Source organism: Halomicrococcus gelatinilyticus (genome assembly GCA_024227995.1).
Taxonomy (GTDB): domain Archaea; phylum Halobacteriota; class Halobacteria; order Halobacteriales; family Haladaptataceae; genus Halomicrococcus; species Halomicrococcus gelatinilyticus.
Genome location: CP100465.1, coordinates 1,262,608 through 1,317,557 on the forward strand (window position 1 = coordinate 1,262,608; position 54,950 = coordinate 1,317,557).

Below are 54,950 nucleotides of genomic sequence, written 5' to 3' on the forward strand. Positions count from 1 at the left end.
GTCGAGACGGCCGCCGAGGAGGTCGGCGACGCCGCCTACAACCTCGCGGAGCTCGGCATCGGGACGAACGTCGCGGTCACGGACCTGGTCGGCTCCGTCCTCCTCGACGAGAAGGCCGGCGGCACGGTCCACATCGCCATCGGCGACGACGCCGGCATCGGCGGCGACACGGACGCCCCCATCCACCTCGACGGCATCCTCCGGGAGCCGACCGTCTACGCGGACGGCGAGGAGGTCGACCTGCCGACCGTCGAATGAGGACGAGCACGACCCCCGACCGCTCCGCACCGGAGGCCTGACTCGCCATGCCAGAGACCGAGCGCGTCGACGTGCACGGCCACACCGTCAGCGGCGTCGACGTCGGGCCGGAGACCCGCTGTGCCCACTACGACGCCGAGCGCGACGTCGTCGCCCTTCGGCTGGCGTGCTGCGGCGACTTCTACTCCTGCTTCCGGTGTCACGACGCCGCCGCCGACCACGACCGCGAGCGGTGGTCGCAGGACGAGTACGACGTCGACGCAGTGCTCTGTGGCGTCTGCGGTGCGACACTGACGGTCGCGGAGTACCTCGACTGTGACTCGACCTGCCCCGACTGCGGCGCGGCGTTCAACCCCGGCTGTGCCGACCACCACGACCTCTACTTCGAGGTGTGAGAGTTCGGTTCTGGTGCAGCAGATTACGGGTTCCAGTCTGAAACCGTCGAGAACACCTCGAAAGCGAACCGTTTCGGCCGGCGAGACAGGCGACACCGGGTGGACTGAAAGGGGCTGGCGGGTCCGGGAAGACGGGCGAAGCAAGCACTGGAGGCCGCGCAGCGGCCGAAGAGCGCAGCGAGCGCATCGACCGGAGCCGCCAGGGGCTTTCTACGTCGCCAACATCACCGACGAATCCACAGGCTGCTCCGCCCATGCCATCGCCAAAGTGATAGACGCGCCAATCCACGGATGCTGGTTTTCTGGCCTCTCCGAACGTCCCCGATTCCCAACTCCACGGGCTTTTACGCGCGGACGCCGTACCGTTCGCCCATGACAGAGACTGCGGAGCGCGTCGCGGCGACGTGTCCCTCCTGTTCGCCCGGCGTCGAGACGGTTCACGAGGTGCTGAAGCCCGGCGGTCAGGTGACGGTGCGCTGTACGGAGTGTGGCCACGTCCACAAGACGAAGATCGAGGAACCGGAGACGGAACGAACCGACGTCATCGTCTCCCAGGACGGCGAGTCGTTCTCCGCGGCCGAGGACGTCCCGGTCGAGGAGACGCTCGCGGTCGGCGAGGAGTTCGTCCTCGAGACGGAGGAGGCCATCATGGTCGTCCGCATCACCAGCCTCGAACTCGACGGCGACCGGCGCGCCGACGAGGCGACCGCCGGAGACGTCGAGACCATCTGGACGCGCGCGGTGGACAACGTCTCCGTCAACGTCACGCTCCACCCGAAGGACGGCGGGCACGACGAGACGCGCGGCGTGACGGTGAACGTCCCCGGCGACTACGAGTTCACCGTCGGCGAGACGGAGGAGCTGGGCGACGAGGAGTTCACCGTCGACGGCATCCTCGTCCGGGACGACGCCTCGGGGTACTTCCACGACAAGCTCGACCACGACGACGACGTCGTCGTCGCCAAGGACGTCAAGCGACTGTACGGTACCGACGAGAGTTCGACCGCCTGGTCCGCCTGGTGAGCATGCCCGACTTCGAGCAGCGCCGCACCGCCCTCGTCGCCGACCTCGCTCGCCGGGGCCGCGTCGAGCGCGATTCGACGCGCGACGCGCTCGAAGCGGTGCCCCGCCACGAGTTCGTCCCGGAGAACCGGCGCGAGAACGCCTACGCCGACCAGCCGTTCCCCATCGGCGAGGGCCAGACCGTGAGCGCCCCGCACATGGTCGCCGAGATGGTCGACCTGCTCGCGCTCGACCCCGGCGACCGCGTGCTGGAGATCGGCACGGGCTGTGGCTACCACGCTGCCGTGACCGCGGAGGTCGTCGGCGCGGAGAACGTCTACAGCGTCGAGTACCACGAGCGACTCGCGGAGGAGACCGGGGAGCGACTGGACCGCCTCGGGTACGGCGACGTCTCGATCCGCGTCGGCGACGGCCGCGACGGCTGGCCGGCCCACGCGCCCTACGACGCCGCCTACCTCACCTGTGCCGCGCCGGCGTTCCCCGACGCCGTCGTCGAGCAGGTGCGGCCTGGGGGGACGGTGCTCGCGCCGCTGGGCGACGGCCGCCAGCGACTCGTGTCCGCCCGCCGACGCGCCGACGGCGCGCTCGACCGCGAGGAGCACGGCATGGTGCGGTTCGTCAGGATGCAGGGGTAGCGGCGTCGGCGGAGTCGCAACGAAAAGAGGGACGGAGCGACGCGTCCGGAGCGTCGAGCGAGCTGCGAGTCGCCGGCCTCAGACGAGGTCTGCCATCTGGTCGAGGTGTTCGTCGTAGACGTCGAGCGCGCGCTGGATGGGTTCGGGCGAGGACATGTCGACGCCGGCGGTCTCCAGCAGTTCGAGGGGGTACTCCCGGGAGCCGCGTTCGAGGAACTCCAGGTAGCGCTCGGCCGCCGGTTCGCCTTCTTCGAGTATCCCGTCGGCGAGCGCGACGGCCGCGCTGATGCCGGTGCTGTACTGGTAGACGTAGTACGCCCGGTAGAAGTGCGGGATGCGCATCCACTCGCGCTCGATGCGGTCGTCGACGACGGCGGGCTCGTAGAACTCGCGCTTGAGGTCGCCGTAGATCTCGTCGAGGCGGTCGGGGGTGAGCGCGCCGTTCTCCTCGACGACCTGGTGGGCCTGGTGCTCGAAGTCGGCGAACAGCGTCTGGCGGTACAGCGTCGAGCGGAACCGTTCGAGGTACTCGTTGAGGACGTGCCGGCGGAACTCGGGGTCGTCGACCGTCTCCAGCAGGTGCTCGGTCAGCAGCGCCTCGTTGACCGTGCTCGCCACCTCGGCGACGAAGATCTCGTAGCCGCTGTAGACGTACGGCTGCGCCTCGCTGGTCAACTGGGAGTGCAGCGAGTGGCCGAGTTCGTGCGCCAGCGTGTACATCGACGCGATGTCGTCCTGGTAGTTCATCAGGATGAACGGCTGGGTGTCGTAGGTGCCGCTGCTGTAGGCGCCCGAGCGCTTGTCCTGGGTCTCGTACACGTCGATCCAGCGCGACTCGATGCCCTCCTCGACGCGGGACTGGTAGTCGTCGCCGAGCGCGCCGACGGCCTCGACGACGTGGTCGACGGCGTCCTCGTAGTCGAGGTCCGGGCTCTCGGAGTCGGTCATCGGCATGTAGAGGTCCCACATTCGGAGTTCGTCGACGCCGAGGCTCTCGCGCTTGAGTTCGGCGTGGCGGTGGAGCTTGTCGAGGTTGTCGCGGACGGTCTCCAGCAGGTTGTCGTACACCTCGGCGGGGACGTTCGGGCCGTCCATCGCCGCCTCGCGGGCGGTGTCGTAGTTGCGCGCCCGGGCGAGCTTGACGTCGGCCTTCACGCTGTTCTTGTACGCCGCGCCGACCGAGTTGCGGACGTCGGCCCACTCGTCGAAGTAGCCCTCGTACACCTCGCGGCGGAACTCGCGGTCGGGGTTCTTCAGGAGGGTGGTGAAGTTGCTCTGGGTTATCTCGACCGCGTCGCCGTCGGGCTTCTCGACGGTCGGGAACGCCATGTCGGCGTTCGAGAGCAGGTTGTAGATCTCGCCGGAGGCACCGGTCACCTCGCCGAGTTCGGCGAGCAGGTTCTCGACCTCCGTCGAGCGGGTGTGTTCTTTCATCCGCATCACGTCGTCGAGGTAGTGCTCGTACTGCTCCAGGCCCTCGGTCTCCGCGACCATCCGGTCGAGTTCGTCGCGGTCGAGCGACTGTATCTCGGGGTCGATGAAGCTCGCCGCGCTCTCTGCGCGCGACGCGAGCGACTGCGCCCGCGAGGAGAGCGCCTGGTACTCCTGGTCGGAGGTGTCCTCGTCGCTGCGCATCCGGGCGTAGGCGGCGACCTGCTCGACCTCCCGGCCGAGCTCGTCGGACAGTTGCAGCACCGCTAGCAACGTCTCGCCGTCCTCGGTCGCGCGTCCCTCGTAGGCTTCGAGGTCCGCCAGGCGGTCTTCGACGTCGGCGTAGGCGTCCTCCCAGTCGTCGTCGCCCGCGTAGATGCTCTCCAGGTCCCACTTGTACGCCGGCTCGACGTCGCTCCGTTCGGGGATGGAACTCATACCACTACGGTAGGAACAGCCGCGCCGTAAGCGTTGGTATCTCGGAACCCGCCGTCGCTCCCGCTGTCCGCTCGCGACCCGACCCGGTGACGGGAACTCGTCTCACCCGCCGCGACCCAAAGGCACTTTTAATGTGGCGCCATACGAATGACCAACAAATGTCTCGCAGTCCATCTGTTCCTGACCGGCCGACCCTGGAGTTGGATCCGGACATGTCGGACGCGGAACGGCTCGCCGCACTCCGCGAACACTTCGCGAACATCGTCCAGATCAACGAGAAGTTGAACGAGCGCGTCGACGACGCCGCCGAGCGCCAGCAGGAACTCGCCGAGCAGGTCGACCGCCTGGAACGCGAGAACGAGACCCTGAAGACCACCTCGCTGTACGTCGCCACCGTCGAGGACATGACCGACGAGGGCGTCGTCATCAAACAGCACGGCAACAACCAGGAGGTGCTGACGGAGGTCACGACCCAGTTCCGCGAGTCGCTCGAAGCGGGCGACCGCGTCGCGGTCAACGACTCGTTCAGCATCGAGACCGTCCTCGACGCCGAGACGGACGCCCGCGCGCAGGCCATGGAGGTCGACGGCTCGCCGGAGGTCACCTACGAGGACATCGGCGGCATCGACGAGCAGATCCGCGAGGTCCGCGAGGCCGTCGAGGAGCCGCTGGTCCACCCCGAGCAGTTCGAGGAGACCGGCGTCGAACCGCCGAGCGGCGTGCTGCTGCACGGCCCGCCGGGAACGGGGAAGACGATGCTGGCGAAGGCCGTCGCCAACCAGACCGACGCCACCTTCATCAAGATGGCCGGCTCCGAACTCGTCCAGAAGTTCATCGGCGAGGGTGCCCGGCTGGTCCGCGACCTCTTCGAACTCGCCTCCGAGCACGAACCCGCCGTGATCTTCATCGACGAGATCGACGCCGTCGCCAGCAAGCGGACGGACTCGAAGACGTCCGGCGACGCGGAGGTCCAGCGGACGATGATGCAGTTGCTCTCGGAGATGGACGGCTTCGAGGACCGCGGCGAGATCCGCATCATCGCCGCCACCAACCGCTTCGACATGCTCGACCGCGCCATCCTCCGCCCCGGGCGCTTCGACCGCCTCATCGAGGTGCCCAACCCCGACCTGGAGGGTCGCGAGCGCATCCTGGAGATCCACACCCGCGAGATGAACCTCGCCGACGACGTCGACTTCGACCAGCTCGCACGCGACGTCGACGGCTTCAGCGGGGCGGAGATAGAGAGCCTGACGACCGAGGCGGGCATGTTCGCCATCCGCGACGGCCGTACCGAGGTCGCGATGGAGGACTTCGAGGACGCCCTGGACAAGATCGAGCAGGACGGCTCCGGCACCGGCTACCTCCACTACGCGCACTAGCCGAGACGCCACGGGGGTCAGGAAACCGCACTCGCTTCTGCGGCTATCGACGCGACCGACGAGCGACAGTGCTGGAAGCTGCCGTCAGGTGCCGAAACCGGGGTGGTCGGCCTGGTACTGCAGGAGCTGGGCGGCCCGGTCGGCCTTCGCCAGCAGCACCGCCTTCAGCTCCGGCGGGTTCTCGACGGACGTGCTCTCCAGCAGGTCGTCGGGCACCGCGAGCGTCCCCTCCGGGACGCCGTCGTCGCCGTGGACCGAGAGGTGCTGCTGGTCGAGTTTCATCACGAGCGGCGAGTCGAGTCGCTCGACGCCCTCGCCGGTCGCGTACAGTTCCTGGTTCACGCGCTCGTGCTGGTCGCGGCGCAGCACCGCGTGTTCGCCGTCGTGTGGTTCGACGTACAGCCGACCGAGGTAGTACCCCTTCGAGAACTGCGTGAACATCGTTGACATACGACTCACAGCGAAGGAGAGGTATAACAGTTGCGCAAAGGATTTATAAAGAAGTGCAATGCCACGTGATAAGCACTGTCGTTTCGTTCTCCGATCGGTGGAAGCGACGGTCGGGAGGCGAGCGACGTCGCTGCACGCGTCGTCACCGACGGGGAGGACGCAGCGACCGCACGGAGGACGAGAGCGCGGGCCGAACGCCGACGGCCCGTCGCGGAAACGCGGTTCGGTGGCTAGTTCGAGTCCTGGCCGAGGACGTCGGTCTCCACCTGCTTCTCGTAGTTCAGGGAGTCGAGTTCGATCCGCTGGGTCTGGCCGCGATACTCGACGACGACGTAGTACGACACCGAGAGCGTGCTGCGCTCGTCGTTCTGGACGTGGGTCTTCCACCAGTCGCCGAGCTTCGTGTTGTCGAGGACGATGGTGTCCTCGACCGTCTTCGAACTGTGCGCGGACACCGTGACGGACTTGTCCTTCGACTCGTCGGCGAGGACGACGTCGTTCATCTTCACGGTGTAGCCGACCTCAGTGATGTCGAAGGAGTCGCCGCGGTCGTTCGTGACGGTCGCGGACGTCTCGATGGGCGTCTCGGGCATCGTAGCCTCGCCCCACTCGGCCCCCATGTCGGAGACGCTACCGACGCGCCGACCGGCGAGCGATATCTCCTGGGTCGACGACTCGTCGATGGGAGCGAGCATGTCCGTGGTGAACTGACCGCGCTCGGCCGGCCGGTTCAGCGGCAGGCGCGCGAACCCGGTGTCGATGGTGACCTCGCGCTCGACGACCCGCTGGCTCACCTCGTCGTTGTTGACGTGGCTGACCCACCACGACTGGACCTCGCGGCCGGTGATGGCGGCGGAGAACGACAGTTCGTTGTGCCCGGGCGCGATGGCCTTCGAGACGGTCGTGTCGACAAGCGACACGTCGTTCATCTGCACCGAGTAGTTGGTCCGGAACGAGAGGTCGTCGGCGAACGCGGCGTCGGCGTCGTTGGGGTTGTCGACGACGGCCGTCGTCCTGACGCGGGTGTCGCCCTGGTCGGGGACGACCCACTCGCTCGTGACCGACCCGACGGTCGGGGCCTGGAACGCCGACCCGTTCGGCGTCTCGACGACCTTCGTCTGCGTCTCGCCGCCGCCGAGCACGTCGGTGGTGAAGACGACGCGCTTGCTGAGGAAGGACAGCGGGACGCGCTCGGTCTCGCCGTCGTCCTGCATGAGCGCGTAGAACTGCACGTCCATCGTCGTCGTCTCGTCGTTGTCGACGTGGCTCGCCCACCACGCTGGAAGCTTGCCGTTGTCCATCGCCGAGTCGATCTCGATGGTCTCGGTCGACTCGGGACCGATGGTCACCGTGCCGTCGGTGGTGCCGTTGGCGACCTCGACGTCGTTCATCGTGATGCTGTACCCCAGTTTCGAGAACTCGACCGTCCCACTACCCGGGTTCTCGACCGTGGCGTCGAACGCGATCGGCGTCTTCTCCTCGGTCGCTTCTCCCCACGAGGCCTCGGTCTTCGTGGCCGTCAGTATCGTCCGGCCGTCCACCGTGAGCGAGCGTGGCTCGCTGCTGTCGAACGCCGAGAGCAGGTCGGTGCTGAACGACTGCTCCTGGGCGGGCAGCGACGTCGAGTAGAACGGGACGCCGACGCTCGGCGTGACCGAGAGCGTCGTCTGCTCGCCGTTGTTGACGTGGGTCGCCCACCACGCGGGAATCTTGTCGTTGTCGATGGTCGGCGACAGCGACACGGTCGAGCGACCGGTGCCGAGGCCGACGCCGCTCTTGGTCCCCTCGCCGACGACGACGTCGTTCATGCCGATCTCGTAACCCATGTCGACGACGCCGGGGACACGGAAGGAGTTCGGGTTGTCGACGACGACCTCGGTCCGTATCTCGGTCCGGTCCTCGTTCACCGTCCCCCACTCCGTGCTGGTCGATTCGACGGTCGGCTGTTGCACCGTGACGACGCCGGACGCGAGCGCGACGCCGATACCGCCTGCCGCCACGACGAGCAGCGACACGATTGCCACGAGTATCTTGCCGAGCAGGCTATTCGGTCGCACGTAACTCCACCCCGTCTGACAGGTACGCGTGTCGGTAGTTCACGAGGGAGGGTTCCGACCGGGGCGATATGAAAGTTTACCCGCGGAGTTCCGACGCGTCGTCGAGGACGTACGCCCGGTCGTCGGGGATGCGGACGCCGACCTCGTCGCCGACCGCGAGCGACTCCTCCGCGTAGGCGTCCAGTCGGTCGTCGCCGACCGCCAGCGCCACGCGACTGCGACCGTCCTCGGGGAACACCCGCTCCACGCGGGCGGCGAAGTCGGGGTCGGCCGCCCCGAGTTCGACGTGCTCGGGACGGACGGTGAGGTAGGTGCCGTCGGCGAGGTGGGCGAGGTCGCCGGCGGTCAGGTCGAGGCAGTTCGCGCCGGTGAACCGCGCGACGAACGGTGACGCCGGACGCTCGAAGACGGCCTCCGGCGACCCCGACTGGACGATGTCGCCGTCGTCGATGACGGCGACGCGGTCGGCGAGCATGCGCGCCGTCGTCCGGTTGTGGGTGACGTACACCGCCGTCTCGTCGGCCAGGACGTCCGCGAGGTCCTCGCGCAGCGACTGGCGGGTCGGCACGTCGAGCGCCGAGAGCGGTTCGTCCAGCAGGAACGCGCTCGGTCGGACGAGCAGCGCGCGGGCCAGGGCGACGCGCTGGCGCTCGCCGCCGGACAGCGTCGGCGGGTAGCGGTCCGCGAGGTCCGCGACGCCGAGCGCCGCCAGCAGTTCGTCGGGGTCGCGCGTCCGGTCGTGGTAGCGCTCGCCGAACGCCACGTTCTCCCGGACCGAGAGGTGGGGGAACAGGGCGTAGTCCTGGAAGACGAATCCCAGGTTGCGCTCCTCGGGTGCCAGGCCGGAGAGGCGGTCGCCGTCGAGGGTCACGCTCCCCTCGTGGTCGTGGAAGCCGGCGACAGTCTCCAGCAGGAGCGTCTTCCCGCTCCCGCTCGGCCCGAGCACGACGAGCGTCTCGCCGTCGGCGACGTCGAGGTCGGCGCGCACGTCGAACCGGTCGGCCCCCTCGGCGGTGAACGTCGCCGAGACGTCGATAGAGAGGCTCACGGCCACCCTCCGTCGTCGTAGGCCAGCGAGCGGACGACCAGGAAGATGGCCACCGAGAGCGCGAGCAGCAGCGTCGCCACCGCGCCGCTCTCGTCGAGGCCGCCGGTCATGAACTCCCGGTAGATGAACACGGGCGCGTGCTGGGTTTCGGACCGCTCGCCGAACAGCGGCGGGTAGACCACGTCGACGTTGTACGCGACGATGGCGACCGCACCGAACTCGGAGACGGCCCGCGCCCACGCTAGCACGCCGCCGGTGAGCACGCCGCGGACCGACAGCGGCGCGGTCACGCGCCGGAACGTCTCCCAGCGGTTCGCGCCGAGGGTGCGCGCCGCGCGCTGGACCCGCTCGTCGACGGCCTCGAACCCCTCGCGAGCGGCGTTGACCGCGAACGGCGCGCTCACGAACGTCATCGCCAGCACCATCCCGGTCGTCGTCCCGATGACGGAGAAGTCGTAGTGGAAGCCGTCGAACAGCGGCACGTCGACGGGGACGCCGAGCAGCGTGAACGCGCCGGGTATCGACACCTCCAGCCAGCCGAACGCGCCCTCGTCGCCGTACGCGAAGAGGACGGCGAGGCCGGCGACGCTGTGGGGGACGACCAGCGGCAGGTCGACGAGGCTCTCGACGAGCGCCTGGCCGGGGAAGCCCCGCGCGAGCACCAGCGCAAGCGGCACGCCGAGCGCGACCGACAGCAGCGCCGCGAGCATCGGCGCGTACACCGAGAGGTACAGCGCACGGTGGACCGCGGGGTCGAGCGCCTTCTCGACGACGATGCCCGGGTCCTGGCGCGCGACCAGCATCAACAGCGGCAGCGCGAGCGCCACGAGCAGGACGCTCCCGAACGTCGCCGCCGCGACGCCGAACGCGCCGCGGTCGCGGTGGTAGGCGACCGCCCCGGTGCTCGCCACGGCGAACAGCGCGTACGCTCCCGGCAACTCGACGGTGAAGGCGAACGCGAACGCGAGCAGTTGCACCGTGACGAACGTCAGCACCGTCGTCCCCGTTCCGAGGGCGACGGCGGGCCGGCCGCGCGTCGTCTCAGTACTCACGGGTCAGACGTTCATCCGCCTGGCCGAAGACTTTTTCTCCGCGCGTTTCGCGACGCGGTCCGGCAGCGCGGCCGCCCGACGAGCGTCAGCGCCAACGCGGCCCACGCCGTGCCCGCGCGGCGGTCGCTCACGGTCTCGCAGTGCCGACGAGGTCGGCCAGTTCCTCGCGCGCGGCGTCGTCGAGGGGGCGGTGGGGCTTGCGCGGGTACCCGGCCGGCGCGCCGCGCTCGCGCATCGCCGCCTTCGCGCCGGCGACGCCGTACACGGCGGTGATGGCGCGGTTCAGGTCGACGAGTTTCGCGTTCAACTGGCGAGCCTCGTCGTCCTTGCCGACGCGGTGGAGGTCGAACACCTCGCTGGCGCGCTCGGGCGCGACGTTCGCCAGCGCGAGCACGCCGCCGTCCGCGCCCGCGTCGAGGCCGTGGGCGTAGACGCTGCCGCTGCCGACCAGCAGGTCGAAGTCGGCGTCCGCGGTGCGGGCGCGCTCGCGCTGGAGGCGTTCGAGGTCGCCGCTTGAGTCTTTCATCCCCGCGACGTTGTCGTGGGTGGCGAGGTCGGCGACCGTCTCGGCGGTGAGCGCGACGCCGGTGTATGCCGGCACGCTGTAGAGGTAGACGGGGACGGGACTCTCGTCTGCCACTTCGCGGTAGTACTCCGCGAGCGCGTCCTGGTCGTGCCCGTAGTAGAACGGCGTCACCACGAGCGCGGCGTCGGCCCCGGCCGTGGCGGCCCCCTCGGTCTGGCGGAGCGTCTCCCGCAGGCCGGGGTGGCCGGTGCCGGCGAGCACGGGGACGTCGACCGTCTCGGCGACGACCTCGACGGCGCGCGTCCGTTCCTCGACGCTCATCAGTTCCGCCTCGCTGTTCGACCCGCAGGGGACCACGAAGTCCACACCGCGATCTGTGACCCATTCGGCCAGTTCGCGCAGTCGCTGCGCCGCCAGGTCGCCGTCCCGGTCGAACGGCGTCACCAGCGGCACGCCGGTTCCGTCCATACGCTCCCCACTCCGTCCGCCGCCTTCAATCGCCGGGAAGCGGCGACCGAGCGGGAGGGGTCGACCGCCGAGAGAGACGGCCCGGCGTACCGCCGTAGAATCACGTTTTTACTCTCGCAGGCCCGAGTGGAACCATGACGCTGCTCGAAGACGCCCACGCCGCCCACGGTGCCACGTTCGGTTCCGTCGGCGGGCGGCGCGTCACACGCCACTACGGCCGCCCCGAACGCACCCACCACGCGGTCCGCAACGGCGTCGGGTTGACCGAGATGCCGTACGGCGTCGTGGTCGTGACCGGCGACGACCGCGTCGACTACGTGGACAACGTCGTCTCGAACGCAGTCCCCCGCGAGGACGGCGAGGGACGGTACGCGCTGCTGCTCGACCCCCAGGGACGGGTCGAGACGGACATGTACGTCTACAACGCTGGCGAGCGCCTCCTCCTCTTCACCCCGCCGGGCGAGGCGCGGCCGCTCGCCGAGGAGTGGCGGGGGAAGGTGTTCATCGAGGACGTCGACGTCACGGTCGCGACGGACGACTTCGGCGTCTTCGGCGTCCACGGTCCGAAGGCGACCGAGAAGGTCGCGAGCGTGCTGAACGACGCCGGCGCGCCCGACGGCCACCTTTCGTTCACCCGCGGGAAGATATCCGAGGTGGGCGTCACCGTCGTCCGGACCGACTCGCCGACCGGCGAGGAGGGCTACGAGGTCGTCTGCACGACGGGCGAGACGGAGGACGAGGCGGGTCGGCCGCAGTCGAACGTGGAACTCGTCTTCGACACGCTGCTGACGCGCGGGCTGAACGCCGTCCCGTTCGGCCGCCGGACGTGGGAGACGCTGACGCTGGAGGCGGGGACGCCGCTGTTCGAGTTCGAACTCGCGGGCGAACTACCGAACGACCTCGGCGTGCGCAACGCGCTCGACTTCGAGAAGGGCTGCTACGTCGGCCAGGAGGTCGTCTCGCGGGTCGAGAACCGCGGCCAGCCAGGCCAGCGGCTCGTCGGCCTGCTCCCGGCGGCGGTCCCGGAGCGCGGGGCAGCCGTCTTCGCCAGCGACGGGGCGGTGGGCGAGGTGACGCGCGCGGCCGAGAGCCCGTCGCGCGACGAACCGGTGGCGCTGGCGCTGGTCGACAGCGACGTCGCGCCCGGCGACGAGGTCGCGGTGCGCGTCGAGGGCGAGGACCGGCCGGCCGCCGTCGTCGACCTCCCGCTGGTCGAGGGGAGCGACCGCTCGGCGCGGACGCCGCGCTACGGGTGAACGACGTCGCTGAGAAAACGGTGAACTGAGCGTCGGCTTACGCGGCGGCGTCTTCGAGGACGTTCTCCAGCGCGTCGCGCTGGGTGACGCCGACGAAGCGTTCGACGACGCCGTCGTCGTCCTCGATGACGATGGTCGGGATCGAGCGAACCTGGTACTCGTTGGCGACGTCCTGGTGCTCGTCGACGTCGATCTTCTCGAACTCTACGTCGTCCCAGTCCTCTTCGAGCTCCTCCAGGATGGGATCCTGGGTCTTGCACGGGCCACACCAGTCTGCGTAGAAGTCCAGTAACCTGACAGTCATGCTCTCTTTTCCGAAGTTGGGGAGGGCCGCGCATAAGGGTTTCCCACTCCCCGCGGATTGCCGCAATCGGCACAGGCCCGCCATAGCGGCGGATTCCGTGGCGAGCGCGGTCCGGACGTCGACGCGTTCGGGAGTCGGTTCCGACGTTCGGGGGCGTGGCGAAACCTTTACCCCGAGGGAAGACCGACCTGGGAACATGAGCAGTGGCCAGAACTCCGGCGGACTGATGTCCAGCGCCGGACTCGTCCGGTACTTCGACGCCGAGGACCGCAACGCCATCCGGGTCGACCCCAGGTCGATCGTCGCGTTCGGCGTCTTCTTCGGCGTCCTCATCATGGTACTGAACTTCCTAGCGCTGTAGCGAGGCCCTTTTCTCAGCGCGCTTCGTAGCGCCGTCCATGAGTCTCACAGCCGGCGTCGTCGCGGTGCAGGGCGACGTGAGCGAGCACGGCGCGGCCGTCGAGCGAGCGGCCGACGCCCACGGACGCGACGTCGACGTCGTCGAGATACGCCAGTCCGGAACGGTCCCCGACTGCGACCTGCTGGTGTTGCCGGGCGGCGAGTCGACCACCATCTCGCGGCTCCTCCACTCCGAAGGCATCGCCCCCGAGATAACCGACCACGTCGGCGACGGGAAGCCGGTGCTGGCGACCTGCGCCGGCCTCATCGTCACCGCGACGGACGCCGCGGACGAGCGCGTCGAACCACTGGGCCTCGTCGACGTGACCGTCGAGCGCAACGCCTTCGGACGACAGAAGGACAGCTTCGAGGCACCGCTGGACGTCGCGGGGCTGGACGACCCCTTCCCCGCCGTCTTCATCCGCGCGCCGCTCATCGACGCGGTGGGCGACGCCGTCGAGGTGCTGGCCGCGTGGGACGGCCGCCCCGTCGCGGTCCGGGACGGTCCCGTCGTCGGTCTCTCCTTCCACCCCGAGCTCACGGGGGACAGTCGGCTCCACGACCTGGCGTTCTTCGGGGACGAGACCTGAAAAAGCGGCAGTTGCGAGAGTAGTTCTCAGTCGCGTTCGACGACGAGCGCCGCCCCGGCGACCGCCAGCAGGGCGACGGCCACGCCGAAGCCTGGCTGGCCGTCGCTCTGGGTGGTCGACGCGGTCGTCGTCGAAGGGGTCGTCGACGTCTCGTGCGGTCCGGACGTCGTGGTGGTCGTCTCGTCCTGAACGTCGATATCGAGTTCAGCGTTCGAGAGGTAGGTGGCGTTGTCGACCGGAACCGTCACGCTGACCGTTCCGTTCTCCGCAACCGTGACGCTCGTCGAGTGCCGGAAGTCACCGGCTGACTCCGCGAGGACGTCGAGTTCCGTCCCTGCTTCGAGGCCAGTGTCGCCGGTGAGGCGGACCTCGGCCGGGCCCGATAGGTTGACGTCGTCCTCGAACGCGAGCGTCGTCGAGAACGCGCCGGAGGAGTCCGTCGTGACGGACGCGCTCTTGCGGAACTCTCCGGAGGCCGCGGCCACGAGTTGCAGTTCCGTGTCGGCCGCGAACGGCGTCTCGCCGCTGACCGTGTAGTTCGTCGTCGCGGTCTCGTTCTGGTCCGCGACCGCCTGGTCGACTGCCGATGCGCCTGTCGGTGCTGCGGCGGTTGCGCCCGCGAGGACCGCGAGCGACACCGCTATCGCGAGTATCGGAATCGTTCGTCGCATGATTGGAGGGTGTCGATTCGGGGACCTGTACGACTGCAGTACAGGATTTCTTGGTGTCGCCCGTGGACAAATAAATACTTTCTTATGATACTCCAGCTAGAGGATTGGCCCCAAAGGGCGTACTTCCGGCCGTCACTCCACGGTCAGCGTCCGCTTGTCGGCGACGGCGTCGGCCTCCTCGAAGTCGCCGCCGCCGAGCAGGCCGCGGGCGGCGCGCTTGCCCCACTCGACCGCTGGCTGGACGAACGTGTCGACCCCGTACAGTTCGCCGGCGAGCACGCAGGCCGCCTCCATGCCGTACAGCAGTTCGCCGAGGCTCCGCTCGTCGACGCGGTCGATCTCGACGCGGACGTTCGGACGGCCGGCCGCGGCGAGGCTGGCTTCGGTCGCCTCGAACTCGGCGTCGAGGAGTTCGCCCAGCGACGATCCGCCGAGGTACTCCAGGCCCGGGAGGTCGGTCTCGGGGATGGCGCGGTCGTCGCGCTCGACGGGGCGGACGAGCGACACCATCTTGTCCCGAGGGCCGGCCCGGTAGAGCTGGAGCTGGGAGTGCTGGTCGGTCGCGCCGAGCGCCCGCGCCGGCGTCTGGCCGACGCCGTCCTTGCCGAGGCTCTCGGCCCAGAGCTGGGCGAACCACTCCGCGAACGTCTCCAGCGACTCGGCGTACGGCATCATGGCGTTGACGGCCGCCCCGCGCTCGTCGAGCGCGTAGGAGACGGCACCGTAGGCGTACGCCGGCGACTCGAACAGGGAGCCGTCGAGGCTGTCGGCCCCGTCGCTCGCACCCGCGAGGATGGCGTCGAGGTCGTGACCCTGGATGGCCGCGCAGGCGAGCCCCACCGTCGAGAGCGCGGAGAAGCGGCCGGGGACGCCCTCCGGGACGGCGAGCGCGGGCAGGTCGTGGCGGTCGGCGAGGTCGCGGAGGTTGCCCTCCTCGCCGGTCGTGACGAACGTGCGCTCGGTCCAGTCGACGCCCGCGGCGTCCATCGCGTCGCGGACGACGAGGAAGTTCGCCAGCGTCTCGGCGGTCGTCCCGGAGCGCGAGACGACGTTGACGGCCGCGTCGGCCAGCGAGACGTCGTCGAGCAGCGTCCGGACGTGCTCGGGGTCGACGTTGTCCAGGAAGTAGGCGTCCACGTCCGATTCGAGGGCGTTCGCGAGCGTCGCCGCGCCGAGCGCGCTCCCGCCGATGCCGACCGTCAGGACGGCGTCGGCGTCGGCAAACGGTTCGACCGCCGACCGGATGGCGTCCGGGTCGACGGTGTCGGGCAGGTTCAGCGCCGCGTAGCCGTGCTCGTCGTTCGCCCGGCCGTCCGCGATGCGCTCGTGGGCGTCGGCGACCCGTTCGTCGAGCGAATCGAGGTCGGCGCGGGCGACGCCGGGCGAGGCGACGTCGTCGAGGGCGTTACCGAGGTCTACGCGCATGGTCGAATCGCCGTCGCCGGCAGTGAAAAAGCCATCCACTTGGCCGCTCGCGAACGACGGACGGGGCCGTCTGCCCGGGGCAGCTCGATGCGGGGGCGTTCGACGTCGCCGGACGCAGGCGACGACGGGCGTGTCTGTGCGTTTCGAGGACGTGTACGACGCCTACAGCGGAAGGCGGTCGATGATGCGGTCGACGATGGACGGCTCCTCGACCGCCTCGTCGGGGTCCGGAACGACGCGCTCGTCGGGGAAGATGAGCGTCCGTCGCTCCTCCTTCTCGGCGCGGATGAGGTCGTCTCGCTTGAGGTTGCCGAGCGCGTCCTCGATGTCGTCGATGTCGATTTCGACCTCCGAGCGGAGCTCGAAGACCGTCATCCCCTCCTCGCTGCGGTCGACGAGGGCGTCGAGGATCTCCACCTCGACCTCCGCGCGGCGCCGATACTCCTGCCTGGCCTTCATGTTCGCCCCTATGTCACCCCGGCTTTTAGCATTACCTGCGTTCGCGTCGGTCGCGACCCCGGTTGGGCCGGAATCGCGTCAGCTGTGCCGGTGGGACGGGTCGCCGCGCGGGTCGCAGCAACCGCGGTCACGTTCGCGAGAGCAGCGTCCGGAGGTGCTCGGGCGAGAAGAACGAGGTCGGGCGGTCCATGTGGACCGCGATCTCGCCCGAGAGCGCCCGCAGCCCCGCGGTCTGGACCGGTTCCGGCAGCGAGTAGGCTCGCCGGACCCAGTGACCGAGGCGTATCTCGGACTGCAGGTCGTCGCGCCACGCCCGCTCGTAGTCGGCGAGCGTCCCCGGGTCGTCGGGGGCGACGGTGCGCGCCGCGTGGTCGGCCGCGGTCATGCCGTAGAGGATGCCGCCGCCGGTGAACGGCTTCGTCTGGGCGGCGGCGTCGCCGAGCAGGAACCCGCGGTGGGCGGTCACCGACCGCGGCGGGCCGATGGGGATCATGCCCGCGCAGAACTCGCTCGTCTCCACGTCGTAGTCGGCGGTGAACCGCTCGAACAGCTCGCGTGCGCCCGGTTGCGCCCCCGGCGGCGCGGCCAGGCCGTACTCGACGCCGGCGTCGCCGCGCGGGATGCGCCACGCGAAGAAGCGCGGCGCGGTGAGGTGGACGTCGACGAAGTCGCCCGGGTCGTCCTCGTCGGTGAACCCGAGCACGCCCTGGAGCTTCTCGCCGGGTTCCGGCAGCCCCAGTTCGCGCCGGACGCGGCTGACGGGGCCGTCGCAACCCGCGACCATCTTCGCGCGGAACTGCTCGGTACCGTCCGGCGTGTTGGCCGTGACCGCGACGTGGTCGCCGTGCTCCTCGACCGCCGTGACGCTGTGGTCCTCGCGGAGGTCGGCCCCCGCGTCCCGGGCCGCGCCGGCGAGCGTGCGGTCCAGCCCGACGCGGTCGATGACGTTCGAGACGACCTCGTCCTTGTAGAAGGGGTGCTCGGCCGACCCCGGCCCGCCGACGTGGAAGCGCGCGCCGTAGACCTCGTTCTGGAGGAGTTCCTCGCGCGCGCCGTCGGGCGTGAAGTCCCAGACGTCGGTGCTGACGTGGCCCGAGCAGGCCAGGGGTTTCCCGACCTCGCCCCGTTCGAGGACGAGCACGTCGCGGCCGTTCTCCGCGGCGCGGCGCGCGAACCGCGACCCGGCCGGTCCCGCCCCGGCGACGAGGAAGTCGTACATCACCGTCGGGTACTGGCCGGCCCGTGAAATACCTTCTCTCTCCCGGCGCGACGTCACAGCGATGACACGTTCGCCGACCGTAACGACGCGGTCGGCGGCGGTGCGGTGACGCGGTCGGCGGCGACGAGAGCCGAGCGAAGGGAACGAGGGGAAGCGAGAACGAAGACTGCGAGGACGACGGCGACCCGGACGTCGCCGTGGATTTTTGTCGCCCGGGGTGTCACGTCATGACATGACAGAACGAGCACGCGCGCTCGGGCGACTGTGGCAGGACGACTACCCGTGGACGTTCCTGACGCGCTTGACGGAGATCGAGAACCGGCTCGGGGGCCACCCGGGCGAGCGCCGCGCCGCGGACCTGGTCGCCGAGGGGTTCGAGCGGGCCGGCGCGCGCGACGTCACCATGGAGTCGTTCGACATCACCCGCTGGGACCGTGGCCGGGCCGAACTCGCGGTGACGGAGCCGGTCCGGCGCTCGTTCGAGGCGGTCGCGCTGCCGTACTCGCCCGGCGGCGACGCCCGGGGCGAACTGGTCGACGTCGGCCACGGTACGCCCGAGGAGATCGACGAGATGGACGTCGAGGGAGCCATCGCGGTTGCGAGCACGACCACGCCGCCCGGGAACCGGTTCGTCCACCGGATGGAGAAGTTCGGGCACGCCGTCGCGGCGGGTGCGGAGGCGTTCGTCTTCCACAACCACGTTCCCGGACAGCTGCCGCCCACGGGGTCGCTGACGTTCGGCGACGTGGCCGCGCGGCCGGGCGTCGGCGTGAGCCGGGAGACCGGCGCGTGGCTCACCGACTACGCCGACCGCGGCGCGACCGCCACCCTCTCCGTCGACGCCGGAACGGAGCCGGCGACGAGTCACGACGTCCACGCCGAACTCGGCCCGGACACGGACGAAGAGGTGCTCGTCGTCGCCCACCTCGACGCCCACGACGTCGCGGAGGGCGCGCTCGACAACGGCTGTGGCATCACCGTCGTCGTCGCCGCGGCGCACCTGCTCGCGGAACTGGACCTCGACGCGCGGGTCCGCGTCGCCGGCGTCGGCTGCGAGGAGACCGGCCTGCTCGGCAGCGAGGCGCTCGCCGACCGCCTCGACGCAGACCGGGTGCGCGCGGTCGTCAACGTCGACGGTGCCGGCCGGTTCCGCGACCTGCAGGCGTTCACCCACGGCTCGGAGACGCTCCGGTCGGTCGCCGAGCGGGTGGCCGACGAGACGAACCAGCCCATCGGCGTCGAGGCGAACGTCCACCCGTTCAGCGACCACTGGCCGTTCCTCCGGCGGGGCGTCCCCGCGCTCCAGTTGCACAGCCGGCAGGACGATAGCGCGCCCGGCCAGCGCGGCCGCGGGTGGGGCCACACCCACGCCGACACCCGCGACAAGGTGGACGACCGCAACCTGCGCGAGCACGCCATGCTGACCGCGCTGCTCGTCCAGGAGCTCACCCGGCGCGAGGACGTCCCCCGCCGGGACGCCGAGGACGTCGCCGAAGACCTCCGCGAGCGCGACTACGAGGCGGGGATGCGGGCGGCGGACATCTGGCCCGAGGACTGGGCGTGAGAGGCCGGGCTCGCTCGCGTCGATACGTCGCGAACTACTCGCCGAACACCTCGCCGTCGAGGACGCCGCGCACCAGCAGCGCGATGCCGCGCATGGCGAGGTAGACGCCGCCGAAGAGGGCGGCGGCCCAGACGAGGGCGGCGAGGACGAACGCGACGATGCCGCCACCGAGGGCGACGCTGACGAGGCCGGCGAGCGTCCCGCCGAGGCCGAGCAGGAACAGACCGAGCACGACCCAGACGGTCGACTGCCAGAGCCACGAGCGGTCGACGACGCGGAGGTCCGACGGTTCAGTTGCGACCATTCCGACGTTCGGTGTCCGTGGCGTTCCAGACGTTACCGGACGCGGTCCGTTATCTCGCCGGCGACCCGCGCGCCGGTCGCGCGCTCGGCGCGCAGTTCGTCGAACACCTCGCCGGCGCTCGCGGCGGCCTCCGCGTCGACGTCGAAGTCGAGGGCGTACCCGACGTCCGTGAGGACGAGTGGGTGCGCCGGGGCGGGTTCGACGCCCTCCGGGCCGTCGAGGGGTTCCGGCGAGAGCACGCGCTCGACCTTCGACGTCGGCGCGTCGCCGGTCGCGACGGCGTGGACCAGCGAGACGACGCGGCGGACGAGGTTCCGCGCGAACCCGCCCGCCCGGAGCGTGACGACGAGGTAGTCGCCGTCCCGGAGCACGTCGGTCGAGAGGTCCCTGACCGTCCCCTCGTCGTCGGGGGTGAGGTTGTGGAAGTCGTGTTCGCCCGAGAGGCGGTCGAGGGCGTCCTTCGCCAGCGGCAGCGACGCCGTCGGTGCGTAGCAGTGGTAGGTGTACTCCCGGAAGCGGGCGTCGTGGGTGGCGTGGAACGACGGCGGCGCGTCGGCGCTCGCCCACGCGCGGACCGAAGCGGGGAGTTCGCTGTTCAGCGCCGCGGGCGTGAGCCAGTCCGGCGCGGCGAACGCGACCGTCTGGGCCACGGCGGAGACTCCGGCGTCGGTCCGTCCCGCCGCGGCGTAGCTCTTCGGCACGCCGTCGCTGACCCCGAGCGCAGCGAGCGCGGCGAGCAGTTCGTCCTCGACCGTCCGGACGTCGGGCTGGCGCTGGAACCCGTGGAACGGACGACCGTCGTAGGCGATCCGGAAGGCACGCATGGATTCCCGTTACCGTCGGATTATGTATAGTTCTATGGTCCGTTCGCCCGCGTAGGACGAGCTTGACGCGTCGAACACCCACGCTACGGGATTTCGGGCCCCCTGAACGGACGCCCTGGTCTGGCGGCGGAGTCGGTCAATCACCGGGTACCGGGGATCAGGGTCCTGAAACCGGTCGGGGGGACGACCGTACGGCGGCCGTACGGGCCGGGCGACCCGTCGCAGACCTCGGCCAGCGGCCTCGACGCGACCGGCTCCGTCGACGGAGAGCGATTTCTTCACCGGACGGGGACCGTTACTTCTGCGGACGCGGACGTAAACATACAAGACCGACCGCTCGATAGGGACAGGTATGTCAGCAGCCTCCAGGCGGCGGGCGTTCGCCGTCGTCGCCGCGGTCCTGTGTTCGCTCTCCCTTCTGGCCGCTCCGATGGCCGCAGGCGAAAGCGGGAACGACCAGCCCACCACCTGCGTCGGGACGATGGAGCAGCCCGCGAACGGGACGACCGTCGTCGCCGTCCAGGGGTTCACCTGGCACGACGGGGCCACGAAGAAGCCGGCGAAGCTCGTCGGCCTCGGGCCGCGCGGCCAGGTGAAGTGGGTCCATCACAGCGCCGAACACGGCGTCTCCTGGCAGTACGACGTCGACCCGATGGACAACGGCAACGTCTTCGTCACCGCGACGAGCGACGGGAAGACGAAGGTCTACGAGTTCGACCCCCGCACCCAGAAACACGTCTGGGAGGAGACACTCCACATCGAGGACACCCACGACGTCGACCTCATCAACGACGGCACCCAGCTGCTCGTGGCGAACATGAAGAACTACGACGAGAAGACCGAGACGAACAACGACAGCATCTTCGTCTACGACCTCCAGAAGGACGAGATCGTCTGGCGCTGGTTCTTCCGCGACCACTACGACGAGAGCGTCGGCGGCAACTACACCCGCGACTGGACGCACGTCAACGACGTCGACAAGATCGGCGACGGGCGCTACCTGGCGTCGCCGCGCAACTTCGACCAGGCCATCGTCGTCGACCGCGAGACCGACGAGATAACGATGCAACTGGGCGAAGACGGGAACCACTCCGTCCTCTACGAGCAGCACAACCCCGACTTCCTCCGGAACGACAACCTCACCGCGACGATGCTGGTCGCCGACTCGGAGAACAGGCGCATCGTCGAGTACGAGCGGGGCGGCGACGGCTGGGCGAAGACCTGGCAGCTGGGGACCGGCGACGACCTCAAGTGGCCGCGCGACGCCGACCGCCTGCCGAACGGCAACACGCTCGTCAGCGACTCCCGAAACCACCGCGTGGTGGAGGTGACGCCGACCGGCGAGGTCGTCTGGGAGGTCTACGCACCGTTCCTGGTGTACGACGCCGCGCGCCTCAAGACCGGCGAGCACGCAGGCGGGCCGACCATCGCCGACCTGAACGCCACCGGCACGTACAGCCTGGAGGGCGACGCCGCGCTCTACGAGAACTGGAGCAACCTCGAACGCTGTCACGCCGACCTCCAGCAGATCGACGGCTGGGCCCCCGGCCAGGAGCCGACCACGACGACCAGCACGGGAACCGGCGGCACGGGTGAGAGCGGCGTCAACGACGACAGCGACGGTAACGACGGCGTCCTGGGGACCACGACGACCCCGGACGGCCAGCCCGGCTTCGGTGCCGGCGTCGCGCTCGCCGCCCTGCTGGTGACGGTCGCCCTGCTCGCCCGCCGTCGCGCCTGACCCCGCTCCCCCGCGACCGACCGCTACTCACCCATCGTCCGGCCCTCAATCCGAGGCGAGGACCGGTCGCGGCCCGGTCACCGGCGGCGGTGACGGGGACCAACCTACAAGGACCCGGACGCTGTACGGCGTGCATGGTCTCGGGGGGAGGGAACCGGAGCGTAGCGGTCGCAGTGGCACTGGTGTGTTGTCTGTGGGCGGTCGCGCCGCCCGCCGCGGCGCAGTCGAGCGGCGCGCAGTCGGACGGCGTCGAGAGCCCGTGCGTGGGGACGATGGAGCAGCCCGCGAACGGGACGACCGTCGTCGCCGTCCAGGGGTACAACACGAGCGGCAAACAGCCGGCGATGCTGGTCGGCGTCGGCCCGCGCGGCGCCGTGCGCTGGGTCCACCACAGCGCCGAGAAGCACGACGCGGTCTGGCAGTACGACGTCGATCCGATGGCGAACGGCAACGTCTTCGTCACCGCGGCGGTCCGGGGCAAGGACACGCTCGTCTACGAGTTCGACCCCGAGACCCAGGAGACGGTCTGGAGCGAGCGGTTCGACGCCCGCGACACCCACGACGCCGACCTCATCGACGACGGGTCGGCCGTCGTCGTCGCCAACATGCGCAACGCCGACCCGGCGAACGGCACCAACGACGACCGGGTGTTCGTCTACAACCGCACGCAGGAGGAGGTGACCTGGGAGTGGCGCTTCGCCGACCACTACCCGAAGGACGTCGGCGGCAACTTCAGCAATGACTGGACGCACGTCAACGACGTCGACCCGATGGGCAACGGCACCTTCCTCCTCTCGCCGCGCAACTTCGACCAGGTCATCGCCGTCGACCGCGCGACCGGCGAGATAACGATGCAGCTGGGAGCGGACGGCGACCACGACACGCTGCACGAGCAGCACAACCCGTCCTACCTCGAGAGCGAGAACGGCACGGCGACGCTGCTGGTGGCCGACAGCGACAACCACCGGATCGTCGAGTACGCACGCCGGAACGGGTCGTGGGAGCGGACGTGGACGCTCGGCTCCAGGCAGTCGCTGCACTGGCCGCGGGACGCCGACCGCCTGCAGAACGGCAACACGCTCGTCGCCGACACGAAGAACCAGCGGGTCGTCGAGGTGACGCCGACCGGCGAGGTCGTCTGGGAGGTGTACGCGCCCTGGCTCGTCTACGACGCCGCGCGGCTCCCCCAGGTCGACGAGAGCAGTGGGCCGACCGTCGCCGACCAGAACGCGACGGGCCGATACGACCTGACCGGAAGCGCGAACCTGCACGCGAACGAGAGCCGCCTCGCGGCGTGTCACGCGCGCCTGATGGACGTAGAGGGGCTGACGGCCGCGGGACGGGCGGCGTACGGCGAGGGTGAGAAGCGAGAGGGAGACGCGAACGAGAGGCAGGACGGCTAGCGGGCCGACGTCCGAATCTACAGCTGGTACTGCTCGCCGTCGACGGCCAGCGGCTCCTCGAACGCCTCGTCGGCGGGGTAGAAGTGCGAGACGTGGACGAGGCGCACCTCGCGGGCGTCGAGTTCGTCCGCCAGCGCGAGCGCCCCCTCGCGGGTCATGTGCTTGGTGCCGAACGTGCGCGGGACGCCCTCGTCGTCGTGGTGGTCGCCGCCGACCGGGTGGGGGTCGGCCAGCGACGCCGGGACGATGGCGTCGGCGAGCAGCAGGTCGGCGTCGGCGAGCGCCGCCCGCGACGCCTCGGGGATGTCGTAGTTCGTGTCGCCCGTGAGCGCGAGCTTCGTCCCGTCGCGCTCGACGACGACGCCGTAGCAGAGCATCGGGGGATGTTCGACGGGGACGAGCGTCACGTCGAACCCGCAGGTGGAGAACGTCTCGTACGGTGCGTGGCCGTGGACCGTCAGCGGCCGGAGGTAGTCGTACTGGTCGCGAACCGAGTCGGCGACGCTCTCGCCGGTCACGGGGTCGACCTCGTTCGCGGCGTGGACCGCCAGCGAGTCGAGCAGGCGGTGGGCGTTGCCGAGGCCGTGGAGGTGGTCGAAGTGAACGTGCGTGGCGACGGCGGCGTCCGGCAGCGGCACGTCCTGTTCGAGGAACTGGTGGCGGAGGTCGGGGCTCAGGTCGACCAGCAGCGACTCGCCGGTGGCCTCGTTGCGGACGTGCACCGAGAAGCGGGTGCGCTCGACGCCGCGCTCGCGGGCCGCCGTGCACGTCTCGCAGTCACAGCGGGGCGTCGGCGTGCCGGTCGTGTCGCCGGTTCCGAGGAGTGTGACCTGCATCCGGTGGGGATTGCCGTTTCTGGTACAAGAGTCTCCCGCTGGCGTGCGGTGCGGTGGCGGATGGCACGGCCGGCGACCGCCGACGGCCCGCGAACGCCCGTCAGGTGGTCGTCGACCGCCCGACGGGCGAGTCGACGAGCCAGGTGACGCTCGCGCCGACGAGGAAGACGACGCCCAGCATCGCGACCGCCGCGGTCTCGGTCACGGCGTCGGCGACGACGCCCGCCGCGAGCACCATCGGGACGCGCAGGAGACGCCACAGCATCGAGAACGCGCTCAGCGTCGTCGCCCGCCCCGCGGAGCCGACGTGGTCGTTCAGGTGGCCGTTCACGATGGGCAACAGGAGCGCCTTCGACCCGCGGAGCGCGACGAACATCGGTAGCGCGGCGACGATGGCGAGTCGGGGGAGCACGAGCGTGACCGCCGTCACGGCGGGGACGACGAGGAGCGCACCCCAGAGGCCGAGCGCCGCCTCGACGTCGCCTGCAAAGTAGCTGGCGACGGCCGAGACGGCGGTGAACCCCGCGTAGAGGACTCCGAGGACGACGCCGAGCGGCAGGGAGTGGCCTGCGACCGTCGCGGACTCCAGGGTCGCCCGGAACAGTTCCTCGGTCACGGGCTGGATGTAGGCGTCGGCGGCGGTGGTGACCGCGAAGAAGAGGCCGACGTAGACCACGAAGGGACGGAGCGGACGCGCGGTGAACTGCCGGCGAACGAGCGGGAGCGTCTCCAGGAGGGTGATGTGCCCGTCCGCGTCGGCGTCCGCGTCGTCAGCGCCCGGGTCGCGGGTCGCGTCGTCGATACCGGGACCGTCGGCCGGGTCGCCAGCGCTCCGGTCGTCGTTCGCACGTCGCCGGGTCGACGGGAGCGTGAACAGGACGGCGAGGCCGAGGCCGTTGAGCGCGAGGGACGCGACGAACGGGTACCGCGGGTCGACGGCGTACAGCGCGCCGCCGCCGATCATCGTCGCGACGGAGGTCCAGCGCATGACCGACGCGCCGCGGCCGCGGACGCGGACGAAGTCGTCGGCGTCGAAGTGCTCGTCGAGGACCTCGTACAGCCAGGCGTCGGCGCTGCCGGAGGCGAACGCCAGCGCGAGCGCCCAGAGCACGTAGAAGAGCACGTACGGCCAGTACGACTGCGCGACGACGAATCCGGCCAGCGAGAGCACCGTGAAGACGACCGAGAGCGCGAGGCTCGTCCGGCGGCCGTACCGGTCGCCGACGTAGCCGGTCGGGACCTCGCCGAGGACGACGAGCGCCGCGCTCAACGCACTCAGCGTCCCGTACTGCGTGAACGAGACGTCGCGCAGCACGAACAGGGTGAAGATGGGGGAGATGAAGCCGACCGACCGCGTCGCCTGGAAGCAGTAGTACTTGCCGATGAGACGATCCGCCATGGGAGGTTCGTCACAGAGGACGGGAAAAAGGATTTCCTGAAGCGCCGTTATGTAGTCGTCCTGTCACCAGGGCGCAGGGGCCACGAAGGGTCGCTGGGTCGTCGGCGGACGTCGTGACTGCGCCGACGCGACGTCAGTGGTCGTGAGAGTGGCCGCCGTCGCCCGCGCCGCTGATGTCGCCGCCCGCGACCAGGGCGTCGTGGTCGCCCTCGATCATGTCGAGGTCCTTCAGGTTGTCGCGCTCCTCGAAGTTCTCGACGGCGCGCACCAGGTCGTCCTGCGTGAGGTCGGTGCGCTCCTCGGTGAGCGCGTCGAGGACCGCCTCGCGCAGCACCATCCGGAGGTCGCTGCCGGTGAGCCCCTCCGTGCGCTCGGCCAGCGCGTGCGGGTCGAAGTCCTCGATGTCCATCTCGCGGGTGATGACCCGGAGGATGTCCGCGCGCATCTGGTCGTCCGGCTTCGGGAAGTTGATGATCTCGTCGAACCGCCGCCACGCCGCGGCGTCGAGCTGGTCGGGGTGGTTGGTCGCGCCGATGAGGAGCACGTCGTCCTGGATGAGCGAGATGTCGTCGATGCTCTTCAGCAGCGTGTTGACCGCGCGCTTGATGGCGGCGTGCTCGTCGCTGCGGCGCGTCTTCGCGACGAAGTCGAACTCGTCCATGAAGAGGATGCACGGCGAGAGCCGCTTGGCCACCTCGAACACCTTCTCGACGTTCTTGGCCGTCTCGCCGAGGTACTGGCTCGTGATCATCGACAGCTTCACCTCGACGAACGGGAGGTCGAGGTCGTACCCCAGCGCCCGCGCGGTCGACGTCTTCCCCGTTCCGGGCGGCCCGACGAACAGGAGCTTGCCGATCTCGCGGAGGCCGATGTCGGCGAGGTACTCGCGGTGCTCGATGGCCTTCACTATCTTGTTGATCTCGGCCTCCTGGTTCTCGGTGAGGACGAGGTCGTCGAGCGTCATCTCGACCTCCTCGGGTGCGTGGATGTCGACGAGGTCGAGCATGTTCTCGCCGTCCTCCTCCTCGTCCTCCTCGCCGAAGTGCTCCTCCAGCAGGCTGTCGATCCACGCACGGTCGGCCTGTAGCGGTCGGTTGGCCTCACGCGCGGCCTCGTAGTCGACGTCCACCTCGGGACTGTCCTCGAAGGCGAACGCCAGCGTCGGGTTGGCCGCGACGCGGTCGGCGGCGCGGTCGAGGAACCACTGCTCCGCCATGTCCGGCTGGGTGAGTTCGAGGGTGCCGGAGAACTCGTCCCGGTCGGTGAACATCAGTTCCGAGACGGCGTCCCACGGCCGGTCGAGGTCGGTCGCCTCGCGGGCGGTCTCGACCGTCGCGCGGAGCGGCCGCTCGACCGACCCCTCGTGCCAGAACACCTGCCGTACCCACGGAGGCAGGTCGTTGGCGTCCAGTTCGTGGTGTTCGTCGTAGAGGTGCGTCGTGAGCAAGAACTCGATTACGTCCAGCGACCCGCTGCTCATTCTCCCGTGCTTTGATGCCACAGAAGCTTAAGCGCGTCGAACACTCCCTGTCGGAACGACGACGACGAAGTGTCGGATCGACTGGTAGCAGCGCGTACGACGCCCAGCGCGGCGGTCGACAGCGCGAACGCCCGCGACGCCTCAGGCGTACGCACTGGGGTCCGGCGCGTCCTCCGGGAGTTCGTCCTGGTCGACGAAGATGACGATGCTGCTGACGGTACAGCCGCTGTCGAAGCCGAACCGCTGGACGTCGTAGCGGACGTACCCCCCCATGTAGCGGTCGATGTCGCCGGCGACGTCCTCCTCACTGCTGCAGGTGCTGGCGTCGCCGAGCGCGACGACGATGGGCGGTTTGTCGTCGAGCATCCTGTCCAGGTCCTCCGTGCTCGCCACCTCCGCGTCGGCGGCCTCGAAGTACCACGCGAGCGGCAAGCGGGCGAACCAGCCGCCGCCGGCCGGCGGCACGTCGTGGTCGGACTCGTCCCGCGAGTTGAACTTCTCGCCGTAGAACAGCACGTCGGTCCCGTCGTTGCTCCGGGCGACGTGCTGGAGGTCGTCGAGCAGTGGCCCCATCTCCGTCGAGGACTGGGCGTACTGTACGAGGTCGTTGTCCGGACTCTGTGGGTTCTCGTAGGAGGTCGAGTACGCCGCCGTCCCGACCTGCGCCGCGACGAGCAACAGGAGGACCGCGGCGGCAGCGACGCTGATGCCGTCGTCGCGCTGGTAGCCCTCCCAGCCCCAGCGGAAGATCAGCGCGAGGCCGACGGCCGCAGGGATGGCGAGCGGGACGATGGTGTGGACGAGCGCCCACGCCGCCTTGATGTCCATGACGAGTGGGTAGCCGAGCAGGCTGGCGACGCCCCAGTAGAAGCTGAACGAGACGAGCGGCGTCGGCCGCTCGCCGGAGTAGCGGTCCACGAGGAAGCCGACCGCCGCGAGCACGACGAGCGCGAGTGCGGCGGTCCAGACGACCTCGAGGTCGTGCCGGAGGAACGGGAGGTAGGGGTGGCCCTGCTTGCTGCCCGCCCACTCGCCGACGAACTCGTGCCACGATCCGAGCGTCGCCTGCTCGACCACGGCGGCGAACATGAGGGCGTCGCCGTTCGAGAGCGCCTTCCAGAGCCCCGGGCCGGGGCCGGTCATCGAGCGCGGCGCGTAGAAGAACACGATGATGGCGAAGAACTCCAGGACGACGCCGACGCTGACGGCGATACGGCGTGCGTTCGCGACGACCAGCGTGGCCGCCCAGCGGACGACGGCGGTGACCGTCTCGACGACGTACTCGCCGGCCGAGAGGTCCTCGTCGAGCGGGAGCGCGGCGACCAGCGCGGCGTACGCGCCCGTCACCTCGGCCCACCGACGCCACGCCCAGTCGGGGACCGCCGCCGACAGGCCGTCGTTGCCGACGCGCCGCAGGAGCAGGCGGTGGTCGTACACCAGCACCGCCGCGCCGGCCCAGGCGACCGCGTACAGCAGGCCGTTCTCCTTCATCGTCAGACCGAGCGCGAACGCCGCGACGGCGGCGAAGAGGTACCGCACCTTCCAGGTGTCGTACGCGCGGACGGCGAAGCCGAGCGCGAACAGCATCGCCGCGCCGAGGAGCACGTCGTTGCGCATGAACCGCGAGTAGTACAGCAGGATGGGGTTCGTGGCGAGCAGCAGCGCCAGCGCGACCGTCTCGGAGTCGCGCAGTCGCTGGCGGAACAGCAGCGCGCTCAGCGGGAGGACGCCGCCCGCGAACGCGACGACGAACCGCATCGTGAAGTCGCTCGCACCGAACAGCGCGAAGAGGGTGGAGTTGACGTGGACGAGGAAGGGACCGTGAACGATGGGGCGGTACTCCCAGACGCCCGTCTCGACGTAGCGGGCGATCCAGTAGGCGACCCGCGCCTCGTCCTGGTGAGCGACGCGCGTTCCGAGGCCGACGAGTCGGATAGCGAGCGCGAACGCCGCGACGAGGACGACGAGCGGAACGGGGTTGGCGAACCGTTCGAGGAGTCCGGTCTCGTCGCTGGCGGCGTACGACGTCGACCGGGTCTGTGTGGCGTCGGAGCCTGACATTGGAGGGGTTACAGACGCTATGGACCGGCGCCGACCAAATAGTTTCTGAAGCGGGCTAGTTAGTGAACTTTCAAATCGTTTCTCGTTTACCGTCGTTCAACCCCAACTTAAGACCCCTGAGGTACAAAACCCGCCCATGGGTAGCGACACCGTACCGGTTATCGCAAGGGCAGTTCGAACCCCGCAAGGAAAGCAGGACGGCGTGTTCGCCGACACGCGCAGCGAGGACCTCTCGGTCCCGCTCGTCAACGACATCCTGGAGGAGACGGGCCTGACGGGCGAGCACATCGACGACCTGATGTGGGGCGTCGCCCAGCAGCGCGAGGAGCAGGACAACAACATCGCGCGCATCATCGCGCTCCTCTCGGACCTCGGCGAGGGCGTTCCCGGCGCGTCCATCAACCGCTGGTGTGCCTCCTCGATGCAGGCGATCATCAGCGCGAGCGACGCCATCCGGGCGGGGCAGCGCGACGCCATCATCGCGGGCGGCGTCGAGAACATGTCCCGCGTCCCGATGGAAGGGTCCTACAGCGGTCGCGGCTTCCACCCCGAACTCAACGAGCTGTACAACCTCCCCGAACTCCAGATGGGGATGACCGCCGAGAAGGTCGCCGAGGAGTACGAGGTCTCCCGCGAGGCTCAGGACGAGTACGCGCTCCGGAGCCACCAGCGCGCCGCCGAGGCGACGGAGTCCGGCAAGTTCGACGACCAGATCGTCCCCATCGAGACCGACGAGGGCCTCGTCGAGGAGGACGAGGGCATCCGCCCCGACACCAGCATGGAGGCGCTCCAGGGCCTGCCGAGCGTCTTCGTCGCGGACGGGTCCGTCACTCCGGGTAACTCCTCGCAGATCTCCGACGGCGCGGCCGCGACGCTCGTCACCAGCGAGGCGTTCGCCGAGGAGCACGGCCTCGACGTCATGGCCTACGTCGGCGACAACAACGTCGCGGGCGTCGACCCGACCGTGATGGGCATCGGTCCCGTCCCGGCGACGCGCGGCCTGCTCGAGCGCACCGGCGAGTCCATCGACGACTTCGACCTCGTCGAACTGAACGAGGCGTTCGCCAGCCAGACGGTGTACGCCCGCCGCGAGCTCGGCATCCCCGAGGAGAAGTTCAACGTCAACGGCGGTGCCATCGCCCTCGGCCACCCGCTCGGTGCCTCCGGCGCGCGACTGCCCGTGACGCTCATCCACGAGATGATCCGCCAGGACGCCGAGAAGGGCCTCGCCACGCTCTGCGTCGGCTTCGGCCAGGGCGCGGCCGTCACCTTCGAGCGGAAGTAACCCGCGCACCCGAACCGGATTTTTCTTCGCGAATCGACGGCGAGCGGTGCGACCAGGAGAACGGTTCACCCGTTCGTCGATGGAACAAAGCATTTACGTCGACGAATCGACGCGAGCGGATGAACCGCCGGTCGCAACGTCAATTGCCGGGCACAGCCCCGCGGTCGACCGATTCGCCGGAGCGACCGCGACCGCCGCCGGCGAGGCGCGACCAGAGCGCGACGACCAGGCTCGCCCACGCGACCGCGACGAGGGCGAAGCCGACGGTCGAAAGCGTTCCGGCGACCGCCTCGAACGGCGGCAGCGCGGCCAGCCAGAGGGCGAGCATGCCGAGGTTCGCGGCGGCGACGCCGACCCACGACGGCGCGTAGTCGGTCGACGCCACCCGGTCCGCGAGGTCGCCGTCGCGACCGTCGAACGCGGCGACGACGGCGGGCAGCATCGCCATCGCGAGCTGGAGCATCCACCCGAAGACGAGGCCGTGGATGGCAGCGCGCTCGATGGCCGCGGCAGGGAGGACGCCGGGCGCGAGCAGCACGACCGGCGCGAACGGGACGGGGACGAGGAGCCAGCCGTACGCGCCGACCACGTGCGCGACGCGCGTGCTGGCCGTCCGCTCGCCGTCGCGCACCGCGCCGACGAGCACCGACAGCAGTGCGGCGGTGCCGACGACGTAGGTCAGCAGGCCCGCGATGGTCAGCGCGTGGACGGCCAGCCACGGGCCGGCCACGAGGCCGGTTGCGCCCAGCGTCAGGCCGGCGACGGCGACGCGACGCCGGCGAGGACGGCGGCGATCGGTGCCGGCGAAGGCGGGTGCGAACTGGAGCAGCGTCGCGGCCACGACGAGGCCGAGGAAGCCCCAGACGTTGGCGTGGACGTGCGCCTCCAGCGAGCCGAAGTAGCCGCCCGGCCCGTGGAGGCCGAACAGCATCCCGAAGGCGGCGAGGATGCCGACGACGAGGAACCAGGGCGCGACGCGGTAGGCGCGGCCCAGCGTCCGACTCGCGCGGCGGGTCAGCCGCCGGACCTCGACGATGAGCAGGGCGAGCGCGCCGAGGACGAGCGTCGCCCCGGCGACCGCGACGACGGTCGCGCCGGTCACCATCCCGAGCAGCACGAGGACGTAGCCGACGTTCAGCGCGAGCCACTGCGCCCAGCGCGTCGGTGCATCTCCACCGACGGCTTCCTCGCGGTCGACCGCGCTCCCGACGAGCGCGGGGAGCGCGCCGAACAGCGCCTGCGTCATCGCGCCGATGGTCACGAGGTGGATGGTCACCCAGCGGAGGCGAGCGAACGGTTCGAGGACCCCCAGGTCGACGGCGACGACGCCGACGACGGCCAGGAGTCCGACGGTCAGGTACAGCCCCGCCATGAGGAAGAACGGGTCGGTGCGTGTCTTCATCGTGATTCGTCGTAGCGGCCTGCGCGGAGTAGCAGTTGCCCCGAACAGGTTCGCGACCAAACCGAACATGTTCGCAGCGGGCGGCGGCCGGTAGCGCAGGCGACGTCAGTCGTCCACGCGTTCGGGGAGGACGAGGAGGGCGGTGCTCTCGGTCTCGGCGAGCGGCGATACCTCGCGACGGCCGTCGAAGCGGACGACGTCGCCCGCCTGGACGTCGTGCGTCTCGTCGCCGACGTCGAGCGCGAACCGGCCGTCGAGGGCGACGAAGACGACGTGTCGGTCGGGATGGCTGTGCGGCGGTAGTCGCTGGTCGGCGTCGAGGTGGAGCCTGACCGTCCGCGGTTCGTCGAAGACGGTGGCGGCCGGTTCGTCGTCGAGGTCGGCGAGCGTGCTAACGTCGGTCGGTTGCATGGGTGCCAGTAGCCGCGGCGTCGCCGTCGCCGTTGCCCCGAACATGTTCGACGGGAGTTATTGGTGGTAGCGACCGAACAGGGAAGTACGGATGCCCACCGCGAAGCTACACATCACCTTGCCCGAGACGACGTGGATCCGGACGCTGTCGGAGTCGTATCCGGACGCCGAGTTCCGCGTCCTCGCCGCCCTGCCGGCCGACGACGACACCGGGGTCGGACTGGTCGAGGTGTCCGCGCCCGACCTGCCGGACGTCGTCGGCGAGATGGACGACGCCGAGGGGATACTGCGGCTCGAGCTGCTGGAGGCGTCCGCGGAGTCGGCGCTGGTCGAGTTCGAGACGACCGACCCGCTGCTCCTCCTGTCTGTGAGCGAGTCGGCGGTCCCGCTCGAACTGCCGCTGACGGTCCGGGACGGCGAGGCGGAACTGGAGGTCACCGCGTCGCGGGACAGCCTCTCGACGCTCGCGACCCAGCTGGAGGCGTTCGGGATGTCGTTCGACGTCGAGTACGTCCGCGAACTCAGCGACTCCGAACACCTGCTCACCGACCGCCAGCGGCGGCTCCTCGACGTGGCCGTCGAGGAGGGGTACTACGACTCGCCGCGGAACTGCACGCTCACGGAACTCGCCGAGGAGGTCGGCGTCGCGAAGTCGACCGCGAGCGAGACGCTCCACCGTGCCGAGGGCAAGATCATCAAGCAGTACGTCACCGGCGAGCGGTCGGCGTACGCGAACGGATAGAGAGGAGACGGCGTCAGTCGTCGGCGTGAACGGGGGTCAGTCGTCGGCGCTGACCGCGTCGGACCCGCCGGAGATGTTGCTCTCTGGAACCGTCCCGTCGTCGTTCCAGCCGCGAGCGGCGTAGTACTCGTCGAGGGCGTCCTCGAAGCCGGGCAGTTCGTAGGGAAGGTCGTCGGCCTCGCGGGCGATGCCGCGCTGGTTGTTGAAGTGCCGTTCGAGTTCCACGACGCGGTCGCCGACCGCGAGCAGGTCGTCGAAGTCGGCGCCGAACAGCATCTCGTAGCGGTCGGGACTCATGTAGTCCCGGGAGAACTTGCAGACGATGCCGGCGTCGTTGAGCGCCATCAGGTTCTCGCGCTCGACCAGTCGCTCGGGCTTGTCGTCGAAACCGGTGGGTTCCATCGCCTCCTCCTTGCCGACGAGCGGGTACTCGACGGAGTAGAAGGTCGCGTACATGTGGTCGGCGCCGCGGTTGGCGACGGCGTAGCTGAGGCCCTGTCCGTGGAGGACCCGGCCCTCGTGTGCGGCGAAGTCCATGCCCTTGACCGTCCAGTTCTCGACGCCGAGTTCCTCGTGAGCGCGGTCGATGCCCTCCGCGAGCAGGTCGCCGACGCCCTCGCGGTGGGCGATTTTCTCCACGAGGTCGAGGATGAGCTCCTCGTCGCCGAACTCGTCCTCGCTCGCGAGGTACGCCGACACCGTGTTGCCCGTCGAGATGGTGTCGAGGCCGTACCGGTCGCAGAGCTCGTTCGACTTCATCACGTCCACGATGTCGTCGATGCCGGCGTTCGACCCGAACGCCATCGCGGTCTCGAACTCCGGCCCCTCGGTCTCGACGCCCGCCGCCTCGTCCTTCGTCGGGAGCTTGCAGGCGAACGCGCAGGCCGAACAGGTCCCCTTCTTGTACTTTTTCTCCGCGACGGACTCGCCGTTGATGCCGTCCGCGCCCTCGAAGGACTGCTCTGAGAAGTAGTAGGACGGGAGGCCGTCGATCTCGTTGGCGAGGTCCATGACGGCGACCGTCCCCTGCTCTTTCATGATGTTGTCGTCCGTGGCCGCCTCGCGGTGGATCTCCATCTGGCCCGCGGGAATCTCGATGTCGGGCGCGGAGTCGCCCTCGAACGTGACCGCCTTGACGTTCTTCGCGCCGAGGACGGCACCCAGGCCGCCCCGCCCGAACGCCCGTTCCTCGGTCGTCATGATGGAGGCGAACCGAACCTGGTTCTCGCCGCCCGGCCCGATGCAGGCGACGTGTTCGGCGTCGAGCCCCCGTTCGTCGTCGATGTACTCGCAGGTCTCCGGCACCGTGGCCCCGGCCAGGTCCGGTACCGCCTCGAACTCGACGCCTTCGTCGGTCACGTGAACGACGACGAGGTCGTCGCTCTCACCGGCAATCTCGACGGCGGCGAAGCCCGTGTCGGCGAAGTTCCGGGACATGAACCCGCCGGCGTTCGACGACAGGAGCCCGCCGGTCAGCGGGGAGACGCCCGTGACGTTCATCCGCCCCGTGAAGCTCATCCGGGACGCCTGCATCGGCCCCGTCGTGAAGAAGAGGCTGTTGTCGGAGCCCAGCGGGTCGGCGTCGAACGGGATGCGGTCGTGAGCCAGTTTCGTACCGACGCCGCGACCGCCGATGAACGACGCGAGCACGTCGTCGACGTCGGTCGTGTGCGTCTCTCGTTCGCCCACGTCGACAGTTAGCAATGGGCCTTCGGCGTGAAGCATGGGCATGGGTTCACACTTCAAAGCAATAAACCCTGAGTTCCTCACAGAAGTTCCGACCGGCCGTCCACGGGGAGCAGTGCACCGCCGGTCCGACTTGTTTCCCGGACGAGAGGCGCTAAACGGACGCATATCTTTTTCCAGCGGCTCGTCGAAACTAGCGTCGTGCGACGGGGGACCGGCCGTGCAAGGGGACCATCGGTATCCGCGACCATGAGCGAAGAGGGCGACGGAGACGCGCTCTCGCGGGACGTCGCGTTCGAGATACTGACGAATCCGCGCCGCCGGTACGCGATGGCGTACCTCCGTTCGCAGGACGAGCCGGTCCCCATCGGCGAACTCGCGGAGGCCGTCGCCGCATGGGAGCGCGATACGTCGGTAGAGCTCGTCTCCTCGAAGGAACGCAAGTCGGTCTACACGTCGCTGTACCAGACGCACCTGCCGAAGATGGCCGACGCGGGCGTCGTCGACTACGACCGCCACCGCGGCCGGGTCGCGCTGGCAGACCGGGCGGAAGAGCTCGACGACTACCTCGACCCGGAGCCGCACGTGCCGAACTGGAGCCGGTACTACCTCGCGCTCGCGCTCGTCAGCGGCGTCGCCGTCGCCTGTCGACTGGCGGGGATGTACCCGTTCACCGCCGTCCCGATGCTGGGGTACGTGGGCCTCGTCCTCGGGTCGTTCGTCGTGCTGTCGGCGGTCAATCTCGGGATGGCCCACCGGAACGGGCACTGAGAAGGCGTCACAGCGAGAACACGTCGCACCGCCCGGTCAGGCGGTCGGATGGCAGAGGTCGATGGCGTTCCTGACGGCCTCCTTGCGGCCGAGCAGGGTGACGTGGTCGCCCTTCTGGAGGGTGAAGTCCTCGTTGGGAACCTGCGTCTCGCCGTCGCGGCCCACCATGGCGATGAGGACGCCGTTCGGGAGTTCGTCGTCGAGGTCGTCGATGGTCGTCCCGACGAGGTCGGGTTCGGTGACCTCTATCTCCTGGACGTCGCCGGTGCGACCGAGTTCGGTCATCCAGTTCGACAGCGCGGGCCGCTCGATGACGTTGTCGATGGCCCACGCCGTCGCCATCGAGGCGTCGATGGTCCGGACGCCGAGGTCCTCGAACGCGTCGACGTTGTCCGGGTTGTTTGCCCGGGCGATGATGGTCTCGACGCCGAACTTCGACTCGGCGAGCTGGGCGACGAGCAGGTTCACGTCGTCGTCACCGGTCGCGGCGACGACGATGCGGGCGTTGTCCGCTCCCGCCGACCGGAGGACGTCGGTGTCGGTGCCGTCCCCCTTGTGGACGGTGAACCCGGCGTCGCGAGCGGTCTCGATGATCGTTTCGTCGTTCTCGATGATGACGACGTTCTCTCCCCGGTCTTCGAGGCGTTCGGCGAGCGCGCGGCCCACCTTTCCGCCTCCGACGATGATTACGCGCATAGGTATCACGTTGAGGTATTCGGCGATGTGTCGGGCGAAGCCGCCCTCGAACACGACGGTCGCGAGGATGACGAGGAAGACGGTGCCGACGAGCGTCGTCGCCTCGGCGGTCAGCCCGCGGCTCTGCAACTGGAAGGCGAACAGCGTGGCGACCGACGCGGGGATGATGCCGCGCGGGCCGACGAAGCTCATGAACAGCCGTTCGGCCTGCTCGAACTGGCCGCCAGTGGTCGAGAGCATGACGCCAAGCGGGCGGACAAGCAGCGCGACCGCGAGCACCACGACGACGCCGCCGACGCCCAGCGAGAGCAGGTCCCCGGGCCGCAGCAGCGCCGCCAGCGTGATGAACACGAAGGATAGGACGACGAGCGTGATGTCGCCCTTGAACTCCTCGATCTTCCCCTCGTACGGCAGGTCGGCGTTGCCGAGCAGGATGCCGGCGGTCGCGACCGCCGCGATGCCGGCCTCCCTGGCGAAGAAGTCGGCACCCGCGTAGGCCGCCAGCGCGCCCACCAGCACGAGCAGGCGGGCGTTCTGTGGCGCGTTGCCGCGCGCGAGGTCGACCTTCCGGAGCATGTACCAGATGACGCCCGCGACGAATATACCGACGAACAGGCCGGTACCGAGCTTGTTGACGAACTCGGCGACGAACTCGTTGACGTGGAACCCGGCGTCCTCGGTCAGCACGACCACCTCGAACATCACGACCGCGAGGATGGCGGCGGTCACGTCGTTGACGATGCCCTCCGTCTCCAGTGCCGCGCCGACCCGGTCGCGGACGGCGACGACCGAGAGGATGGGCGTGACGACCGTCGGCCCGGTCGCGACCAGCAGTGCGCCGATGAGGAACGCGAGGTCCCACCCCGTTCCGAGGGCGTACCGGACCGTGACCGCGGTGCCCAGCAGCGAGACGAGCGCGCCCACCGTCACCAGCTTGATCTGGGCCGACGGCGCCTCACGGAGCTTGTTCAGCTTCAGGTGGAAGGCGCCCTCGAAGACGATGATGGCGACGCTCAGGCCGACGATGGCCGACAGGGCGCCACCGAACGCGTCCGGGTTCAGGAATCCGATTCCCACCGGACCGACGACGACGCCGGACAGGATGAGGAAGAGCACGCTCGGCACCTGGAACCGGTCGGCCAGCACCTGTGCAACGACGCCGAGACCGATGACTGTCGCGACGATGACGAGCAAACCTGGACCTGACCCTGCTGACGCGGCACTCATGATGGAGTTTCGACTGAAGGTGATAGCTGGGTATGTATAAAAGCCACCTTTGCCGCCCAGCGATGGAACGACCATGAGGGATGGGGAGAAGGCTTTCGTCTCGTGCCACCAACCCATACCCATGCCGGAGCACCCGCTCAAACAGCGGTTCGTCCTCGACACGTCGGTGTTCCTGACCGACGAGATCCGCGCGGACGACGAGGACCTCGAAGCCGCCGTCGAACGCCTGCTCGACCGCGTCGCGACCGCGAAGCTCTCGCTGAACATCTCCTGTTACATCCCGCCGTCCGTCCACGACGAACTGACGGGCGTCCTCGTCGAGCGCGGCGTCGACGACCGCGTCCTCTCGAAGCTGGAGACGTGGGTCATCAAGAAGAACCCGGCCCGCTTCGAGGTGACCATCCCCGCCGAACTCGTCTACCAGTTCGTCGACGAGATGAGCGACCGCGTCGACCGCGGCCTCCGCGTCTCGGAGAAGGCGGTCCGCAAGGCCGAGGACTCCCGGACCGACGGCGACGGCCGGGTCGACGTCGACGAGGTCATCGCCGACCTGCGGAGCGAGTACCGCTCGGCGCTGCGCCGTGGCGTGCTCGACTCCCGCGAGGACTTCGACCTGCTCGTGCTCGCCCGCGAACTCGACGCCGGCGTCGTCACCGAGGACACCGGCATCATCGACTGGGCGGAGAACTTCGGCCTGCGCTACCTCCGCGGCCGGGACTTCCCCACGCTGCTCGACGAGTACCTCGACGCCGCCGAGGACACCTGACCGGGTCGGGACCTGCCCCCGTTCTCGACTCAGGCGCGCCGCTCGATGAACGACGACACCCGCGACAGTCCGTCCTCCAGTTCCTCGGTCGGCAGGCCGAACCCGATGCGGAAGTACTCCTCGTGGCCGAACAGGTCGCCGGGCGCGAGGACGACGCTCTCCTCCTCGACGACGCCGCGACAGAACTCCCGGGCATCGTCGAACCCGTCGGGCACCGTGACGAAGCCGTTGACGCCCACCGGGTCGTACCAGTCGAGGTCGTGCTCGTCGACGAACCGCTGCACTCGCTCGCGATGGTCGCTCGCCAGGTCGCGGTTCTCGTCGAGAATCTCGTCCTCCTGCTCGCCGAGCGCCTGCCGGGCGACGTGCTGGCCGATCTTCGACGGCGAGATGGTGGTGTAGTCCTTCCACTGCAGCGCGCCGTCGACGACGTCCTCGTCGCCGACGACCCAGCCGAACCGCAGGCCGGCGAGGCCGTACGCCTTGGTGAGACTGGTCGTGCTGATGCCGTACTCGCCCATGCTGGCGACGGGCGGCAGCGGGTCCTCGGCCAGCAGGCGATACACCTCGTCGCAGAGGAGGTACGCGCCGGCGTCCGCCGCTATGTCGTAGACCGCCTGGACCGTCTCCTGCGGGTGGTAGCGGCCGGTGGGGTTGTTCGGGTTGTTCAGCACGACGACGGCGGTGTCGGGGCGGACGGCGTCCGCGACGGCGTCGACGTCGAGTTCCCACTCCGGCGGTTCGAGCGGGACCCGGGTCACCTCGCCGAGCGCCTCCGGCACCGCGTGGAGCGCCTGGTAGGTCGGGGTTACGACGACAGCGTGACTCTTTGAGTCACGTTTAATGGAGGCGGCATCGCCGCCTCCCTGCTCGCCCACCTCGCCAAGCAGCGAGAGGAAGGCGAGGAAGTTCGCCTCCTGGGTGCCGCAGGTGAACGCCACCTCGTCGGCGGTGCGGTCGTAGCGCGTCGCGACCTCGGCCCGGAAGTCGGGGTCGCCGTTCGTCGGGATGACGTACCCGAGCTTCCCCGGGTCGAGGTCGAACCGCGAGGCGTCGAGGCTGCGGATGCCGCTCTCGGCGAGCATGATGTCGGCGTCGTGTTCGTACTTGTCGAACCAGCGCTCCAGTCCGAACGGGGCGATTTCCATGGTCGGGACTCGCCGCCGGAGCGCGAAAAGCTACCGGAAGGGGAAAGCAGGGGAATCGAACGACGTCCCGGTCAACGGGTCGAGTCTGACGACCCCGCGTACCGCTGCCAGAGGAGACCGACCCCGACCAGCACCGGCGTCGCCAGCACGACGACCGTTCCCAGTCGGTCGTTTCCGGTTGCGAACGTGGCGAGAATTCCGACGAGCGAGAACAGCCACGCACCCGCGACGAACCACTCGGCCCGGCCGTCCGGCAGTGCAGGGTCCACGTCCGGAGCGACGAGACGTCGCAAGGAAAGGTACTGGAGGACGACCACCATCGGAACCGCGCCCGCGAGCGTCCAGTTTCGTGCCGGCGAACGCCGGTTCGAATCCCGGGCAGGGCGACGTTCGTCCGGACCCAGTTCACTCCCGCTCCTCGCGCTCCCGGAGGTTCTGGCGGGTGAACTGCGGCGTCGCGCGGATGCCGCGGCGGCCGCGGAACGAGCGGTAGAGCAGACCGGCCGTGACGAGCGCGAGCACGCCTGCCGCTACCGCGGCCTGCAGCGTCGAGAAGGCGAACAGCAGGCCGGCGGTGAGCAGGCTGAAGGAGAGCAGCATGCCGTAGACGAGGCGCTTGGCGAGCAGGGCGAAGACGTCGTTGCCGTCCTCGACGTCGACGCGGACGTACATGTCGTCGCGGTCGATGCGGTCGAGGGTGCGCTCCAGTTTCGGCGGGACGCGCACCACCGACTGGGCGGACGCCTGCACCTGGTCACCCGCCTCCTCGAAGAACTGCCGGATGGACTCCTCGCGGTACCCCTGCTCGGTGAGGTAGTCCGTCGCGACCGAGATGAAGTCGAAGTCGGGGTCGAGCGTGACACAGACCCCCTCGACGACGGTGGCGACCCGCAGGACGAGCGCGAGGTTGGAGGGGAGCCGCAGCGGGAACTCGTAGATCGTGTCCTCGACCTGCGAGACGATCTGCTGGACGCGGTAGGTCTCGATGTCCTCGCCGCGGGCGTCCTGGATGGCCAGTTCCATCACGTCGCCCATCACCGCGCGGTCGGCGTCCGGGCTCAGCGTCCCCATCTCGATGAGGGCGTCGAGGATGGCGTCGATGTCCTGGTTGGCGACGGCGACGTAGAAGTCGACGATCTTCTCCTGGATGAACGAATCGACCCGGCCGCTCATCCCGAAGTCGTAGAAGACGACGGTGCCGTCGTCCTGCACGGCGAGGTTGCCGGGATGGGGGTCGGCGTGGAAGACCCCGTCCTCGATTATCATCTGGAGGTAGGCGCGCTGGAGCGTCTCGGCGAGTTCGTACCGGTCCAGGCCCTTCCGGTCGAGGGTCTCGACGTCGTTGATCTTCGTCCCCCCGACGTACTCCATCGTCAGCACGCGCGGGCCGGAGTGGCTCTCGACGACGGCGGGGATGGCGACGTCGGGGTCGTCCGCGAAGTTCTCGCGGATTTCGGTCAGCATCGTCGCCTCGCGGTCGTAGTTCATCTCCTCGCGGATGGTCTTGGCGAACTCGTCGGCGAGGTTCTCCAGCGAGAACGCCCGCGCCTGGCCGATGAACTGCATCAGGATGGGGACCGACCAGCGGATGACCCGGAGGTCGGCGGCGACCAGTTCCTCGATGCCCGGCCGGCGGACCTTCACGGCGACGCGCTGGCCGTCGATCTGGGCGTCGTACACCTGCCCCAGGCTCGCGCCGCTGATGGCGTCGGTGTCGAACGAGTCGAACCGCTCGTCGACGGGACCGAGTTCCGCCTCGACGACCTCCTTCGCCGCGTCCCAGTCGGCCGGCGGCACCTCGTCCTGGAGCTTCGACAGCTCGTCGACGTACTCCGGCGGGAGGATGTCGGGCCTGGTCGACAGCAGCTGTCCGAGCTTGATGAACGTCGGCCCGAGGGTCAGAAGCGACGAGAGGAGGGTGTTCGCGCGCTCGATGCGCGTCTCGCTGTCGACCCGCCGCGACCCGCCGAAGAGGAAGAACCGGCGCCGGTCGCGGGCGTAGCTCAGCAGCAGCGGCAGGAAGTGCCAGGCGACGACGAAGAACCGACGGTAGGCGCGGAGGTTGACCAGAGTGACCACCCGCGATTACCGGCTCTCGACGGGGATCGACTGCTCGGGGGCGGCCGAGCGCTTCGGGAGCGTGATTTCGAGCACGCCGCGGTCGATGGTCGCCTCCGCGCCGGAGCCGGTGGCGTCCGGCGGCAGCGGGAGTTCGGCGTCGAGGAACAGCGACCGGTCCTCGCGGAGGTAGTCGAACGCCGCCGGGACCGACTTCTCGCGCCGCGCTTCGACGAGGAGTCGGCCGTCGTCGACCTCGATGTCCACCGTCTCCTCGGTCACGCCGGGCATGTCGATGGCGAGGAGGTACGCGTCGTCACTCTCCAGCAGGTCGGCGAAGACGGTGTCCGGAAGCTCTCGCATCGCGTCACGCAGCGCTGACATACCCGTGCCTTGGTTTCGAGGGGCGAAAAAGGGTACGGTCGGACGAGGCGGTCCGTCCGGTCGTTCTCAAGCCCGCACACGCTGAAGTGACTGGCCGCCGAGGGATGGGACATGGCGACCGAACTCGCGGCGGGGGTCTGGTGGCTCGACCTGGGGAACGTGAACTGTTACCTGGCGGACGACGACGACACGCTGACGCTCGTCGACGCCGGCACGCCGTTCGACCGCCGGGACGTGACGACGGGCGTCCGCGACGCGGGCTACGGCGTGTCCGATATCGAGCGCGTTCTCGTCACCCACTACGACTTCGACCACGTCGGCGCGCTGGCGCGCCTCCCCGACCTGGACGCGACGGTCCACGTCGGCGACCCGGACGCCGCGTTCCTGACCGGCGAACGGCGGCCCGACTGGCACAACCACAAGGGCGCGCTCCAGCGCGCGACCGGCCCGCTGCTGTCCACGCCCGACCTCCCGGTCGAGGTGGTCGCCGACGGCGACGAGGTCGGGAGCTTCACCGCCTACCACGCGCCGGGGCACACGCCCGGTCACGTCGTCTACGTCAGCGAGGCGCTCGACGTCGCCTTCCTCGGCGACCTCGTGCGCGAACGCGACGGGGAACTGGCGGCGTCGCCGTGGGTCGTCAGCTACGACACCGACGCGGTGACCGAGAGCGTGCGGTCGCTCGCCGACCGCCTCCCGGCCTTCTCGGTGGCGGCGATGGGGCACGGCGTCCCGTTCGTCCGCGACGGCAGCGAGCGACTGGCGGACCTGGCGGCGAGGCTGTGAGTCGCGGGGAGCAGGTCCGGAGGCTACGCCGGACGGTCACTGGACCCGCGCGGCGAGCGCGGGGTACGCGAGGAGGCCGCCCTGGGCGGCCGCGTTGGCGGCGAACACGGCGGGGAGCGGGAGCGACAGTCGCAGACCGGCGTACGACAGCACGCCGATGGCACCCAGGCCGACGACGGCGGCGACGGGACCCATCCGCCGCGACGTCGGGACGTCGAGGCCCCGCCAGGCGACCAGCGCGCCGACGGAACCCCCGAACGCGGCGACGGCTTCGATGCCGCCGCCGGTGGTGACGACCGACGCGCCGGCGAGGGCGGCCGCGAGCGCGAACGCGGGCGTGGGCCGCCAGTCCAGGCCAACGACGACGACGGCGAGGTAGACCAGCCCCACCGCGACGCCGACGAGCACGTCGACGAAGAAGTGGACGCCGATGGCGAGTCGCGAGAACGTCACCAGCAGGACGACGAGGGCTGCGACGGCGACGCGAACGCGGTGATGGGCGCGGTCGAGCGAGAGCGCCAGCAGCCCCCAGACGACGGTCGCCCCCACGGCGTGGCCGCTCGGGAAGCCGTAGCCGTCGGCGTGGACGAACTGGAGGTCGACCGGCGGCCGCGGGGAGGCGAACAGGCCCTTCAGCGCCAGGGTCAGCGAGAGCGCACCGAGCGTCGCGCCGATGACGAACCCCCAGCGACGCCGGTCGTCGCCGAACCAGTACAGCAGCGTGAGGACGACGAAGAAGAACCAGGCGTCGCCGAGCTGTGTCAGGACCGCGAACGCCGCGCGGACGGTCGGCGGCAGCACCTCGCGCAGCCACTCGGTGACCCCCCAGTCACGGAGCAGCGCGAGGGCCAGCGGTACCGACAGGGCCATGCTCACGAGCGCCAGTCGCTGACGCGCCCCGCCACGCGGCCGGGGACGCCGAGCGCGCTCACGCCGGCACCGACCAGCAGCATCAGCGAGTACAGCCCCAGCGTCGACAGCCAGACGACGACCATCGCGGCGATGGCCCAGCCGCCGTCGAGCCAGCGGAACGCGCCGAGCGTCATCAGCGTGCCGTACAGCAGGACGAGATACGGACCCCACCCGCGGGCGTGACCGCGACGCATCCGGGAACGGACGTACTGTTTGAGCTCCGACTCCAGTTGCGGCTTCTCGACCGTTCGTTCGTCGATGTCCTGCTCGAACTCCTCGAGGTCTGCCTCCACCTGCCGCAAGGTGTCCCGCAGTTCGAGGATGTCCGGTGCGGACTGGTCCGTATCGTCGGTCATGTGGTCCCCTCGGTCTACTTGCTGTTGTTTCGTGACGTCCGCCTGGCCTTTAGTTTTCCTGAACGACCGGGGCTCCGCGAGGGCGACAGCGACGACTGCCGGAACGGCACCGGAGCATCGTCGGACGTCCCGACGGTCAGAAGTCGCCGAGCTGCGACTGGCCGGCGTCGCTCTCGACGCCCGCCATGGTCGCAGCGGTGTCGAGGGCGTTCGCGAACGTGTCCGCCTGGCTGCGGTCGTACAGAGTCGCAGCCGGGTGAACGCAGACGAGCACGTCGCGGCGCTCGCCGCCAAGGTCGACCGTCTCGACCGACCCGGCCTCCTTCGTCACCGCCACGTCGCGGTCGAGCAAGTGCTCGCTGGGGACCTTCCCGAGGGTGACGACGACGTCGGGGTCGACCCGTTCGACCTCCGCGTCGAGGTACTCGCGGCAGTTCTCGAGCTCCTCGCCGGTCGGGTCGCGGTTCTCCGGCGGACGACAGCGCACGCAGTTGGTGATGCGGACGTCGGCGCGCTCGACGCCGCGCTCGCGCAGTTGCTCGTCGAGGACGCTCCCGCTGCGGCCGACGAACGGTTCGCCCTGCTCGTCCTCGTTCTGGCCGGGTGCCTCGCCGACGAAGAGCAGGTCGGCGTCCGCCGGTCCGACGCCGCTGACGATGCGACTCCGGCAGTCGACCAGCGCCGGACAGCGTTCGCACTCCGTGACTTCGAGACCCTCCATCGTACCCATGCGCGGCCAGAGGAGCGAGGAGTATTAAGTTCCGGCGGGACGCCGGCGGGAGGAGAATCGGCCGGAGTGGAGACGAATCGACCGTCAGGCCGCGTCGACGGTGGAGAAGACGAACTCCCGGAGGAGCTTCCCGGCGAGGGCGGCCGCCTGACCGTCGTCGCGGTCGTTGACCTCGACGGCGTCGAACCCGACGACGTCCGCGGCGGCGGCCACGTCGCGGACGACGTCGCGCATCTCGCGGGGGTGCAGGCCGAACGGCTCCATCGTGCCGGTTCCCGGGACGAAGCCGGGGTCGGCGGCGTCGACGTCGACGCTGAGGTAGACGTCGCCGTCGAGCGACGGCCGCCAGTCCGCGACGCCCTCGGGCGGGACGACGGTCACGTCGGCCTCGGCGGCGCGGTCGTACTCCGCCTCGCTACCGGTGCGTGCGCCGATGACGACGGCGCGGTCGGCCACGTCGAGGGCGTGGCGGGTGACGGTCGCGTGGCTCAGCGGGTTGCCGTCGTACTCCGCCCGCAGGTCGAGGTGCGCGTCCAGACAGACGAAGACGTCGGGGTCGGTCGCCCGCACGCCGGCGACGGTGACGGTGTGCTCGCCGCCGAGCAGGAGCGGGACGGCGTCGTCCCAGACGACGTCGGTGAGGACGCCCTCCAGGTACTCCAGGTACTCGGCGGCGTCGTCCCACGCGCGGACGTCGCCGTGGTCGTGGACGGCAAGATCCGAGAAGTGTCGGCCTGTCCGGCCGTCGAAGTCGTCGAACGTCCGGGCGAACTGCCGGACGCGGTCGGGTCCGAATCGGGTTCCGGGCTGGAACGTGGTAGAGACGTCGAGCGGTGCGCCGACGACGACGAAGTCGGCCGCGTCACGGCCGGCGACCGCTCCGGGGAACATCTATTCGAGAATCTTCCGCTGGTCTTCCATCTCGAGGTACTCGATCTCGTCGTCGGGCGAGAGGTTCGCGTCCTCGGGGGTCTGGATGGTGATGGTCTCGTAGGTCTCCAGGTCCATGACCTGCGCGACGGTGGCGCTCTCGACGCTGACGACCTGGCCCTGCTTGCGCTCGATGATGGGGACCCAGATCTTGGCGTCGACCGGCTGGCTCAGACTGCGCTTCTTGCCGTCGAAGACGCCCTCGGCCTCGATGCGGGCCTTGGCGCTCCCGTGCTTCCCGGGCTTGGCCGTGCTGTAGGAGTTGATCTTGCAGGCCGCGTCGTCGATCATGACGTAGTTTCCTTCCTGGAGATCGCGCACTTCGCTCTGCTCTTTCGCCATGTCGCGGGATTGCGCGCCCTCGGGTATAAACGGTTTGGAAACGCGTCGCTGGACGTCGACGGACGGACGTGAGAAGGACGCGAGCGCCGCGAATAGGACCCGAACGGGAGACGTTTTCAGCGACCTCTACGACCGTGGCTGGCTCACGCCAGTTTCGCGAACGCCGCTGTCGCGTCGTCCGGTACTTGGTCTTCACGACCGTCCTCACGGACGGTTGTCAGGCCGTCTCGGTTCTCCGTCGGAGCGTTGACCTCGCTGCCGTCTTACCGACCTCTCGGTTTTTGCTCCGCTTTCACGCCCTCCCGGACGTGAACCGCTCGGTTTGCCCCCGCGGCTCTCGCCGCAACGAGTAGTAGGCAGTCGATAATTATAAAACTTTCTCGAAATTTGTGACTTGTTACCACAGTAAATGAACGCCGTCCCGCGACCGAAGCGTGTCAACTATATTACGATGCGCTTTTCACCGTGGGCTCCAGAGTCTCCGGAGACACATGGACGAGAGCGACGGGGAGCCCACCGACGACGACGGGGTCTACCGCGTCCAGCACGAACTGGGCGGGGAGCGGTCGCTGAGCACGACCGTCGTCATGGCCGTCGCCGACGTGGCCGGCGTCAGTCCGGCGGACATCCCGGAACAGCTGTACGACGTCGTCGACCCGGAGGCGCTCGACAGCCTGTTCGGACCGAAGGAGAGCGGAGCGCCACGGAAGGGCGGCCGGCTGTCGTTCTCGCTGTACGGCCACCACGTGACCGTCCGCGGCAACGGCGTCGTGACCGTCCAGTCCGGCCTCGCACGCATCAAGCAGAACGGCGGGAACCTCCTCGTCGTCGGCTCCGTCCCCGACTCCGTCCTCGACACCGCGAGTTCGCTGCTGCTCGGCGAGACGGCGGTCGGGCGGACGCGCGTCTTCGCGCTCCACGACCGCGACGTCGCGACGGCACGGCGACGGCTCTCGCTCGCACGGTCGAGCGGCGAGAACGCACACGTCGTCGACTACCACACCGGCGCCCGGTCGGCGACCGCGTCGGCGGCGGCGGAGGTCGGGCCGACCGTCGACCGCGTGACCGGCGACCTCGACGACCTCCGCGACGCGGTCGTCGACGTCGTCGAACGCCTCGACGACGAACGGCGGTTCGACCCCGCGGAACTGCGGCTCTGCTTCGACTCGCTGCGTCCGGTCGTCGACGACCACGACGAGACCGCGGTCGAGGCGTTCCTCGCTCCGATCTGCGAGGCCGTCGAGGCGGCGTCCGGGATGGGCCACTACGTCCTCCCCGTCGCGTACGACTCGCCGGCCGTCCAGTCCATCGCGGGGACGTTCGACGCCGTCGTCGAGTTGCGGGCCGGCGACTTCGGCCCCGAGCAGCGGTGGCACCTCCGCGCGGCTGACCACACGACGGGCTGGTTCGACCTCTGACCGCCGCGAGCAGGCTCGACCTCCGACGCAAAACGCCCTTCACGCCGCCGCTCCTATCGCGACCGATGACCGACGAGACGACTCGCGCGGCGTTCGAGACGCACGACGCCTTCGAACGGGACGGCCCGGACGCGTTCGCGGTGACGACGACGCGGTTCGACGCCACCGTGCGGACGGACGACGACCGCGTGACTGTACGACTACCGACGCTCGACGCCGTCGTCGCCGGCGAGACGGTCGCCGACGTGGTCGAGGACGGCTGGTACGAGACGCTGGAGCGGCGACTCGACGACGTCCACACCGTCGTCGAGGCCGACGACGCGTCGCCGCCCGAGTTGACCCGCGACGACGAGCAGGTCGTCCTCGTGGTCGCGTTCGGGTCGACGCCCGCACCCGACGACGCGCTGGCCGTCGTCGACTACGCGGAGGGGACGTGGCTCCAGGGCGTCGTCCCGGGCTACGACTACCGGGAGCCGGCGGCAGGGCTCATCGAGCAGGCACGGCAGAGCTACGACGACGACGGGGGACGGGGCAGCGGCGGACCGCGCTAGTCCATCGCGATGTAGGTGTGGGTGTCCTCGACGCCCCGGATGCCCTGGATGCCGTTCGCGGCGATCTCTTTCACCTCCGCGGGCTGGTCGACCTCGACGCGGACGATGAGGTCGACGTCGCCGGCGACGATGTGGGCGTCCCGCACGCCGTCGATGTCGAGGATGGAACCTTTGAGTCGGTCGGCCTCGCCGGTGTTCGCCTTGACCATGACGTAGGCTGCGACCATCTCAGGCACCCCCCGCGATGGCGCGGCTGGTGTCCCCGACGAGGATGCGGCGCACGTCCTCCAGGACGTCGAAGTCGGCGAGCACCGCGATGCGGTCGCCCGTCTCCAGCGAGTCGTCCGGGAACGGGATGCCCATCGGTTCGCCCTCCTTCCCGAACGCGAGCAGTCGGGAGTCGGCGGGGAGTTCGAGTTCGCTGATGGAGTACCCCTCCATCGGCGACTCGTCGGTGATGGTGAGCTCGACCACCTGGAGGTTCTGTGCGATGTCGGCGATGGCGCGGATGTTCCCGCCCAGCAGGGCGTTCTTCGCGCCGATGGCGCCGAGGCGCTCCGGGTAGACGACCTCGTCGACGTCGCTCGCGAACTTCCGGTAGATGTCCTCCCGGTAGTCCTCGTCGATGCGGAGGATGGTCCGGCAGCCGTAGTGCTTGCCGACCATGCACGCCGCGAAGTTGACGTTCAGGTCGCCCGTCAGTCCGCCGACCGCGTCCGCCGACGAGACGTCGGCCTCCTTGAGCACGTCCTCGCTGGAGCCGTCGCCCTCGACGGTCTCGAACCCGTCGTTGCGCGCGCGGTCGGCCTTGTTCACGTCGTTCTCGACCAGCACCACCTCGTGACCCTCCTCCCGGAGCACGCGCGCGGTGCGCAACCCCACGCGCCCTGCACCAATGATAACGAATCGCATGGTCGGCCGTACGCCAGTGAGGTTGAATAACCTTTCTCCGGGGGAAGGATTTTTCTCCTATGGTAGAGTATGGCACACCATCATGGTGCACGCGTTTATCATGGTCGACACGGCCGCCGGGAAGTCCCAGGACCTCCTCGACGCGGTGAGTGACTTCGACACCGTCCAGGAGGCACACATCGTCGCCGGTGACTACGACATCGTGGTCGAGGCGGACGCCGACGAGGTCTACGAGGTCCTCCAGACGGCCTCCACGGACGTCCAGGGACTCGACGGCGTCGTCGACACCAAGACCTACATCGCCATCGACTAGGGAGAACTGGGGTCGCGTCGCCGTCGGACGGCAGCGTGCACCGGACGAGCGTCGGTCGGCAGGCGAGCGGGAGTCGACGTCAGTGGTCGAGTTCGTACACGTCGTGGTCGTCGACGAACGAGTCCAGCCAGCCCTGCTGGTCACGCAGGCGCGGCGGCAGGTCGGCGTACACCCGGTCGAACACGTCGTCCGGGTCGGGGTCGGGTGCCGCCTCGGCGGTTGCGACGGCCTCGTCGAGGGCTTCCTCCGCCTCCTCGTGGACGCGGTCGACGAGCGCGTCGTTGACGACGCCCTGGTTCCGGAGGTACTCCTCGTAGCGCTCCAGCGGGTCGGCGGTCCGCCACTCGGGCAGGTCGCGCGCGGCGTCCTCGTACTGGCTCGGGTCGTCGCTGGTGGTGTGTGCGCCCTGGCGGTAGGTCAGGCTCTCGACGAGCACGGGGTCGCCGTCGCGGGCGGACGCGAGCGCCTCCGACACCGTCTCGCGCACCGCGAGCGGGTCGTTGCCGTCGACCTGGACGCCCTCGAAGCCGTACGCCTGGGCCTTCCCCGCGATGGAGTCGCTGGCGGTCTGGCGGTGGCGCGGGAGGCTGATGGCCCACTCGTTGTTCTCGCAGAAGAAGACGACGGGGGCGTCGAACACGCCGGCGAAATTGAGTCCCTCGTGGAAGTCGCCCTCGCTGGTCGCGCCGTCGCCGAAGTAGCAGAGGGCCGCGCCGTCGTCGTCGCGGTAGTTCATCGCCATCCCCACGCCGGCCGCGTGGGGAATCTGGGTGGCGATGGGCACCGCCTGGGGGAAGTTCGGCACGTCGTGGCCGGAGGCGAACTCGGGGCGGCCCCGGCGGAAGAGCAGCACGTCGCTCATCGGGACGTCGCGCGCGATCTGCATCGCGTTCGAGCGGTAGGTGGGGAACAGCCAGTCGGCGTCGGCCATCGCCAGCGCCGCGCCGACCTGTGATCCCTCCTGGCCGCGGTAGGGCGGCCAGCTGCTCATCCAGCCGCGGCGCTGGAGCGCCAGCGCACGCTCGTCGAACTCGCGGGCGCGGACCATCTGCCTGTAGGTCGCGCGCGCCTCCTCCACCGAGAACGGCGTCTCCCGGAGATCGCGCTCCCCGATGATTCGGTTCATGGCTGGCGGCAGGAGTGCCGGTCAAAAAGTCGTTCCGGAAGTGTCGCCACACCGGAACGGACCGGCGAACCGCCCGGTAGCGGTCGACGCCCGTCAGGGAAGCGGGCAGAGGCTCGCGGTGAAGACGGCGACCTCGTCGGACTCGTTGCGAGCGCCGTGGGCGCTGCCGCGCTCGTGGAAGACGACGCCGGGCGCGTCGACGAGTTCCTCGTCGTCCTCGTGGACCACGACGACCTCGCCGGCCAGGACGTGGAAGACGTTCGTGCTTCCGGGGTGGTCGTGGGTGTCGAGTTCCGCGCCGGGACCGAGCGCGAACGCCTTCACGAGGACGTCGTCGGCCACGGCGAGTTCCTCCGTCAGCACCTCGCCCGCGTCAGGGTCGAGGTCGGGATAGCGGTCGAGCACGGTTCCAGCAACGGGACGGGGCATCTTAGCGATTTGGTCGCCCCTACTCGCCGTGCTCGTTGTGTTCGGTGATGAACCCGGACTTGAACCCGATCCAGGCCAGCACGCTGATGAACAGGATGGGCGGCAGGATGGCGAAGCCCCACAGCGGCTGGAGCCCCCAGGCGAGGATGAGCCCGAGGAAGAACAGGCCCAAAAAGAGGAACGGGATGACGGCCTTCGCCGCGCGAATCCGGTCCCCCGACTCGTCGGAGTCCTCGATCGGTAGTGACGTTCCCATGCCCTAGACCCGGCGCTCCAGGGTCAAAAACTGGACGGTGTCGGGCGTCGACTGACGGCGGGCGCTACCGAGAGCGGAAACAGAGAGAACGGAGCCGAAAGACCCGTGGAGCCGAAAGGCGGCTAGAACTTCTCCAGGTACTTCTCCTTCTCCCACCCGGAGACGTAGGTCTTGTAGTCGGCGACGTCGGCGCGCTTGGCCTTCACGAACTTCTCGGTGACGTGGTCGCCGAGCGCCTCACGGACGACCTCGTCGCCCTCGAGTGCGTCGACCGCGGCGTCGAGGCTGCCGGGGAGCGTGGTGATGCCGTACTCGTCGCGCTTCTCCTCGTCGAACTCGTAGATGTCCTCGCGGACGGGTTCGCCGGGGTCGGCGTCGTTCTCGATGCCCTCGAGGCCGGCCTTGATGACCACGGCCAGCGCGAGGTAGGGGTTACACGAGGGGTCGGGGCTGCGGATCTCGAACCGCGAGCTCGCGCCGGCGGCGTCGGGAACGCGGAGAAGCGCCGAGCGGTTCACGTCGCTCCACGCGACGTAGACCGGCGCCTCGTAGCCGGGGACGAGGCGCTTGTAGGAGTTGACGGTCGGGTTCGTGACGGCGGTGAACGCCTCGGCGTGTTCGAGGATGCCGCCCATGAACTTGTAGGCGGTCTCGCTCAGGTTGAACTCGTCGGACTCGTCGGCGAAGGCGTTGCCGTCGTCGTCGAAGAGGCTGATGTGGCTGTGCATGCCCGAGCCGTTGATCTCGCCGATGGGCTTGGGCATGAACGTGGCGTGGATGTCGTTCTGCTCGGCGACGGCGCGGACGACGGCGCGGAAGGTGGCGATGTTGTCGGCCGCCGAGAGCGCGTCGTCGTACTTGAAGTTGATCTCGTGCTGGCCGTCGGCGACCTCGTGGTGGCTGGCCTCGATCTCGAAGCCCATCTGCTCCAGCGTGAAGATGATCTCCCGGCGCACGTCGCTCGCGAGGTCCTTGGGCGCGAGGTCGAAGTAGCCGCCGGCGTCGTGGGGGTCGGTGGTGGCGTTGCCCTCCTCGTCCTTCTCGAAGAGGAAGAACTCGGGTTCGGGGCCGATGCTGACGGTGTAGCCCATCTCCCTGGCCTCGGCGAGCACGCTCTTGAGCACCTGCCGTGGGCCGCCCTCGAACGGCGTCCCGTCGGTGTTGACGACGTCACAGATGAGGCGAGCGCTCGCGGTGTCGCCGTCGGAGCGCCACGGGAGGACGGCGAACGTCTCGGGGTCCGGTTCGAGACGCATGTCGCTCTCCTGGATGCGGACGAACCCTTCGATGCTGGAGCCGTCGAACCAGATGCCCTCCTCGAAGGCCTTCTCGACCTGGTGGGCGGGGATGCTGACGTTCTTCACCGTCCCCGTGATGTCGGTGAACTGCAGACGGACGAAGTCCACGTTCTCCTTCTCGATGGAATCGAGGACGTCCTGCTCGGCCTTGGTCAACCCCTCTTCTTTGGTAGTGGCAATATTTCCATCTGTCATTCTTATCTACAGGCAACGCAAATACATCCACCATTATAACGGTATCGGTTGGTCAATTGTGCAACTTCGCCCCAGAATTGGATATTCGTTAAATTCTAAAGGGTGGAGCGGATTGGTGACTGTAATGACGTACGAAAACCTCGACGCGGAACTGGTCAACGAACTCCTCGGCGACGGACGAGCGAGCCTTCGGAGTCTCGCGGAGGAGCTCGACGTCTCCGTGACGACCGTCTCGAACCACCTGAACGACCTCGAAGAGCAGGGCGTCATCGAGGGGTACACGCCGAAGGTCGACTACGACCAGCTCGGGTACGACGTGACCGCGGTGGTCCAGTTGAAGGTCGAGGGGAACGCGCTCCCCGAGGTGACCGACCGGCTGCGCGACCACGACCGGATGATCAGCGTGTACGAGGTCACGGGCGACTACGACATCATCGCCATCGGAAAGTTCACCGACACCGACGGGATGAACGAACAGATCAAGAAGCTGCTCATCGACCCCGACGTGAAGGAGAGCAACACGAGCGTCGTCCTGAACGCCGCCAGCGAACACGAGCAGTTCGAACTGTCCGTCGACGAGTAGCCAGTCGTACCAGCGGTTACGCCGACGGCCGTTCCCGGTCCTCGCAGCGGTCGCTCGCTCTCATCGCTCGTCCCGCCCGGTGCCCTCGCAGTGGTGTCCACGCCACCAGACCATTTTACACGCTATCAGTGATTAAACTTAAGAATCCTCGAGTGTATCTGTACGTGTAGCGCGACGTACCTCGGACCGACGCGACGAACGCACGACCCCGAACTGCACACCAGCCAATGACAGACACGAACAGGGAGAACCCAGAACCGTCGGTAGTCTTCGCCACGCTGGCCGACCCGCGGCGACGGCGGATACTCCGACGGCTGCTGGAGCACGACGACGCCATGTCGGTGACGCGACTCGCGGAGCACGTCACCGAGAGAGAGACCGGGACCGACGACCAGGAGCAGGTGTACACCGAGCTCCATCACATGCACATCCCGAAGCTCGCGGACGCGAACTTCGTCACCCGGGACGGCGACGCCGTCGCCATCGCCGACGACGGCGAGGCCGTGGAACCGTACCTCGCGCTCGCGGCGAAGTACGAGTCCAGGAAGTACGACTCCGCGGACGAACCGGACCGGGAGCACGCGTAGCGGGGTGGGCGCTCCTCGATTCGCGGTGCAACAGCTCGTGGGGAGCGCGTCGAAAAATGTCGGTTCGTTCTGAGGCGGGGCGGTGCGTCTGCAACGTGAGAGGTGGTGCGTGGCTAGCCTGGGGGCGTCACATCGCGCCGCCCATGCCACCCATACCGCCCATGCCGCCCATGCCGCCCATGCCGCCGCCGGGGCCGCCACCCATCTCCTCGTCGTCGTCGTCGCCGACCTGACCGCCGGAGAGGTCGCCGGCAGCGATGACGTCGTCGATGCGCAGCAGCATCACGGCAGCTTCGGTGGCGCTCTCGATGGCCTGGGTCTTGACGCGGAGGGGCTCGACGACGCCGTCGTCCTCCATGTCGACGATGTCGCCGGTGTAGGCGTCGAGGCCGGCCCGCTCGTCGCCGCCGTCGTGCTGGCTCCGCAGGTCGACCAGCGAGTCGATGGGGTCGAGACCCGCGTTCTCCGCGAGGGTGCGCGGGACGATCTCGAGCGTGTCCGCGAACGCCTCGACGGCCAGCTGCTCGCGGCCGCCGACGCTGTCGGCGTAGTCGCGGAGCGCGAGGGCGAGTTCCGTCTCGGGTGCACCGCCGCCGGGGAGGACCTTGCCGTCCTCCAGGGTGACGCGCACGACGCCGAGGGAGTCGTCGATGGCGCGCTCGACCTCGTCGACGACGTGCTCGGTGCCGCCGCGGAGGATGAGGCTGACGGACTTGGCCTCCTCGACGTCCTCGACGAAGATTCGCTGGTCGCCGCCGACGTCCTTCTGGGCGACGCTCCCGGCGAAGCCGAGGTCGTCCTCGGTGATGTCCGAGACGTTGCTGACGATGGTCGCGCCGGTCGAGCGGGCCAGCTTCGACATGTCGTCGGACTTCGCGCGGCGGACGGCGAGGATGCCCTTCTCGGCGAGGAAGTGCTGGGCCATGTCGTCGATGCCGCCGTCCACGAAGACGACGTCGGCACCGGCGTCGGCGAGCGTGTCGACCATCTCGCGGAGCTGCTCCTCCTCCTGGTCGAGGAACTGCTGGAGCTGGTCGGGGTCGGTGACGTTGACCTCGGCGTCGATCTCCGTCTCCTGGATCTCGAGCGCGTCGTCGACGAGGGCGACGTTGGCGTCCTCGACGAAGTACGGCATGTTGTCGTGGACGCGCTCCTTGTCGACGATGACGCCCTCGACGAGTTCCGAGTTGTCGATGGTGCCGCCGACGACCTTCTCGACCTTGATGTTGTCCGTGTCGATGCCCTCCTCGTCGGCGACGCTCTGGACGGCGTCGACGACGAGTTCGGAGAGGAGGTCCTTGGCGTTCTCCGCGCCCTTGCCGGTCATCGCCGTGGCGGCGATCTTCTTCAGGTGCTCGGTGTCGTCGGCGTCCACGTCGATGGCAGCGTCCTCGAGGACTTCCTTGGCCTTCTCGGCGGCCTGGCGGTATCCCTGCGCGAGCGTGGTCGCGTGGATGTCCTGTTCGAGGAGGTCCTCCGCCTTCTGGAGGAGTTCACCGGCGACGATGACGGCGCTCGTGGTGCCGTCCCCGACCTCGTTCTCCTGGGTCTCGGC

58 protein-coding genes (2 of these 58 only partly in view) are annotated in these 54,950 nt (G+C 69.3%); 21 read left to right on the plus strand and 37 right to left on the minus strand.

All coding sequences use genetic code 11. The features are described 5' to 3' along the window. The 4 genes from NKT36_RS06740 to NKT36_RS06755 all read left to right on the plus strand — a co-directional run. A protein-coding gene (locus NKT36_RS06740; protein WP_327053191.1) for an aminopeptidase crosses the window boundary here: on the plus strand, nt 1-258 show its final stretch. Its footprint begins 690 nt before the window's first position; the window shows 258 of its 948 coding nt (coding positions 691-948); its start codon lies off the left edge, out of view; the stop codon is at nt 256-258. Nucleotides 259-305: 47 nt separating this feature from the next. Beyond that, entirely contained in the window at nt 306-653 is a 348-nt protein-coding gene (locus NKT36_RS06745) for a CHY zinc finger protein (protein WP_327053192.1), read from the plus strand. A gap of 372 nt (nt 654-1,025) precedes the next feature. After that, nucleotides 1,026-1,676, plus strand: a complete 651-nt coding sequence (locus tag NKT36_RS06750; RefSeq protein ID WP_327053193.1) for an HVO_0476 family zinc finger protein — start codon at nt 1,026-1,028, stop codon at nt 1,674-1,676. A 2-nt stretch (nt 1,677-1,678) separates the two neighbouring features. After that, nucleotides 1,679-2,311 carry a protein-L-isoaspartate(D-aspartate) O-methyltransferase gene (locus NKT36_RS06755; RefSeq protein ID WP_327053194.1) on the plus strand — a complete coding sequence of 211 codons (633 nt, stop codon included), beginning with the start codon at nt 1,679-1,681 and terminating at the stop codon, nt 2,309-2,311. A 78-nt stretch (nt 2,312-2,389) separates the two neighbouring features. On the opposite strand, the gene pepF is transcribed toward NKT36_RS06755, so the two are convergent. Continuing rightward, complete coding sequence (pepF, locus tag NKT36_RS06760) at nt 2,390-4,180, minus strand: oligoendopeptidase F (protein ID WP_327053195.1); 1,791 nt, start codon at nt 4,178-4,180, stop codon at nt 2,390-2,392. Nucleotides 4,181-4,338: 158 nt separating this feature from the next. Here pepF and pan2 point away from each other — a divergent pair, with 158 nt between their 5' ends. After that, on the plus strand, nt 4,339-5,559 hold the full coding sequence (gene pan2, locus NKT36_RS06765; protein ID WP_327053196.1) for a proteasome-activating nucleotidase Pan2: 1,221 nt from the start codon (nt 4,339-4,341) through the stop codon (nt 5,557-5,559). Between the two features lie 84 nt (nt 5,560-5,643). Here the strand turns inward: pan2 and NKT36_RS06770 are convergent, their stop codons facing one another. The 5 genes from NKT36_RS06770 to NKT36_RS06790 form a co-directional block, all read right to left on the minus strand. Then, nucleotides 5,644-6,000 (minus strand): DUF5802 family protein, encoded by a 357-nt coding sequence (locus tag NKT36_RS06770; protein WP_327053369.1) that lies wholly within the window; start codon nt 5,998-6,000, stop codon nt 5,644-5,646. Between the two features lie 239 nt (nt 6,001-6,239). After that, the gene (locus tag NKT36_RS06775) at nt 6,240-8,066 is read right to left on the minus strand and encodes an LEA type 2 family protein (RefSeq protein ID WP_327053197.1); all 1,827 of its coding nucleotides are present in this window, start codon (nt 8,064-8,066) and stop codon (nt 6,240-6,242) included. A 76-nt stretch (nt 8,067-8,142) separates the two neighbouring features. Beyond that, nucleotides 8,143-9,114: an ABC transporter ATP-binding protein gene (locus NKT36_RS06780; protein ID WP_327053198.1), complete on the minus strand. Its 972-nt coding sequence runs from the start codon at nt 9,112-9,114 to the stop codon at nt 8,143-8,145. Next, complete coding sequence (locus NKT36_RS06785; RefSeq protein ID WP_327053199.1) at nt 9,111-10,166, minus strand: ABC transporter permease; 1,056 nt, start codon at nt 10,164-10,166, stop codon at nt 9,111-9,113. The genes NKT36_RS06780 and NKT36_RS06785 overlap by 4 nt, the downstream gene beginning before the upstream one ends. A gap of 127 nt (nt 10,167-10,293) precedes the next feature. Beyond that, nucleotides 10,294-11,160 carry a dihydrodipicolinate synthase family protein gene (locus NKT36_RS06790; protein WP_327053200.1) on the minus strand — a complete coding sequence of 289 codons (867 nt, stop codon included), beginning with the start codon at nt 11,158-11,160 and terminating at the stop codon, nt 10,294-10,296. A 134-nt stretch (nt 11,161-11,294) separates the two neighbouring features. On the opposite strand from NKT36_RS06790, the gene ygfZ reads away from it, so the two are divergent. Continuing rightward, nucleotides 11,295-12,416 carry a CAF17-like 4Fe-4S cluster assembly/insertion protein YgfZ gene (ygfZ, locus tag NKT36_RS06795; RefSeq protein ID WP_327053201.1) on the plus strand — a complete coding sequence of 374 codons (1,122 nt, stop codon included), beginning with the start codon at nt 11,295-11,297 and terminating at the stop codon, nt 12,414-12,416. A gap of 37 nt (nt 12,417-12,453) precedes the next feature. Here the strand turns inward: ygfZ and trxA are convergent, their stop codons facing one another. Beyond that, nucleotides 12,454-12,720 carry a thioredoxin gene (gene trxA / locus NKT36_RS06800; protein WP_327053202.1) on the minus strand — a complete coding sequence of 89 codons (267 nt, stop codon included), beginning with the start codon at nt 12,718-12,720 and terminating at the stop codon, nt 12,454-12,456. Between the two features lie 196 nt (nt 12,721-12,916). On the opposite strand from trxA, the gene NKT36_RS06805 reads away from it, so the two are divergent. Then, the gene (locus NKT36_RS06805; protein ID WP_327053203.1) at nt 12,917-13,081 is read left to right on the plus strand and encodes a preprotein translocase subunit Sec61beta; all 165 of its coding nucleotides are present in this window, start codon (nt 12,917-12,919) and stop codon (nt 13,079-13,081) included. A gap of 37 nt (nt 13,082-13,118) precedes the next feature. Next, nucleotides 13,119-13,709 (plus strand): pyridoxal 5'-phosphate synthase glutaminase subunit PdxT, encoded by a 591-nt coding sequence (gene pdxT / locus NKT36_RS06810; protein WP_327053204.1) that lies wholly within the window; start codon nt 13,119-13,121, stop codon nt 13,707-13,709. A gap of 26 nt (nt 13,710-13,735) precedes the next feature. On the opposite strand, the gene NKT36_RS06815 is transcribed toward pdxT, so the two are convergent. From NKT36_RS06815 to NKT36_RS06830, 4 genes are all read right to left on the minus strand, one after another. Further along, entirely contained in the window at nt 13,736-14,380 is a 645-nt protein-coding gene (locus tag NKT36_RS06815) for a PGF-CTERM sorting domain-containing protein (protein ID WP_327053205.1), read from the minus strand. Between the two features lie 132 nt (nt 14,381-14,512). Then, nucleotides 14,513-15,805 (minus strand): glucose-6-phosphate isomerase, encoded by a 1,293-nt coding sequence (locus NKT36_RS06820; protein ID WP_327053206.1) that lies wholly within the window; start codon nt 15,803-15,805, stop codon nt 14,513-14,515. Nucleotides 15,806-15,967: 162 nt separating this feature from the next. Next, nucleotides 15,968-16,264, minus strand: a complete 297-nt coding sequence (locus NKT36_RS06825; protein WP_327053207.1) for a DUF6432 family protein — start codon at nt 16,262-16,264, stop codon at nt 15,968-15,970. Nucleotides 16,265-16,391: 127 nt separating this feature from the next. After that, nucleotides 16,392-17,483, minus strand: a complete 1,092-nt coding sequence (locus NKT36_RS06830) for a geranylgeranyl reductase family protein (RefSeq protein ID WP_327053208.1) — start codon at nt 17,481-17,483, stop codon at nt 16,392-16,394. 232 nt (nt 17,484-17,715) lie between these two features. Here NKT36_RS06830 and NKT36_RS06835 point away from each other — a divergent pair, with 232 nt between their 5' ends. After that, nucleotides 17,716-19,047, plus strand: coding sequence for a M28 family metallopeptidase (locus NKT36_RS06835; protein WP_327053209.1), 1,332 nt, complete (start codon nt 17,716-17,718; stop codon nt 19,045-19,047). Between the two features lie 34 nt (nt 19,048-19,081). On the opposite strand, the gene NKT36_RS06840 is transcribed toward NKT36_RS06835, so the two are convergent. Both NKT36_RS06840 and truA read right to left on the minus strand, forming a co-directional pair. Beyond that, a complete protein-coding gene (locus tag NKT36_RS06840; RefSeq protein WP_327053210.1) occupies nt 19,082-19,351 on the minus strand; it encodes a hypothetical protein in 270 nt (89 codons plus the stop codon). A 32-nt stretch (nt 19,352-19,383) separates the two neighbouring features. Further along, entirely contained in the window at nt 19,384-20,175 is a 792-nt protein-coding gene (gene truA, locus NKT36_RS06845; RefSeq protein WP_327053211.1) for a tRNA pseudouridine(38-40) synthase TruA, read from the minus strand. A 352-nt stretch (nt 20,176-20,527) separates the two neighbouring features. On the opposite strand from truA, the gene NKT36_RS06850 reads away from it, so the two are divergent. Further along, the gene (locus NKT36_RS06850) at nt 20,528-21,916 is read left to right on the plus strand and encodes a PGF-CTERM sorting domain-containing protein (RefSeq protein WP_327053212.1); all 1,389 of its coding nucleotides are present in this window, start codon (nt 20,528-20,530) and stop codon (nt 21,914-21,916) included. 134 nt (nt 21,917-22,050) lie between these two features. Further along, a complete protein-coding gene (locus NKT36_RS06855) occupies nt 22,051-23,319 on the plus strand; it encodes an aryl-sulfate sulfotransferase (protein ID WP_327053213.1) in 1,269 nt (422 codons plus the stop codon). Nucleotides 23,320-23,336: 17 nt separating this feature from the next. Here NKT36_RS06855 and NKT36_RS06860 read toward each other — a convergent pair whose 3' ends face one another. From NKT36_RS06860 to NKT36_RS06875, 4 genes are all read right to left on the minus strand, one after another. After that, complete coding sequence (locus tag NKT36_RS06860; RefSeq protein WP_327053214.1) at nt 23,337-24,155, minus strand: MBL fold metallo-hydrolase; 819 nt, start codon at nt 24,153-24,155, stop codon at nt 23,337-23,339. 100 nt (nt 24,156-24,255) lie between these two features. After that, nucleotides 24,256-25,554: an MFS transporter gene (locus NKT36_RS06865; RefSeq protein WP_327053215.1), complete on the minus strand. Its 1,299-nt coding sequence runs from the start codon at nt 25,552-25,554 to the stop codon at nt 24,256-24,258. Between the two features lie 133 nt (nt 25,555-25,687). After that, the gene (locus NKT36_RS06870) at nt 25,688-27,034 is read right to left on the minus strand and encodes an ATP-binding protein (protein ID WP_327053216.1); all 1,347 of its coding nucleotides are present in this window, start codon (nt 27,032-27,034) and stop codon (nt 25,688-25,690) included. A gap of 141 nt (nt 27,035-27,175) precedes the next feature. Further along, nucleotides 27,176-29,095 (minus strand): flippase activity-associated protein Agl23, encoded by a 1,920-nt coding sequence (locus NKT36_RS06875; protein WP_327053217.1) that lies wholly within the window; start codon nt 29,093-29,095, stop codon nt 27,176-27,178. Nucleotides 29,096-29,231: 136 nt separating this feature from the next. Here NKT36_RS06875 and NKT36_RS06880 point away from each other — a divergent pair, with 136 nt between their 5' ends. Beyond that, nucleotides 29,232-30,380 carry a thiolase family protein gene (locus NKT36_RS06880; protein WP_327053218.1) on the plus strand — a complete coding sequence of 383 codons (1,149 nt, stop codon included), beginning with the start codon at nt 29,232-29,234 and terminating at the stop codon, nt 30,378-30,380. Between the two features lie 139 nt (nt 30,381-30,519). On the opposite strand, the gene NKT36_RS06885 is transcribed toward NKT36_RS06880, so the two are convergent. Both NKT36_RS06885 and NKT36_RS06890 read right to left on the minus strand, forming a co-directional pair. Beyond that, the gene (locus NKT36_RS06885; RefSeq protein ID WP_327053219.1) at nt 30,520-31,782 is read right to left on the minus strand and encodes a hypothetical protein; all 1,263 of its coding nucleotides are present in this window, start codon (nt 31,780-31,782) and stop codon (nt 30,520-30,522) included. Between the two features lie 105 nt (nt 31,783-31,887). Continuing rightward, nucleotides 31,888-32,193: a cupin domain-containing protein gene (locus NKT36_RS06890; protein ID WP_327053220.1), complete on the minus strand. Its 306-nt coding sequence runs from the start codon at nt 32,191-32,193 to the stop codon at nt 31,888-31,890. Nucleotides 32,194-32,284: 91 nt separating this feature from the next. Here NKT36_RS06890 and NKT36_RS06895 point away from each other — a divergent pair, with 91 nt between their 5' ends. Further along, on the plus strand, nt 32,285-32,935 hold the full coding sequence (locus tag NKT36_RS06895) for a helix-turn-helix domain-containing protein (RefSeq protein WP_327053221.1): 651 nt from the start codon (nt 32,285-32,287) through the stop codon (nt 32,933-32,935). 36 nt (nt 32,936-32,971) lie between these two features. Here NKT36_RS06895 and NKT36_RS06900 read toward each other — a convergent pair whose 3' ends face one another. Continuing rightward, on the minus strand, nt 32,972-34,660 hold the full coding sequence (locus NKT36_RS06900) for an aldehyde ferredoxin oxidoreductase family protein (protein WP_327053222.1): 1,689 nt from the start codon (nt 34,658-34,660) through the stop codon (nt 32,972-32,974). Between the two features lie 210 nt (nt 34,661-34,870). Between NKT36_RS06900 and NKT36_RS06905 the strand changes: the two genes are divergently transcribed. Continuing rightward, nucleotides 34,871-35,392 carry a DUF7344 domain-containing protein gene (locus NKT36_RS06905; RefSeq protein ID WP_327053223.1) on the plus strand — a complete coding sequence of 174 codons (522 nt, stop codon included), beginning with the start codon at nt 34,871-34,873 and terminating at the stop codon, nt 35,390-35,392. Nucleotides 35,393-35,428: 36 nt separating this feature from the next. Here the strand turns inward: NKT36_RS06905 and NKT36_RS06910 are convergent, their stop codons facing one another. Continuing rightward, a complete protein-coding gene (locus NKT36_RS06910) occupies nt 35,429-37,315 on the minus strand; it encodes a cation:proton antiporter domain-containing protein (RefSeq protein WP_327053224.1) in 1,887 nt (628 codons plus the stop codon). 121 nt (nt 37,316-37,436) lie between these two features. Between NKT36_RS06910 and NKT36_RS06915 the strand changes: the two genes are divergently transcribed. Further along, nucleotides 37,437-38,081, plus strand: coding sequence for an RNA ligase partner protein (locus NKT36_RS06915; RefSeq protein WP_327053225.1), 645 nt, complete (start codon nt 37,437-37,439; stop codon nt 38,079-38,081). A gap of 29 nt (nt 38,082-38,110) precedes the next feature. Here the strand turns inward: NKT36_RS06915 and NKT36_RS06920 are convergent, their stop codons facing one another. From NKT36_RS06920 to NKT36_RS06935, 4 genes are all read right to left on the minus strand, one after another. After that, nucleotides 38,111-39,229, minus strand: coding sequence for an aminotransferase class I/II-fold pyridoxal phosphate-dependent enzyme (locus tag NKT36_RS06920; protein ID WP_327053226.1), 1,119 nt, complete (start codon nt 39,227-39,229; stop codon nt 38,111-38,113). A 71-nt stretch (nt 39,230-39,300) separates the two neighbouring features. Beyond that, a complete protein-coding gene (locus NKT36_RS06925) occupies nt 39,301-39,498 on the minus strand; it encodes a hypothetical protein (RefSeq protein ID WP_327053227.1) in 198 nt (65 codons plus the stop codon). 136 nt (nt 39,499-39,634) lie between these two features. Next, nucleotides 39,635-41,308 carry an ABC1 kinase family protein gene (locus tag NKT36_RS06930; RefSeq protein WP_327053228.1) on the minus strand — a complete coding sequence of 558 codons (1,674 nt, stop codon included), beginning with the start codon at nt 41,306-41,308 and terminating at the stop codon, nt 39,635-39,637. 6 nt (nt 41,309-41,314) lie between these two features. After that, nucleotides 41,315-41,671 (minus strand): Hsp20/alpha crystallin family protein, encoded by a 357-nt coding sequence (locus NKT36_RS06935; protein ID WP_327053229.1) that lies wholly within the window; start codon nt 41,669-41,671, stop codon nt 41,315-41,317. A 111-nt stretch (nt 41,672-41,782) separates the two neighbouring features. Between NKT36_RS06935 and NKT36_RS06940 the strand changes: the two genes are divergently transcribed. Continuing rightward, nucleotides 41,783-42,457 (plus strand): MBL fold metallo-hydrolase, encoded by a 675-nt coding sequence (locus NKT36_RS06940; RefSeq protein WP_327053230.1) that lies wholly within the window; start codon nt 41,783-41,785, stop codon nt 42,455-42,457. A gap of 36 nt (nt 42,458-42,493) precedes the next feature. Here NKT36_RS06940 and NKT36_RS06945 read toward each other — a convergent pair whose 3' ends face one another. From NKT36_RS06945 to NKT36_RS06965, 5 genes are all read right to left on the minus strand, one after another. After that, nucleotides 42,494-43,327: a phosphatase PAP2 family protein gene (locus tag NKT36_RS06945; RefSeq protein WP_327053231.1), complete on the minus strand. Its 834-nt coding sequence runs from the start codon at nt 43,325-43,327 to the stop codon at nt 42,494-42,496. Between the two features lie 2 nt (nt 43,328-43,329). Then, entirely contained in the window at nt 43,330-43,725 is a 396-nt protein-coding gene (locus NKT36_RS06950; protein ID WP_327053232.1) for a ribonuclease BN, read from the minus strand. 136 nt (nt 43,726-43,861) lie between these two features. Next, the gene (locus NKT36_RS06955; protein WP_327053233.1) at nt 43,862-44,455 is read right to left on the minus strand and encodes a uracil-DNA glycosylase; all 594 of its coding nucleotides are present in this window, start codon (nt 44,453-44,455) and stop codon (nt 43,862-43,864) included. A gap of 84 nt (nt 44,456-44,539) precedes the next feature. Then, a complete protein-coding gene (speB, locus tag NKT36_RS06960; protein WP_327053234.1) occupies nt 44,540-45,346 on the minus strand; it encodes an agmatinase in 807 nt (268 codons plus the stop codon). Then, a complete protein-coding gene (locus NKT36_RS06965) occupies nt 45,347-45,727 on the minus strand; it encodes a translation initiation factor IF-5A (protein WP_327053235.1) in 381 nt (126 codons plus the stop codon). 491 nt (nt 45,728-46,218) lie between these two features. Between NKT36_RS06965 and NKT36_RS06970 the strand changes: the two genes are divergently transcribed. Together NKT36_RS06970 and NKT36_RS06975 are read left to right on the plus strand one after the other, a co-directional pair. Further along, on the plus strand, nt 46,219-47,145 hold the full coding sequence (locus NKT36_RS06970) for a DUF7504 family protein (protein WP_327053236.1): 927 nt from the start codon (nt 46,219-46,221) through the stop codon (nt 47,143-47,145). Nucleotides 47,146-47,210: 65 nt separating this feature from the next. Continuing rightward, nucleotides 47,211-47,696 carry a DUF5813 family protein gene (locus NKT36_RS06975; RefSeq protein ID WP_327053237.1) on the plus strand — a complete coding sequence of 162 codons (486 nt, stop codon included), beginning with the start codon at nt 47,211-47,213 and terminating at the stop codon, nt 47,694-47,696. Here NKT36_RS06975 and NKT36_RS06980 read toward each other — a convergent pair. Both NKT36_RS06980 and NKT36_RS06985 read right to left on the minus strand, forming a co-directional pair. Next, on the minus strand, nt 47,693-47,923 hold the full coding sequence (locus NKT36_RS06980; protein ID WP_327053238.1) for an Lrp/AsnC family transcriptional regulator: 231 nt from the start codon (nt 47,921-47,923) through the stop codon (nt 47,693-47,695). The genes NKT36_RS06975 and NKT36_RS06980 overlap by 4 nt on opposite strands. Nucleotide 47,924: 1 nt before the next feature. Continuing rightward, entirely contained in the window at nt 47,925-48,608 is a 684-nt protein-coding gene (locus NKT36_RS06985; RefSeq protein ID WP_327053239.1) for a potassium channel family protein, read from the minus strand. 82 nt (nt 48,609-48,690) lie between these two features. On the opposite strand from NKT36_RS06985, the gene NKT36_RS06990 reads away from it, so the two are divergent. Further along, nucleotides 48,691-48,921, plus strand: coding sequence for an Lrp/AsnC ligand binding domain-containing protein (locus NKT36_RS06990; protein ID WP_327053240.1), 231 nt, complete (start codon nt 48,691-48,693; stop codon nt 48,919-48,921). A gap of 79 nt (nt 48,922-49,000) precedes the next feature. Here NKT36_RS06990 and NKT36_RS06995 read toward each other — a convergent pair whose 3' ends face one another. The 4 genes from NKT36_RS06995 to glnA form a co-directional block, all read right to left on the minus strand. After that, on the minus strand, nt 49,001-50,047 hold the full coding sequence (locus NKT36_RS06995; protein WP_327053241.1) for a thiamine pyrophosphate-dependent enzyme: 1,047 nt from the start codon (nt 50,045-50,047) through the stop codon (nt 49,001-49,003). Between the two features lie 93 nt (nt 50,048-50,140). Continuing rightward, the gene (locus tag NKT36_RS07000; RefSeq protein ID WP_407652205.1) at nt 50,141-50,452 is read right to left on the minus strand and encodes a cupin domain-containing protein; all 312 of its coding nucleotides are present in this window, start codon (nt 50,450-50,452) and stop codon (nt 50,141-50,143) included. Nucleotides 50,453-50,495: 43 nt separating this feature from the next. Next, on the minus strand, nt 50,496-50,732 hold the full coding sequence (locus NKT36_RS07005; protein ID WP_327053243.1) for a hypothetical protein: 237 nt from the start codon (nt 50,730-50,732) through the stop codon (nt 50,496-50,498). A 122-nt stretch (nt 50,733-50,854) separates the two neighbouring features. Continuing rightward, the gene (gene glnA / locus NKT36_RS07010; protein WP_327053244.1) at nt 50,855-52,225 is read right to left on the minus strand and encodes a type I glutamate--ammonia ligase; all 1,371 of its coding nucleotides are present in this window, start codon (nt 52,223-52,225) and stop codon (nt 50,855-50,857) included. Nucleotides 52,226-52,349: 124 nt separating this feature from the next. Between glnA and lrp the strand changes: the two genes are divergently transcribed. Further along, nucleotides 52,350-52,808, plus strand: a complete 459-nt coding sequence (gene lrp / locus NKT36_RS07015; protein WP_327053245.1) for an HTH-type transcriptional regulator Lrp — start codon at nt 52,350-52,352, stop codon at nt 52,806-52,808. A gap of 227 nt (nt 52,809-53,035) precedes the next feature. Then, nucleotides 53,036-53,395: a DUF7344 domain-containing protein gene (locus NKT36_RS07020; RefSeq protein WP_327053246.1), complete on the plus strand. Its 360-nt coding sequence runs from the start codon at nt 53,036-53,038 to the stop codon at nt 53,393-53,395. 127 nt (nt 53,396-53,522) lie between these two features. On the opposite strand, the gene thsA is transcribed toward NKT36_RS07020, so the two are convergent. Next, nucleotides 53,523-54,950, minus strand: partial view of a thermosome subunit alpha gene (thsA, locus tag NKT36_RS07025; RefSeq protein WP_327053370.1) — the 3' portion only. The gene runs 246 nt beyond the window's last position; the window shows 1,428 of its 1,674 coding nt (coding positions 247-1,674); the start codon falls outside the window, past its right edge; the stop codon is at nt 53,523-53,525.

Coding starts and splice junctions, on each gene's coding strand:
- NKT36_RS06990 (WP_327053240.1), top strand. CDS start 48,691: ATGGTGCACGCGTTTATCATGGTCGACACGGCCGCCGGGAAGTCCCAG.
- NKT36_RS06995 (WP_327053241.1), bottom strand. CDS start 50,047: ATGAACCGAATCATCGGGGAGCGCGATCTCCGGGAGACGCCGTTCTCG.
- NKT36_RS06905 (WP_327053223.1), top strand. CDS start 34,871: ATGAGCGAAGAGGGCGACGGAGACGCGCTCTCGCGGGACGTCGCGTTC.
- NKT36_RS06915 (WP_327053225.1), top strand. CDS start 37,437: ATGCCGGAGCACCCGCTCAAACAGCGGTTCGTCCTCGACACGTCGGTG.
- ygfZ (WP_327053201.1), top strand. CDS start 11,295: ATGACGCTGCTCGAAGACGCCCACGCCGCCCACGGTGCCACGTTCGGT.
- NKT36_RS06885 (WP_327053219.1), bottom strand. CDS start 31,782: ATGAAGACACGCACCGACCCGTTCTTCCTCATGGCGGGGCTGTACCTG.
- NKT36_RS06950 (WP_327053232.1), bottom strand. CDS start 43,725: ATGACCGACGATACGGACCAGTCCGCACCGGACATCCTCGAACTGCGG.
- trxA (WP_327053202.1), bottom strand. CDS start 12,720: ATGACTGTCAGGTTACTGGACTTCTACGCAGACTGGTGTGGCCCGTGC.
- NKT36_RS06820 (WP_327053206.1), bottom strand. CDS start 15,805: ATGCGCGTAGACCTCGGTAACGCCCTCGACGACGTCGCCTCGCCCGGC.
- NKT36_RS06935 (WP_327053229.1), bottom strand. CDS start 41,671: ATGTCAGCGCTGCGTGACGCGATGCGAGAGCTTCCGGACACCGTCTTC.
- truA (WP_327053211.1), bottom strand. CDS start 20,175: ATGCGTGCCTTCCGGATCGCCTACGACGGTCGTCCGTTCCACGGGTTC.
- NKT36_RS06840 (WP_327053210.1), bottom strand. CDS start 19,351: ATGGTCGCAACTGAACCGTCGGACCTCCGCGTCGTCGACCGCTCGTGG.
- NKT36_RS06890 (WP_327053220.1), bottom strand. CDS start 32,193: ATGCAACCGACCGACGTTAGCACGCTCGCCGACCTCGACGACGAACCG.
- NKT36_RS07020 (WP_327053246.1), top strand. CDS start 53,036: ATGACAGACACGAACAGGGAGAACCCAGAACCGTCGGTAGTCTTCGCC.
- pan2 (WP_327053196.1), top strand. CDS start 4,339: ATGTCTCGCAGTCCATCTGTTCCTGACCGGCCGACCCTGGAGTTGGAT.
- speB (WP_327053234.1), bottom strand. CDS start 45,346: ATGTTCCCCGGAGCGGTCGCCGGCCGTGACGCGGCCGACTTCGTCGTC.
- NKT36_RS06870 (WP_327053216.1), bottom strand. CDS start 27,034: ATGAGCAGCGGGTCGCTGGACGTAATCGAGTTCTTGCTCACGACGCAC.
- NKT36_RS06980 (WP_327053238.1), bottom strand. CDS start 47,923: ATGGTCGCAGCCTACGTCATGGTCAAGGCGAACACCGGCGAGGCCGAC.
- NKT36_RS06825 (WP_327053207.1), bottom strand. CDS start 16,264: ATGAAGGCCAGGCAGGAGTATCGGCGCCGCGCGGAGGTCGAGGTGGAG.
- NKT36_RS06955 (WP_327053233.1), bottom strand. CDS start 44,455: ATGGGTACGATGGAGGGTCTCGAAGTCACGGAGTGCGAACGCTGTCCG.
- NKT36_RS07005 (WP_327053243.1), bottom strand. CDS start 50,732: ATGGGAACGTCACTACCGATCGAGGACTCCGACGAGTCGGGGGACCGG.
- NKT36_RS06880 (WP_327053218.1), top strand. CDS start 29,232: ATGGGTAGCGACACCGTACCGGTTATCGCAAGGGCAGTTCGAACCCCG.
- NKT36_RS06815 (WP_327053205.1), bottom strand. CDS start 14,380: ATGCGACGAACGATTCCGATACTCGCGATAGCGGTGTCGCTCGCGGTC.
- NKT36_RS06790 (WP_327053200.1), bottom strand. CDS start 11,160: ATGGACGGAACCGGCGTGCCGCTGGTGACGCCGTTCGACCGGGACGGC.
- NKT36_RS06770 (WP_327053369.1), bottom strand. CDS start 6,000: ATGTTCACGCAGTTCTCGAAGGGGTACTACCTCGGTCGGCTGTACGTC.
- NKT36_RS06850 (WP_327053212.1), top strand. CDS start 20,528: ATGTCAGCAGCCTCCAGGCGGCGGGCGTTCGCCGTCGTCGCCGCGGTC.
- NKT36_RS06920 (WP_327053226.1), bottom strand. CDS start 39,229: ATGGAAATCGCCCCGTTCGGACTGGAGCGCTGGTTCGACAAGTACGAA.
- NKT36_RS06910 (WP_327053224.1), bottom strand. CDS start 37,315: ATGAGTGCCGCGTCAGCAGGGTCAGGTCCAGGTTTGCTCGTCATCGTC.
- NKT36_RS06855 (WP_327053213.1), top strand. CDS start 22,051: ATGGTCTCGGGGGGAGGGAACCGGAGCGTAGCGGTCGCAGTGGCACTG.
- NKT36_RS06900 (WP_327053222.1), bottom strand. CDS start 34,660: ATGCTTCACGCCGAAGGCCCATTGCTAACTGTCGACGTGGGCGAACGA.
- NKT36_RS06875 (WP_327053217.1), bottom strand. CDS start 29,095: ATGTCAGGCTCCGACGCCACACAGACCCGGTCGACGTCGTACGCCGCC.
- pepF (WP_327053195.1), bottom strand. CDS start 4,180: ATGAGTTCCATCCCCGAACGGAGCGACGTCGAGCCGGCGTACAAGTGG.
- NKT36_RS06805 (WP_327053203.1), top strand. CDS start 12,917: ATGAGCAGTGGCCAGAACTCCGGCGGACTGATGTCCAGCGCCGGACTC.
- NKT36_RS06965 (WP_327053235.1), bottom strand. CDS start 45,727: ATGGCGAAAGAGCAGAGCGAAGTGCGCGATCTCCAGGAAGGAAACTAC.
- NKT36_RS06835 (WP_327053209.1), top strand. CDS start 17,716: ATGACAGAACGAGCACGCGCGCTCGGGCGACTGTGGCAGGACGACTAC.
- NKT36_RS06860 (WP_327053214.1), bottom strand. CDS start 24,155: ATGCAGGTCACACTCCTCGGAACCGGCGACACGACCGGCACGCCGACG.
- lrp (WP_327053245.1), top strand. CDS start 52,350: ATGACGTACGAAAACCTCGACGCGGAACTGGTCAACGAACTCCTCGGC.
- NKT36_RS06865 (WP_327053215.1), bottom strand. CDS start 25,554: ATGGCGGATCGTCTCATCGGCAAGTACTACTGCTTCCAGGCGACGCGG.
- NKT36_RS06745 (WP_327053192.1), top strand. CDS start 306: ATGCCAGAGACCGAGCGCGTCGACGTGCACGGCCACACCGTCAGCGGC.
- NKT36_RS06970 (WP_327053236.1), top strand. CDS start 46,219: ATGGACGAGAGCGACGGGGAGCCCACCGACGACGACGGGGTCTACCGC.
- NKT36_RS06895 (WP_327053221.1), top strand. CDS start 32,285: ATGCCCACCGCGAAGCTACACATCACCTTGCCCGAGACGACGTGGATC.
- NKT36_RS06945 (WP_327053231.1), bottom strand. CDS start 43,327: ATGGCCCTGTCGGTACCGCTGGCCCTCGCGCTGCTCCGTGACTGGGGG.
- NKT36_RS06830 (WP_327053208.1), bottom strand. CDS start 17,483: ATGTACGACTTCCTCGTCGCCGGGGCGGGACCGGCCGGGTCGCGGTTC.
- NKT36_RS06975 (WP_327053237.1), top strand. CDS start 47,211: ATGACCGACGAGACGACTCGCGCGGCGTTCGAGACGCACGACGCCTTC.
- NKT36_RS06750 (WP_327053193.1), top strand. CDS start 1,026: ATGACAGAGACTGCGGAGCGCGTCGCGGCGACGTGTCCCTCCTGTTCG.
- NKT36_RS06985 (WP_327053239.1), bottom strand. CDS start 48,608: ATGCGATTCGTTATCATTGGTGCAGGGCGCGTGGGGTTGCGCACCGCG.
- glnA (WP_327053244.1), bottom strand. CDS start 52,225: ATGACAGATGGAAATATTGCCACTACCAAAGAAGAGGGGTTGACCAAG.
- NKT36_RS06755 (WP_327053194.1), top strand. CDS start 1,679: ATGCCCGACTTCGAGCAGCGCCGCACCGCCCTCGTCGCCGACCTCGCT.
- NKT36_RS06940 (WP_327053230.1), top strand. CDS start 41,783: ATGGCGACCGAACTCGCGGCGGGGGTCTGGTGGCTCGACCTGGGGAAC.
- pdxT (WP_327053204.1), top strand. CDS start 13,119: ATGAGTCTCACAGCCGGCGTCGTCGCGGTGCAGGGCGACGTGAGCGAG.